The following is a 57671-nucleotide window of genomic DNA, read 5'->3' as shown; positions in this document are numbered from 1 at the left end:
GGAAATGACGATGCTGCCTACTTGTTAAGCCGTATCTTCCAAGTCTTTGCACCTGGTATTCCACAAATTTACTACGTTGGTTTGTTGGCTGGTGAAAATGATATTGAATTACTTGAATCTTCAAAAGAAGGACGTAATATTAACCGTCATTACTACTCAGTTGACGAAGTTAAGGAAGAAGTTAAGCGTCCAGTTGTTGCCAAATTGTTGAAGCTCTTGTCATGGCGTAACAACTTTGCTGCCTTTGATTTGGATGGTTCAATTGAAGTTGAAACGCCATCTGACACAACAATCAAGATTACTCGTAAGGATAAGTCTGGTGAAAATGTTGCTGTCTTGGTTGCTAACGCTGATGATAAGACATTCACTATCACTGCAAATGGTGAAGAAATTTTGGCTAACTCAGAAGCTGATCAACAACAACTATAATTTTAAAGTAATTTATTAAAAAGTCAGTGCGATAAGCACCGGCTTTTTTGTATGAAAACATTGAGAAGGGTGGTTTTGCTTTTACATTGACAGGCAAAGTAATATCTCTTATACTAATCTCGTGTTGATTAGTTGACAATTAATAATTAACAGAGTAGAATATTTCTCACTGTCTAAAAAGGGGAACGAGATGCAAATTTTAAAAGAACACGCAAAGCCATATATTCGTGATATTATGTTTTCAATTATTGCGGTAATTATTATGGCTGTGGCTTCGCTATGGCAACCACGTTTATTGCAACAGGTGATGAAAGCCATCATTGCTGACAATCAAAATAAAGTAGTTTCTTATGGCATACAACTACTATTACTAGCTATGATTGGCTTAATTGCTGGTGTTATCAATACCATTTTTGCAGCTAAAGTATCACAGGCGATTGCAGCGGATATTCGAACTAATGAGTATGAAAAAATACAATCATTTTCATTTGGAAATATTGAACAGTTTTCTGCTGGTAATTTAGTAGTGCGTATGACAAATGATGTCAACCAAGTACAACAGTTAGTAATGATGATACTCCAATCATTAACACGTATTCCGATATTATTTATCGGTGCTTTTATTTTAGCCTTAGTTACGTTACCTCGGTTATGGTGGATTGTAATTTTAATGGTTGTTTTGATTTTTTTGGCATCACAAGTTGTATTCAAACAAATGGGGAAATTTTTCTTCAAAATACAGCAACTTATTGACAAAACAAACACACTTGCTAAAGAAAATCTTCAAGGAGTTCGTGTTGTTAAGTCCTTTAATCAAGAAAAAAATGAAACAAATCATTTTACTGACAATTCTAATGAATTGACACATGTCAACACGACCGTTGGTTATCTATTTTCAACAATGATGCCAATGTTTATGTTAATATCGTACACTGCCATTGGTGCTGCGATTTTATTTGTTGGTCGAGATGTTGTTAAGCATCCAAATGATTTAGTTGCGATTACCTCATTTACTTCTTATCTGATGCAAATATTTTTTGCAATTATGATTGGTGGTATGATGGCCACATTTGCGTCTCGTGGGTTTGTTTCACTTAACCGTATCAAAGAGATATTAGACACAGTACCAAATTTGACTTATAACAAGACGGCACCTGAAGTTGATTTGAGCGGAGATGTTTCTTTCCGCAATGTTTCCTTTCATTATCCAGAAGATAATAAAACAGCTTTACAAAATGTATCATTTGACATTAAAGCAGGGGAAATGATTGGTATTGTCGGTGCCACAGGCTCTGGTAAAACAACGCTAGCACAGTTGATTCCACGTTTATATGATCCCACTGAGGGCGAAGTTGTAGTTGGGGGTGTGAATTTAAAAGATGTCAATGAAAAGTCTTTACGCTCAGCTGTTTCGTTTGTTTTACAAAAAGCTATTTTATTTAGCGGTACTATTGCTGCGAATTTACGTCAGGGTAAAAAAGATGCTGATGATAAAGATTTTCAGAAAGCAGCAGAAATTGCACAAGCAGCAGAGTTTGTGAACCAATATGATGATAATTTTAATCATATCGTTGAGGAGCGTTCTTCAAACTTTTCTGGTGGTCAAAAGCAGCGTTTGTCAATCGCAAGAGGTGTTGTCGGTAGTCCTAAAATTTTAATTTTGGACGATTCAACTTCAGCTTTAGATGCACGGTCAGAAAAATTAGTACAAGAGGCTTTAAATAAAGAGCTCAAGGGCACTACAACAATTGTCATTGCTGAGAAAATCAGTTCAGTTATCCATGCTAATCGTATTTTAGTAATGGACGAAGGAAAGTTAGTTGGTATTGGTACGCATGACGACCTCCTTGATAGTTCACCGGTTTATGCTGAAATATACCAGACACAAAAAGCGAAAGGGGCAAAATAATGACAGATATTAAACACGCAATTCAATATTTTGCAAGATATCTTAAACGTTATTGGTTAGCATTATCTTTCGTAGTAGTGGTAACAATTGCTTCAACTTATTTTCAGGTTAAAGCACCGGTTTATATGGGGAAAGCAATCACAGAATTATCTAGTTTTTTGGGACAATACATGAACCCTCAAACGCATGCAATGGCTAGTAAAACACCTTTTTATCATGCACTTGAAGCAATGATGCTTTTCTTTGTTTTAACGGCAATAACGATGTTTATTTCAAGTTTTATTTCAAGTCGTATTAGTGCAGAAGCATCAGGAAGAATGCGAATTGGTTTATTTGCTAAGTTGCAACGGATGACTATTAAATATTTTGATACGCATCAAGATGGTGAAATCTTATCGTTGTTTACTTCTGATTTGGACAACATCTTTAATGCGATGAACCAGGCTATTTTCCAACTTTTATCACAGTTTGCTTTATTTGTTGGCATAATAATTATGATGTTCCAACAAAATGTTAAGCTCGCATGGGTGACTATGGCATCTACGCCAGTTGCAGTTATTGTTGCTTGGTTTGTCATCAGTCGTGCTAGAAAATATATCGATGCACAGCAGGACGAAACCGGGCGAATGAATGGTTATATTAACGAACAAATTAATGGTGAAAAAATTATAATCACACAAGGATTGCAAAAAGAGTCTATTGCAAATTTTGCACCATATAATAATCGAGTTAAGCAGGCTACGTTTAAAGGTCAAATGTATTCAGGAATGCTATTTCCTCTAATGCAGGGGCTGTCGTTATTAAACTTAGCCATCGTTATTTTCTTTGGTTCATGGTTAATTGTTCACGATGGCATGGATAAGTCAGTTGGGTTAGGGTTGATTGTGGTGTTTGTAAACTATTCCCAACAATATTATCAGCCAATTACGCAAATTACATCAATTTACAATATGTTGCAGTTAGCGGTCACAGGGGCAAGACGACTAAGTGATGTGCACAAGCAGCCTGAAGAAATTAACGCAAATATTGGCAAAAAGTTATCAAACTTGAAGAATGGCGTAACTTTAGAAAATATTCACTTTGGCTATACCGAAGATAAGGAAATTCTTCATGGTGTCTCAATTAACGTGAAAAAAGGTGAAATGGTGGCACTTGTTGGACCAACAGGCTCTGGCAAAACAACGGTTATGAATTTACTAAACAGATTTTACGATGTTAATGAAGGTTCAGTAAAATTTGATGGAATAGACGTTCGTGATTTGGATTTAAAGTCTTTGCGTGATCACGTTGGGATCGTCTTGCAGGAGTCCGTATTATTTAGCGGTACAGTTGCTGATAACATTAAGTTTGGTGAACCAGATGCAAATGAAGAAAAAATGATTGACGCTGCAAAACAAGCTAACATTCACGATTTTATCATGACTTTGCCGGAAGGTTATCAAACGAAAGTTGATGATGAGAATTCTGTCTTTTCAACTGGACAAAAGCAATTGTTGTCAATTGCCCGCACAATTTTAACTAATCCGGACTTCTTAATTTTGGATGAAGCAACATCTAACGTTGACACTGTTACGGAAGCAAAGATTCAAGCTGCAATGGATAATGTTATTGCAGGACGCACAAGTTTTGTTATTGCCCATCGATTAAAAACAATTTTAGGTGCTGATAAAATTGTTGTTCTTAAAGATGGTAAAGTTATTGAAGAAGGTTCACATCAAGAATTGGTTGATGAAGGCGGCTTTTATTCAGAACTTTATCATAATCAAATGGTTTTTGAGTAATGCGATGAATAAAAATACATATTTTAAATTACTAGTAATTTAAAATATGTATTTTTTTATTTCTTTCTGGCGATGGTTAAAAATGACTATTCGACCAATTATACGTAAAATGTTATAATGGCAGTATTGCTTTTAATAGAAATGTTGTATATTTTTAATATTGGAGAATACAATGAACATTGGTTTGTTTACGGATACGTACTTTCCACAAGTCAGTGGAGTTGCGACTTCGATTAAAACACTTAAAGAGGCACTTGAGAGTCAGGGACATGAAGTGTACATTTTCACCTCCACTGATCCTAAAGTACCTAAAAATAAATTTGAACCTCATATTTATCGTTTTTCGAGTTTACCTTATCTTGGCTTTAAAGACCGTCGACTGGCTTTTCGTGGTTTGATTCAGGCCGTTGAAATTGCTAAGTCAGTGCAACTAGATATTGTGCACACACAGACAGAATTTTCCCTAGGGTTGATGGGGAAGTTTGTGGCTCGGCAATTAAAAATTCCAGCAGTTCATACTTATCACACGATGTATGAAGATTATACTCATTATTTTGCTAAAGGTATGTTGATTGGCCCACATGGCGTTGGACGCATTATGAAAGGATATATGGCAAATATGTCTGGTGTTATTGCACCTTCAAAGTTAGTGCAAGATACACTACATCGTTATGGTGTTAAAGTTCCTATGCGTGTTATTCCTACCGGTGTGTGTTTACCAAAACGGAGAACAACGCAAAGTGATTTGCGCAAAAAATATCATTTCTATGGTGAACAACCAGTTATTTTATCATTGGGTCGATTAGCATTTGAAAAAAATATTAGTGTAACAATCTCAGTATTTTCGGAACTATTACAAACAGTTCCGGAAGCAAGGTTGGTTATTGCAGGTGATGGTCCAGCTCGAAAATCACTTCTAGAACAAGTCGATGAATTGGATTTGAATGATAAAATTATTTTTACAGGTATGATTAACCATGATGATATTTTTGACTATTACCAGATGTCAAACGTTTTTGTTAGCTCTTCTGACACAGAAACGCAAGGGTTGACATTCATTGAGGCAATGGCAGCGGATAGACCATTTGTTGCTATCCATTCACCATATTTAGATAACTTGGTTGATAACGATGCTATTGGTACATTAGTAAACGACTATGATGAACTATTAGCTGGTATTGAAAAGTATCTTAGGCGACCCAATTCAAAAGAAGACAAATCTTATCGGCAAGAAAAAATGAAAGATGTGGATGCAAATACTTTTGCAACACGCGTTTTAGCGTTTTATACTGATATATTAGCTAGTTATCATGCTACTGATGTAGAAGATGAGTATCCTAATGATGAAGAGGTGGGCTATATGAAGCGGATATTGCGTAATCCATTCAGGAGAAATTAATTGAAAGTCTTACTTTATTTTGAAAATCAAAATTTAATAGCCAAATCTGGTATCGGACGTGCCTTAAAGTTACAACAACAAGCTTTGTCGTATACAGATGTAGAGGTTAGTACCGATGTTAAGTCTATTGATTATGATGTACTTCATATTAATACTTACGGAATTAATAGCCATCATATGGTCAACAAAGCGCATAAAATGGGAAAAAAAGTTGTGTACCACGGTCATTCAACTTATGAAGATTTTCGTAACTCTTTCACAGGATCGAATGCTATTGCGCCACTGTTTAAAAAATATCTAGTATCATTATATGGCAAAGCAGACGCAATTATTACACCAACGCCGTATTCAAAACAACTTTTGCGTGGCTACCGTCTTAGTCAGCCAATAATCCCGATATCCAATGGGATTCCATTAGACAAATATAATCATGATGAATTAAAAATCAAAAAATTTCGTGACTACTTTGATTTAGCTGATGATCAAAAGGTTGTGATGAGTGTCGGTCTTTTTTTTGAACGAAAAGGTATTTTAGATTTTGTTGAATTAGCTAAGCGCCATCCTGAATATGTTTTTATTTGGTTTGGGTATACGGATTTACGACTAGTACCTAATAAGATTAGCAGGTTAATTAAGGGTGATCACCCGCGTAACTTAATCTTTCCAGGGTATATTAGCGGCGATGTTATTCGTGGGGCTTTTCAGGGAGCTAATTTATTCTTATATCCATCATATGAAGAAACAGAAGGTATTGTTGTACTAGAAGCATTGGCATCAAAACAAAATGTACTTGTACGTGATATACCAGTTTATAACAAATGGTTACAAGATGGCGTTAATTGTCATAAAGCAAATAACCTAGATGAATTTGAACTGAAAATGCAAAAAATTTTAAATGGGGATTTACCGAATTTAAGTGAAGTAGGATACAAGTTAGCTGAAACACGCGATTTACCACAAATTGGTAAACAACTAAAATCGGTTTATGAAATGGTGCTAGAAGGGTGAGTGACCATGATGTTCAAACGTGATAGAGTTTCGATGACAATTGTTGTCGTTTTGACGGCTCTTGTGATTTATTTTTTAACAAAAGAGTTACGTGGTAAAGGTCATCAATTATCAATAGCACTAGAAAACTTGGATTGGCGTTGGTTAGCTGTTGGTTTACTAACAATGATTATATCAATTGTACTAGAGGCCGCAGCTACTCGATCGCTGTTAAGTAAAAAAGATAGACGTGCCACGTCTACTTTGGCATTATTAAGAGTTCCTTTGCTGAATTTATTAGGTACTGGGGTCACACCATTTGCCACAGGTGGACAACCAGCGCAACTTTACGGATTAGCCCGATCTGGTGTGGAAACTGGACGTGCGATGTCTGTGATTTTGATGAAATTTTTAGTTTATCAAGTTGTTGTTGTGATATTCTTTATAGTGGGTTATGCATCTGCCGAACAATTTATTTATCAACAAGTTAATACAACTTTTGCAACATTTATTCCATTTGCCATTGCGATTCACGCGGTAGTTATTATCGGTATTATCCTGGTAATGTTTTGGCCATCGTTAACTTTAAGGTTAGTGGACATAGTTGCAGTAATGGTTAAAAAAATGATGCGTCGAGAACGATTTGAACGTTTAATTGCAAATGTTAAGTTGAAAATCGATAATTTTCATACAGAGTCACGTAGAGTTATTAGTAGTTGGCAATCATTATTAGGTGCTATTTTTTTCACTTCTTTGCAGTTGGTTACTTTTTACATGATACCTTACTTTGTTATTCGAGCATTTGGTTATCCTGACGTTAATCCATGGTTAATTGTTACAATGAATATTATGATCGTTATGGTCATTTCTTTGTTTCCAATACCAGGTGGGGTTGGTGGTGCAGAATTAAGTTTTCAACTGCTCTTCTCTCCATTTGTAAAAAATCCTGCAACATTAATTCTTGTGATCTTACTTTGGCGGTTTATCACGTATTATTTTGGTATTTTTGCGGGAATTATTGCGTACATTATCCCTGCTCATCACGATAGGAGGAGTGACAATGATTGATAAAAAATATGATTCCAGTGATTTGAAACAAATTTTAAATCGCTTACGTGCTATGATAGATTCAACAGATCATAGTGTACAAACACGACGCTTTGATGCTTTTGGTATTGAAGCGTTACAAGTTTCATATGATCAATTAACTAAAATCTGGACGGTCAGAGAGCATCGTGAAATTCGGCAATTTCAATTTGATGATATTGATTTAGTCGCAATTGAAATTTATGATGTTTTGCATGATTTCAAACTAATTTATTAGGAGGGTGTTTAGCACGTCTGCTTTGATGTGAGTAAGCACGTTTATAACAAATGATAAGTTTATTAAAACGAATTTCAAATCCAAAAAACTTCTGGCAGCAAATTAAACGTAATATGGATACGTCTGCACCCATTGTCTGGTTTTTTGTATTAAATGTTGTTCTGGTTTGGCTAAAAACATACGCTGAATATCATATGAACTTCAATTTAGGTGTGGAAGGTTCAACGCAACAATTTTTGTTGTTTTTGAATCCAATTCCTACAGCTATTATATTTTTAAGTATTTCTCTTTATTTTCGTGGTGTAACAAGTTATTGGATAGCAATCATTTTCAACTTTATTCAGTCTATTTGGTTGTTTGCCAATATGCTTTATTACAGAGAGTTTTCTGATTTCCTGTCAATGGGTATTTTGGGATCAGGTAGTTCTACCGGAGCAAATCTCGGTAAGTCTATAGCAGCAATTATTCATTGGACCGATTATCTCATTTTTATTGATATTGCTGTTTTGATATTGTTAGTTATTTTTAAGCAATTAACAATTGATCGTAAAGGTGTACAGAAGAAATTCGCTATTTTAACAACCCTTTTTGGTGTTATCTTAATGTTTGTTGATTATGGTATTGCGTCAACAGATCGTTCTGGTTTGTTAACCCGCTCTTTTGATAATAATTATATTGTGAAGTATTTAGGTTTGAATGAGTATGCTGTATTTAACGCAGTGCAAACGTATAATCAGACTGAGAGTCGTAAACGTGCGAAGCCATCAGATTTGACCAAAATCAAAAAATTTGTTGCTACTCAAAAATTGCCTGATAATATTCAATATTATGGTACTCAAAAAGGTAAAAATGTATTTATGATACATCTTGAGTCATTTCAACAGTTCTTAATCGACTATAAGGTTGATGGCCAAGAAGTTACGCCTAATTTGAATCAATTTTATCATGATCAAAATACATTAAGTTTTGATAACTTCTATAATCAAGTAGGACAAGGTAAGACATCAGATGCAGAAATGATGCAAGAAAATTCATTGTTTGGATTAGCAACGGGATCTGCCATGGTTAAATATGGTACCAGTAATACTTTCGAATCTTTGCCAGCTATTCTAGGCCAAAGAGGTTATACATCAGCTGCTTTTCATGGAGATGTAGCAAGTTTTTGGAATCGAGATAATACATATAAATCGTTCGGTTATAATTACTTTTTCTCGAAATCTTATTATGCTAATGCTAACAAAGCAAATTACAATATTGGCTATGGCATGAAAGATAAAATTTTCTTGCGAGATAGTGTAAAATATATTGAACAATTACCACAACCATTCTATGCTAAGTTGATTACGGTCACAAATCATTATCCTTATGATTTGGATAAACAAAATATTAGTTTTCCAGCTACAAAGACTGGGGATAAAACGGTTGATGGTTATGTGCAAACTGCACATTACTTAGATCAAGCTTTTGCTGAATTAATAAATTATCTGAAGCAAGCTGGTCTGTATGATAATTCTGTATTCGTGTTATATGGTGATCATTATGGCATATCCGAAAATCATCAAGATGCTATTGCTCAACTACTCGGAAAAGATAAAATTACAAATAATGATTTAGCGACTTTCCAAAAGGTACCATTCATGATTCATGCTACTGGACTAAAAGGTGGTGTTAATCATACGTATGGTGGCGAAATTGATATGTTACCAACCTTAATGGATGTACTGGGTATACCTGATGATAATATGACAATGTTTGGTCAGGATATGTTATCGACCAATTATAAGGGGAAGGTTGTTTTTCGTGACGGTGATTGGGTCACACCATCCTACACAAAGTTTAATAACCAATACTTTGATACTAAAACAGGGGATCAAGTAACACTTAAGTCGGATAAAAAGTTACAAAAAGTAGCTAAACAAATGTCAGCTTATGCAACGAAAGTTTTGGGGTACTCCGATCATGTTATTACCGGTGATCTACTGCGATTTGACACCTCGAATTCTGATTTTACTTTAATTAATAAAAAGAATTATAACTACAAAAAATCAGAAGGACTTGCTTCCTTAAAAAAGGCTTTGACGACAAATCCATCGAGCTTACTCGCTAAAAACAAAGGTAAATCAACGATTAGCGACTATGTAACGGACGCACCAGAATTGAAATCTGAAGATAATGATAATGAATAAAAAACGAACAGTGCTTTCAGCTAGAACACTTGTTCGTTTTTTGCTATAATGATGTGGCAGTGTAAATTAACATTAATGATATTGAGCGAATCAATGAAAGAGAATATCTATGATTGAACGACAAACGGAACGTGAATTTGAGGTTGTATCTAAATATAAGCCTACTGGTGATCAACCACAAGCGATTGAACACTTAGTAAGTGGGCTTAATAATGATGTGAAGGAACAAATTTTACTTGGTGCAACGGGTACAGGAAAAACTTTTACGATTTCTAATGTGATTAAAGAAGTTAAAAAGCCAACACTTGTTTTAAGTCATAATAAAACATTAGCTGGTCAATTATATGGTGAGCTAAAAGAATTTTTTCCAAATAATGCTGTAGAATACTTTGTTTCTTACTATGATTATTACCAGCCTGAAGCTTATGTACCGAGTTCTGATACATTTATTGAAAAAGATTCTGCTGTCAATGATGAAATTGATAAGTTAAGAAACTCAGCTACAAGTTCATTGTTGGAGCGAAATGATGTCATTGTTGTCGCTTCAGTGAGCTCTATTTTTGGGTTAGGAGATCCACATCAATATAAGGATCATGTTATTAGTTTACGTGTGGGTTATGAATATGAACGTGATCAACTTATGCGTGATTTGATTGATGTCCAATTTACACGTAATGATATTGATTTTCATCGTGGTACATTTCGTGTTAGAGGGGATGTCGTTGAAATTTTTCCAGCCTCTCAAGATGAAATGGCTTTAAGAATTGAGTTTTTTGGAGATGAAGTTGATCGTATAAGAGAAATCAATTCTTTGACAGGAGAAACGACAGTAGAGCGTGAACATGTTGCTATTTTTCCAGCTAAACATTTTATGACTGACGATGAGCAAATGAAAATTGCTTTAAATGGTATTCGTCAAGAAATGAATGAGCAAATTGAATTATTTAACAAAGAAGGAAAACTATTAGAAGCGCAGCGTATCAAACAACGTACTGAGTATGACCTAGCTATGCTTGAGGAAATGGGCTTTGTTGGTGGTATTGAAAACTATTCACGATGGATGGATGGTCGTCAGGCAGGGGAGCCACCGTTTACTTTGATTGATTTTTTTCCAGATGATTTCTTGATTGTCGTTGATGAAAGTCATGTTACTATGCCACAAATTCGTGGTATGTTTAATGGCGATAAAGCTAGAAAAGAGACTTTAGTAAACTATGGATTTAGACTGCCCAGTGCTTTAGATAATCGGCCTTTGAAATTACCTGAATTTGAGCAGCATGTGAATCAAATTATTTACATGTCGGCTACACCAGGAGATTATGAAAGAGAACGTGTTGACTCTGAAAATGTCGTGCAACAGATTATTCGACCGACTGGATTACTTGATCCAGAAGTTGAGGTGCGACCAGTAATGGGGCAAATTGATGATCTAGTTGGTGAAATTACAAAACGATCGAAACTTGATGAACGTGTCTTTATTACGACATTGACAAAACGTATGGCAGAAGATTTAACTGATTATCTTAAAGATTTAGGGATAAAGGTTGCCTATTTGCATGCTGATATTAAAACCTTAGAACGCACAGAAATCATCCGAGATTTACGCTTAGGAAAGTACGACGTATTAATTGGTATTAATCTTTTGCGTGAAGGAATTGATGTTCCAGAGGTATCATTGGTGGCGATATTGGATGCTGATAAAGAAGGATTTTTACGTAATCCTCGCTCACTTATACAAACAATTGGTCGAGCGGCACGTAACGAAAATGGCCATGTGATTATGTATGCTGATAAAATGACTAAGTCAATGGACGAGGCTATTGGTGAAACAGCACGACGCCGAGAAATTCAGATGCAATATAATGCAAAGTACCACATCATACCAAAAACTATTAAGAAAGATATTCGTGACCTAATATCTGTAACACATGCTACGAATGATGAAAAAGATACTATTGATCTGACAAAAGTATCATTTAACGATTTGCCAAAGGATGAACAGCAATCTATTATTGAGAATATGACCAGTCAAATGAAAGCCGCTGCAAAATCGCTTGATTTTGAAGAAGCTGCTCAGTTACGTGATACGGTCATGGATTTGAAAACACGTGCTAATTTATAATTAACAACAATATAAATGAAAAAAGAGAGAACTAATGGCAAAAGATCATATTGAAATACGTGGCGCTCGCGCTCACAATTTGAAAAATATTGATGTGAATATCCCTAAAAATCAGTTGACTGTTGTTACAGGATTATCTGGGTCAGGGAAGTCATCATTAGCTTTTGATACATTGTATGCTGAAGGACAGAGAAGATATGTTGAGAGCTTAAGTTCCTACGCGCGTCAATTTTTGGGACAAATGGACAAACCGGATGTTGATTCAATTGATGGTTTATCACCAGCCATTTCAATTGACCAAAAAACGACCTCTAACAACCCACGTTCAACGGTTGGTACAGTAACAGAAATTAGTGATTATTTCCGACTGCTATATGCGCGTGTTGGTCGTCCCGATGATCCTAAAGATGGCACAAAAATTATGTATACGATTGATCAAATGGTCGAATATACTTTGAAAAAATTACCAGAAGGTACTAGGCTTCAAGTCTTTGCGCCTATTATTAAGAGCAAACGAGGCTCTCATGAAACGGCATTTGATCACATGCGTAAGCAAGGATACATTCGTGCACGTGTTGATGGTGAAATTGTTGAAATTGATTCTCAAAAACTAAATTTAGATAAAAATAAAGCACATGATATTGATGTTATGATTGATCGAATTGTGCTACGTAATAATTCTCGATCAAGATTGTTTGATTCAATAGAAGCAGCTATGCGATTGAATGAAGGTCTAGTGATTTTAGATATTGTCACACGTGTGGATGAAGAAACCATTGCGCCTTTAAAGTTTTCAAATCATTATTTAGGGGAATTAAAAGATTTTCGAGCTGGCAGACTAGAACCACGACTATTTAGTTTCAACGCACCTTTAGGTGCTTGCGAATTTTGTCAGGGGCTAGGCGTGACAAGAGAAGTTGATATTGATCTAGTTATCCCTGACCGTACTAAAACTTTGAATGATGGAGCTATTTTACCATGGAATCCGATTTCATCTAACTATTACCCAGAAATGCTTCGTCAATTTACTGAGCAATTTAATATTGACATGGATACACCCTTCGATAAATTATCTAAAAAACAACAAGACTTAGTTCTTAATGGTTCTGAAGGAAGAGATTTTCATTTTCATTACAAAAATGATTTTGGTGGTGTCCGTGATGTTGATATTCCATTTGAAGGTGTTATAAACAATATAGCACGTCGTTTTACTGAAACAAATTCTGATTTTACACGTGAACAAATGACGCACTATATGACTGAATTAAAATGTAAGGCATGTGGTGGTTATCGACTTAATAAAGCTGCACTATCTGTCAAAATTAATGGCAAACATATCGGCGAGATTTCAGAATTACCAGTTGATCAAGAATTAGCATTTTTTAATCATGTCATACTAGGACAACAAGACACTGAGATTGCTTCACCAATTATTAAGGAAATTAAAGATCGACTTGGATTTTTAGAAAGTGTTGGGTTACGTTATCTAACACTTTCACGATCAGCACGTACTTTATCAGGTGGGGAATCACAAAGAATTCGGTTAGCTACGCAAATCGGATCTAATTTATCGGGTGTTTTGTATGTATTGGATGAACCATCTATTGGTTTACATCAACGTGACAATGATATGCTACTAGAATCTATGCATCGTATGCGTGATTTGGGGAACACTCTGGTTGTTGTGGAACACGATGAAGATACAATGAGGGCTGCTGATTACCTTATCGATGTGGGTCCAGGAGCGGGTGCTCTTGGAGGGACTATTGTTTCTAGTGGTAAGCCCTCGGAAGTAGAAGCTGATACTAATTCTTTAACAGGCCAGTATTTATCTGGTAAAAAGTTTATTCCAGTTCCTGACAAGCGTCGCCAAGGCAACGGTAATTTGATTACGGTTAAAGGCGCCAAAGAAAATAATTTAAAAAATGTGACAGCTAAAATACCGCTTGGAAAATTTGTAGCTGTGACAGGTGTGTCCGGATCAGGGAAATCAACCTTAGTGAATACCATTTTAAAAAGAGCTTTAAAACAAAAGTTAAATAATAATTCTGAAAAACCTGGTACGTATCGATCAATTGATGGGGTAGAAAATATTGAGCAAATTGTGGATATTGATCAATCTCCAATTGGTCGCACACCTCGCTCTAATCCTGCAACGTATACTGGAGTCTTTGACGATATTCGTGAACTATTTGCACAGACAAATGAAGCTAAGATGCGTGGATATAACAAAGGAAGATTTTCATTCAATACTAAAGGCGGACGTTGTGAGAATTGCCGTGGCGATGGTGTTATTAAGATCGAAATGAACTTCTTACCCGATGTATATGTAGCATGTGAAGTTTGTGGAGGAACACGGTATAATTCAGAAACTTTAGAAGTTATGTATAAAGGTAAAAATATCTCGCAAGTACTTAATATGACAGCTTCGGAAGCTTTGGCGTTTTTCAGTCCTATTCCTAAAATTGCGAAAAAGTTACAAACCATTAATGATGTAGGATTAGGGTACGTTAAACTTGGACAATCTGCGACTACATTGTCTGGTGGCGAAGCACAACGTATGAAATTAGCTTCCGAACTACATCGTAGAACAAATGGTAAAACAATTTATATTCTTGATGAACCCACGACAGGGTTACATACCGATGATATTGCTCGTTTATTGGAGGTATTGAATCGTTTGGTTGATGCAGGTAATACTATTGTAGTGATTGAACATAACTTAGATGTTATTAAATCAGCAGATTGGATTATTGATATGGGACCAGAAGGTGGTGCTGGCGGTGGTAAAATACTGGTTTCTGGGACACCAGAAAAAGTAATGAAGAATGAAAAATCATATACTGGTAAATACCTAAAAGAAGTCATTGAACGAGATCTATTACGTGCGGAATAAGCACTTAACAACATTCTAAAATGCTTTACAAATAGCAAGTATGTTTTTGTGTTAAACTGAGTGTAAGTTATATGGAAGGTTATCGTTACATGAAACCCAAAATTGTCATTATTGGTGGTGGTTCTGGTCTACCTGTTATCATTGAGCCGCTGGTGAAACAAAATGTTGACTTGTCAGCAATTGTCACAGTGGCTGATGATGGTGGTTCCAGTGGATTACTACGAAATTATATTAATATAGTACCTCCAGGAGATATTAGAAATATTTTAGTCTCAATGGCTGATACTGATGCTGAATTTTTAAAAGTTATGCAGTACCGTTTTGATGCAAAAGATGATTTTTTTGCTAAACATGCTGTTGGTAATTTAATTATTGCAGCAATGACAGAAATGCATGGTAATATTTTTGACGCAGTACAGTATTTGGCTAACTTTATGAATGTGCAAGGACACATTTATCCTGTATCTAATGAGCCACTAGTACTACATGCTGAGTTTAAAAATGGGCAGACGGTTGCTGGTGAAGCTGAAATTACCCATGCACATGAAACGATTGATCATGTTTGGGTAACTGGTGATGAACCTGGTGAAGAACCCAAAGCAGCGCCAGAAGTCGTAGAAGCTATCTTGGGTGCGGATCTAATCGTATATGGACCTGGAAGTTTATTTACTTCAATTTTGCCCAATGTTGTCGTGCCAGAAGTGCGTCAAGCACTACAAATCACGGATGCTAAGCAAGTGTATATTGCTAATATTATGACACAAAAAGGTGAAACAGATGCTTATACTGATGCTCAACACTTATTGGCTTTAAATTCACATATTGGTGTGCAAGCAATTGATTATGTTATTTCTAACAGTGCCAAAGTACCAGATGACTTTGTTGATTTCCAAAAGTGGAATGAAGTATCAAATCAAGTGAAGCTTGATAAACAAGCAGTTGCTGTTCAAGGAGCAGAACAAATCACCGGAGATTTTTTACGATTGCGCGATGCAGGCGCTTTTCATGATGGACAGAAAATTACAAAAGAGTTATTAAAAATTTTGGAGCAATGCTAAAATGTCATACGCATCTGATGTAAAAAAAGAGTTAACAGGGTTAATTGTCCGCACCGGAAATGCTAAAGCAGAGCTAGCTGCTTTGATGAGAATGAACGGTGTTAGCACACTTGGCTTTGACCATACAATTCGTGTACAAACTGAAAATGCTGCGATAGCCCGTCGAATCTACACGCTTTTAAAAGAAAACTATGAAGAGGTTGAAGTTGAAGTCAGTGTCACTGATCATAATCATTTATCACAGCACAAGTCATACGGTGTGTTACTAAAAAATAAAATCAATGAAGTATTGAACGATTTAGGGATTGATCCTTTCGGGCTGCATCCAGAAGTACCTTCGCGTATTTTAAATCAGGTTGACAAGCGTCGATCGTTTTTGCGTGGAGCTTTTTTGGCAGCTGGTTCTGTTAATTCTCCAGAGCGCGCTAACTATCACTTAGAAATATATACTACACATGAAGAGCTTGCTGAGCAATTGATGATTATGATGCAAGAATTTGATTTACCCTCAAAAATTTCAGAGCGTGGCAATGGTTTTATTGTATATTTAAAACGTGCAGAGAAAATTGTGGATTTTTTACAAACGATTGGTGCGACACAATCCATGCTAAAGTTTGAGGATATACGCATGATGCGTGATATGCGTAATTCTGTTAATCGGTTAGTTAACGCGGAAACAGCCAATATGCAAAAAACAGCTATTGCAGCCAACAAACAAGTAGTTCAAATTCATATGATTGCAAAAGAGTTGGGAAGCCTGGATATGTTACCCAAAAAACTCCGAGAAATTGCAAAGATACGATTAGAATATCCTGATGAGTCATTGGCGGAATTAGGTGAATTATTGGATATTAGCAAATCAGGTGCAAATCATCGAATGCGTAAGTTGAAGCAACTGGCAACGATGATTGAGCAAGGCGTTGAATATGATTTAACAAAGTTATGAAAAATTTTAGCACTCTATTGCTTAATGTGCTAAAATATATGTAAGTTAATTAAAAAAATTAACCACTCTAAGATATGAGGTAAAATATATGTGGCCTGGAGTTATTGAACAAACTGCTAATGGACGTGAAAACTATGATTTACCATCACGTTTGTTAAAAGATCGGATTATTTTGGTACAAGGTGAAGTTGAAGATGGCATGGCAACATCAATTGTTGCACAATTGTTATTTTTGGAAGCACAAGATCCAACAAAAGAAATTTCTATGTACATCAACTCACCTGGAGGATCAGTTACAGCGGGACTCTCAATTACTGACACGATGAATTTCATTAAAGCACCGGTAACTACTATTGTTATGGGATTAGCTGCTTCGATGGGAACAATCATTGCTGCATCAGGTGAAAAAGGACATCGTTTTATGTTGCCTAATGCTGAATATTTAATTCACCAACCAATGGGTGGTGCAGCCGGTGGAACGCAACAAACTGACATGGCTATTATTGCTGAACAGTTAACCAAAACACGTGCAAAGTTAAATAAAATTTTGGCTGATGCGTCTGGTAAAGATTTGAAAACAATTGGACGTGATACAGAACGTGATAATTGGATGAGTGCTGAAGAAACCCTAGAATACGGATTTATTGATGGTATTTTAACTAAATCCGGTGAAAAGCCAGCGACTAAGTAACAACAATCTAAAATACCCTAGCAAGTTGAAAATGACTTGTAGGGTATTTTTTATAATGTTTATTTAAACTGATTTAAGTTTTCAATACTGGAAACTTGGTACCTTTTTTTTTCCAAGTGAGTGATCAATTTATGTAATTGATCACTATCAACTGATAAGGGAAGTGTGAATAACACGGTTAATGGCTTGAAATCTGATTTAAGCGTAAGTAAGGATTCTATATTTGAGTATCGTGTGATGATTTTTGAAATCTTACTGAGGTCGCCCTGTGTGTTATGTGTCTGGACAGCGATTGCAACACTACCAGAACGAACTGACCAACTTTGTGATAATAAGTCCATCAAAGCGTCGTGTGTAAAAATACCATAGAATTGATGATTTTCATCTAAGACAGCTATAAATGGCAAGTCTCTTATAGCGAAAAATACTTCATAAAATTTACTAGTTGTATAGATAAATTTAGTAGAGTTACGCATGATGGCTGTTGCAGGTAGATTCATATTTTCGCCTTTAGCAATATGTTCAAAGACGTGTTGTTTATAGATATTACCACGAAAGAGCTTTCCTGATTCATCAAGAATAGGCATAGTACGTGTATGCGCATTTTCTGGTGCATTGAAAATATCGTAAACTTCTTGAATGGTTGCATTCTCAGTTACGGTAGTTAATTTTGATTTAGGGATTACTAGAGATTTTTGAAACATTATTGTGTCCTAATCTAATTTTTTTATCATGAAACAGCCATACAATATGATAACACAAAATTAAGGCATGTGCGTGGTATACTGGATGTTAGATTATTTAGAATATTTTAAGAGGAATAGAGACGTGAAATTTATATTTGGACTGGGAAATATTGGTGGAAAATATGATCAAACAAGGCATAATATCGGCTTTATGGCTGTGGACAATTTTGCCACAGCTCATGATTTGTCATTTTCTCCAAGTAAGCAATTTTCAACAATTGCTAAAGCAACTATTCATGGTGAATCGGTCATGCTTATTAAGCCAACAACTTATATGAATGAATCGGGTCAAGCTGTGCGAGCTATTTTAGATTATTATGATGGGAATATTGATGACATCATGATTTTGGTTGATGATATGGATATGCCTTTCGGTAAAATGCGTCTTCGCGATAAAGGTTCTGCTGGTGGTCATAATGGATTAAAGAGTATCATAGCACATACTAATTCACAATCATTTTTACGTCTGAAGTTTGGACTAGGTCATCCTTTACATGAGCAAAATACGGTCATTAATTACGTTTTGGGAAAGTTTACAACAGCAGAAAAACCAGAAGTAGAACAAATGTTAAATCGTAGTACACAAGCCATCGAAGATTGGATTCAAGGGGCTACAACGCCTGAATTAAGTAATAAATATAACGGATAAAATGAGTTTAATAGATTTTTTAAGTCAAACAACAACAATTGAAAAGCTTGATAATGAAGCAACTGCGCAAACGACACAGTTGCTTTTAGGCGTGAATGGTAGCGCTCGCGCAGCTAGTATTGCTGCATTGTATTGTAAGAATCAGCGACCTATGTTAATTGTCTCGGATACACAAGTGCATGCAGACCAATTTTTTGATGATGTCTCCAGTTTACTGGGAGATGTTGTTTATAATTTTCCAGCAGAAGAATCAATTGCTACAGAAATGGCGATTAGTTCTGCGGAGTTACGACTACAACGAGTCCAAACACTGTTGGCGATAGAACAGCATAAACCAATTATAATTGTAACAAGTTTGGCTGGTGTTGAGCGTTTATTACCTCAGCAAAAAATATTACAGCAAGCACATTTAAGTGTCAGAATTGGCGATAATTATAGTCTTGACGAGATAAAAAAGATACTAATAATGATGGGATATACACCCACAAAATTAGTACAAACGCCAGGCGAATTTGCACATCGTGGTTCAATTATCGACATTTATCCAGCCACTTTTGATGATCCGATCCGGTTAGATTTTTTTGATGATGAACTTGATCAAATAAAAAGTTTTGATGTTACTACACAAAAGAGTACGAATAATTTTGAGGAAATTCAAATTGAACCAGCCACAGATTTCATTGTGTCAGAAGAGCAATATAGCCAAGCAAAGCTAGCGATTGAAACTGATTTTAATAAATACCGTGCAAATCTGAATGGTGTTGACAAAAAACATGCTACAGACGGTTTTGCTGCCACGCAGCACATGCTGAATGAACGAGAACGCGCGAGTATACTACTGCCATATGCAAAGCATTTTTTTGAAGGGGAAACAACATTATTAGATTATTTTAGCAATGATGCACTAATTATAATTGATGAATATACACGACTATTAGAGACGCGACTTCAGCAAGTGAATCGCAACCAAGAATGGCTTGAACAGCAAATAGCTACTTATCAAGTATTGCCTAATCAAATTTGGCGTGCAGATTTTTCTGAATTAATTACTTATAACCAACGACCCACACTTTATTTAGCTAATTTTCAACGTGGCCTAAATAGAATTAAATTTACAAATGTGGTAGAAATTACGACACGTCCAGCTAATCAGTATTATGGTCAAATACCAGCATTGAAAAATGATTTAGTATATGCGCAAGAATCAGGACATACAATGATTTTACTTATACCTGATGCTAAACGAAGAGCAGATTTTAGGATGAGTTTATCTGATCTAGCTATACCAATTAATGAAACAAAGAACATTTTACCAAACCAAGTGCAATTAATGTCTGGAGATTTATCAGCAGGATTTGAATGGCCCAAGTTACACCTAACAGTTTTAACAACACGTGAATTGTTTGCACAAGTTAAACGTGCTGCACCTCGAACACGAAAAATTACTAATGCTGAACGACTAAAATCTTATAGTGAATTGAATGTTGGTGATTACGTTGTTCATGTGAATCACGGTATTGGGCGCTATGAAGGATTACAAACTATAGCAGTAGACGGTGGAAAGCAAGATTACCTTTCAATTGCCTATCAACAAAATGCTAAAATATTCATCCCTGTCACGCAGCTTAATTTGATTCAAAAATATGTTGGTGCCTCAGATGTAGCTAAAAAACCTAAATTAAATAAGTTAGGTGGCAGCGAATGGGCTAAAACTAAACGACAAGTTGCTGCTAAGATTGAAGATATTGCTGATGATTTGCTAGCATTATATGCTGAACGTGAAGCACAACAAGGATATGCTTTTCCGCCAGATGACAAAGCCCAGATTAAGTTCGATACGGCCTTTGGCTATCCGGAAACACCTGACCAAATTCGTAGTATTGAAGAAATAAAAATAGATATGCAAAAATTACGACCAATGGATCGTTTATTGGTTGGAGATGTTGGTTTTGGTAAAACTGAAGTTGCTTTGCGAGCAGTATTTAAAGCTGCTCATGCTGGCAAACAAGTTGCATTCTTAGCACCAACCACAATTTTAGTGCAACAGCATTATGAGACAATGTTGGCTAGATTTAGTGACTTTCCAGAAATTAATATTGGCGTATTAAGTCGTTTCCAAACACCAGCTCAGAATAAAATAGTAATTGAGCAGCTTAAAAAACATGAAATTGATGTCGTTGTTGGTACACATCGTTTAATAAGTAAAGATGTCAGTTTTTCTGATCTTGGCTTGTTGGTGATTGATGAAGAACAACGATTTGGTGTAAAACATAAGGAAAGATTGAAGCAACTGAGAACGAGCGTTGACGTTTTAACTTTAACGGCCACACCGATTCCACGTACACTAAATATGGCTATGGTTGGTGCAAGAGATTTATCAGTAATTGAGACACCACCAGCTAACCGATATCCAATTCAGACCTATGTCATGACTATGGATTGGAAGGTCGTTCGTGATGCGATTGAAAAAGAAATTGCGCGTAATGGACAGGTATTCTATTTGCATAACCGTGTTGCGGATTTGGATCGCGTCGTTAATCAGATTGAAGAATTAGTACCGTCAGCAAATGTTGCTGCTATTCATGGACAAATGTCAGAAACGCAACTAGAAAGTATTTTATATGATTTTTTGAACGGTCAATATGATGTCTTGGTCACTACGACAATTATTGAGACAGGTGTTGATATTCCAAACGCTAATACTTTAATTGTTGAAAATGCCGACCATATGGGATTGGCGCAACTATATCAACTTCGAGGGCGAGTAGGGCGTTCTACGCGCCTAGCGTATGCTTATTTTACTTATCCTTTTACTAGAACACCCTCAGAAGAGGCCGAGAAACGTTTAGAAGCGATTCGGGATTTCACTGAATTAGGCTCTGGATTTAGAATTGCTATGCGTGATTTGAGTATTCGTGGAGCAGGGGATTTACTTGGGAAACAGCAGCATGGATTCATTGATTCGGTTGGTTATGATATGTATACCCAAATGCTGAAAGATACTGTGGCAAAAAAGCAAGGGAAACAAGTTGAAACGAATAAAAAAGAAACTGATGCGGAGTTGATTTTAGGTGTCTTAGCTTATTTACCAGATGAATATGTTAGTGATAATGCACAAAAAATTGAATTATATACTCGTGTTCGACAAGCTAGAACAGATGAACAATTTGAAGACATAGAGGCTGATATGCTTGATCGGTTTGGTGATATGCCGGATGAAGTTGCTAGGTTATTGTTAGTAGGACAAATTAAACAATTGGCTGACCAAGCACAAATTGTCAACATCAGACGTCAAAAGAAACAATTGGCTATTACATTTAACGATGAAGCTACACAAAAGTTGTCTGGCGAAACAATATTTGAAGCAATGGTAGACGTTCCATTAAAGGCAGCTGTACGAACAGAGAATAAGAACTTACAGGTTATATTTACTGTTAATGATGTAGCTGAAAGTAGTATATGGCTAAATATTTTATATCGCTTCCTGTTAGCGGTTATCGATAAGATGACAAGCAGATTAGTGGATTAACTCAGCATAATAACATAAAAGTAGGAGAAAAAATATGCGTTTAGATAAGTATCTTAAAATTTCGAGACTAATTAAGCGACGAACTGTTGCTAAAGAAATTGCTGACCAAGGTCGTATTTCTATTAATGGTAAAGTAGCCAAGTCGTCATCAGATGTTTCAACCAATGATGAATTAGAAATACGTTTTGGAAACAAAACATTGACAGCTAAGGTTTTGAAAATTGTTGAAACCACCAAAAAAGAAGAATCTGCTGATATGTATGAGATAGTTAGTGAGAAGTATGAACAAGATTTTCGTAAAGTTGGGGATGAATAGTAATCAAATTGTTTAAGTTAGTTTAAATATTGTTGTAAAATGATAAAGAACATGACAAAATGACAATATAGGTATAATTCATTATGGCGGGTAATCTCAAAAGAAGACAATCAAATATTACACCGTTGCATCCAGCAATTGCACGTGAGATTAAAGATTCAGAGCGTTCCAATGTAAAAGCAGCGAAACATTACAGAAAAGCGCACATGCGTCGAGAAAAAAAGATTCTCTTCTTTGGTGGCCTGATTGCGATGATTTTTGTTGTCCAATTATTAATCGCCCAAGTGAAATTACATACTGCTAACCAAGAACTCACGAATACACAGAACCGTTTAGAAAAAGTACAAAAGACAAATGCTGACTTAACAGCAGATACAAAGCGTTTAAAAGACGCGACCTATTTACAACAATTGCTACGTGATAAATATGGTTATTCTAAACAAGGCGAAATTGTTTATAACTTGCCATCTGATAATAATTAAGGAAGCACCCAACGGGTGTCTTTTTCATATATGACTGAAAAAATTTTGAAAACAATTCAAGAGTATGAATGGCCAGAAACCATTATTGTAGCCGTTTCTGGCGGTGTTGATTCAGTGGTGTTAGTAGAAGCACTGTCAACAATTAATACAAAATTAGTGATTGCTCACGTGAATTACAAGTTACGTGAAGAAAGTGATGAAGATGCGAAATTTGTCAGTGCATTAGCTAATCGCGTAGATGCAACATTTGAGCAAAGAATATGGCAACAAATTCCGAAGCATGGCGTTGAAAAAGCAGCTAGAATATTTAGGTATAAATTTTTTGAAGAGCTAGCAGAACAGTATCATACTGACACTGTTGTTGTGGGTCATCATGCTGATGATCAAGCTGAAACTGTGTTGCTTAAAATGTTACGTGGTGGACAACTCAGTCAAATGGCTGGTATGCAAGAAAAAAATAAAAAAATAGTCAGACCATTTTTGTTAATAACTAAGCAAGAATTGATTACTTATGCACAAAAATATCATTTGCCATGGCGACAAGACAAAACGAATTTTGATGTGAATTATACACCAAGAAATTTACTGCGTAATGATATCTTACCTAAATTAAAGAAAATTAATCGACAGGCCATTCATCACATTAATAATATGGCTGTTCAGATTGGCAATCAACAACAGCTAATTGAGCAACAAGCTAAAATATATGCTGCTGATATTGAAAATTGGCAGGCTATTCCTTTGCTTTGGCAAGTACCTACCTTAAAATATTGGTTGAATGATCATAATTTATTCAACATTAAAGAACGCCAAATTAAGCAAATTATCGCATTAATCAATAATCGTGGTAAACCAAACGGGCGTGTAGATTTAGCAGATAATTTTCAGTTTATAAAAAGTTATCAGCATTTCACCATACAAAAACAAAAAAATATCGCAGAAGTTTTACCATCAGTTATGTTAAAATTGAATCAGTGGCATTCTCTTGCAAAAACAGCATTTTTATGGACTGATACAGTTCCTAAAAATAGTCATTCATTTGTCAAATTTCAGCTTGCTGATTCCTCGCCATATCTACTCTTGCGTCCGGCGAAGACGAGTGATAAAATTGCTCTCATAAACGGACATAAAAATTTACGGCGTCTAGCAATCGATGAGAAATTGACAGTGCAAGAACGTACTATGCTGTGGGTTCTTACAACAGGTGATGATGAAATTATTGCGGTACATTTACGTAATAATCATTGGCGTGTTAATGCAGATTTTGCTGATAAAGAAAATACACGGCCATATTGGTTCGTATGTCAAATTGAGGAAACCTAAGTGGATAACGATATACAAGAAGTATTGTACGATCAAGAAAGTATTAAAAAAGCAGCAGAACGGTTAGGAAAACAAATCACCCAAGAATACAAGGGTGTAAGTCCGTTATTTTTATCCGTTCTTAAGGGGGCATACCTTTGGACAGCAGATTTGTTAAGAGAAGTAGACTTATATGCTGAGTTAGAATTTATTAAGATTTCTAGCTACCACGGTGGTGTTGCAAGTTCGGATGAAATTACTTTGGTTACTGACGTTCGTTCAGATGTTCGGGGAAGAGATGTTATTATTTTAGAAGACATTGTTGATACTGGACAGTCGTTGCTCTTTTTGAAGAACTTGCTAGCAGAACGTGGTGCAAAGTCAATTAAAGTTGCAGCTTTGCTCGATAAAATTGAGGGTAGAAAAGTTGAAGTAGATGCAGATTATGCAGGTTTTAATGTGCGTAATGAGTTTGTTGTAGGCTATGGACTGGACTATGAAGAACACTACCGCAACTTACCTTATGTTGGTATTTTGAAAAAAGAAGTGTATACTAAATAAACTTCGAACAAGAATTGAGGAAATGCAATGAAAAATAACAAAGGTGGCTTTCTAAGAAGCAGTGTATTCTATATCTTCATCTTTCTTGCTGTTGTAGGAATGGTTTATGGCTTGTTCGGTAATGATAAGTCAACTACAAAAACTATTACATCAAGTGAATTTACTAAAGCACTGAATAATAAAGAGCTAAAATCGATTACCGTACAACCTGGGAATAGTATTTATAATGTTACGGGTACCTATAAAAAGGCACAGTCTGCCACAAAAGATACAGGTCTTAGTTTCTTGCAACCGACTCAGAAGGTAACAAAATTTACCTCTACGTTATTGCCTAATGATGCTTCGCTGAAATCTGTTACTGAGGCTGCTGCAAAAACAAAAACAGAATTGGTAACCAAGCAAGCTGAAAATTCTGGATTTTGGTTGAATCTGTTAGTTTCCCTAATACCTGTACTGCTTATTGTGGCTGTCTTTTATCTTATGATGAATCAAGCTGGTGGCGGTAAAGGTGGTCAAGGTGGCATGATGAGCTTTGGTAAATCAAAAGCAAAGCCATCTGATCCTAAAGATAACAAAGTGCGTTTCGCGGATGTCGCTGGTGCGGAAGAAGAGAAGCAAGAACTGGTTGAAGTTGTTGAATTCTTGAAAGCACCAAAGAAGTTTGTGAATTTAGGTGCCCGTATACCAAAGGGTGTTTTGCTTGAGGGCCCTCCCGGAACAGGTAAAACACTTTTGGCCAAAGCTGTTGCTGGTGAAGCTAGCGTACCATTTTTCTCAATGTCAGGTTCTGATTTCGTAGAAATGTTCGTTGGTGTTGGTGCTTCACGTGTGCGTGATTTATTTGAAAATGCCAAAAAATCTGCTCCAGCAATAATTTTTATTGATGAGATTGACGCTGTTGGTCGCCGTCGTGGTACTGGTATGGGCGGTGGAAATGACGAACGTGAACAAACACTGAACCAAATTTTGATTGAAATGGACGGTTTCGAAGGTTCTGAAGGCGTGATTATTTTAGCTTCAACTAACCGTTCTGATGTTTTGGATCCAGCTTTGCTACGTTCTGGTCGTTTTGACCGTAAGATTTTAGTTGGTGCACCAGATGTTAAAGGGCGTGAAGCTATTTTGAATGTTCACGCTAAGAATAAGCCATTAGCTGATAATGTTGATTTAAAGGCTATTGCACAGCAAACTCCGGGATACGTTGGCGCTGATTTGGAGAACTTGTTAAACGAAGCTGCATTATTGGCGGCCCGTCGTAATAAGAAAAAGGTTGATGCAGCAGATATCGATGAAGCTGAAGATCGCATTTTCCAGGGTCCAGCAAAAACGAATCACAATATGTCTGAATCAGAGCGTCGTACGACTGCTTATCACGAAGCAGGGCACGCTTTAGTCGGATTAGTTCGTTCTGAAGCATCTGTCGTTCGAAAGGTCACTATTGTACCTCGTGGTCGTATTGGCGGTTATGCATTAATGACACCAAAGAACGATCGTTATAATTTGAAGTATTCAGAGGCTAAGGAACAGCTTGCCGGTTTAATGGGTGGTCGTGCAGCAGAAATATTTATGTTTAATGAAGCAAGTTCTGGTGCGTCGAACGATTTCCAACAGGCGACTGGATTAGCACGTCAAATGGTTACAGCATTTGGAATGTCTGATAAGCTAGGTATGGTACAGCTTGAAGGAAATGCAAGTGTTGGTTATGCGGAGCAAGCAGGTAATCGTGGTTATTCTGAAGAAACAGCCCGTCTAATTGATGAAGAAGTACGTCGATTGGCTAATGAGGCCTTTAATGATGCAATTGCCATCCTACGTGAAAATAAAGAGAAGTTAACAGCAATTGCTGAAGCTTTACTCGAAGTTGAAACATTGGACGAAAGCCAAATTAAGGATATTTATGAAACGGGTAAATTTACTCGTAAAGATATTCAAGATGATACAGAACTTGCTAAAGCAAAATCATTTGAAGAAGCTAAAGCTGCTGCTGATGCGAAAGATTCACAAGCTGAAAAGAGATTTGAACAACAAGACGAAGAAAATTCGAATGAAAATCAAACCGAATCTCACGATGCTGCTGATGATAAGTCAGAAACTGATGACAATGATTCAAAAAATAAGTAAAATAGAAGTTGACGGTAACGTCAACTTTTTATTTTTTATCGGCATTTAGTTCAAAATAAATAATAGAAATTAATAAAGTATAGGATAAATATGGCAGATCAATTTATTAAAGCAATTACCAAGAATAAATATTTTCGAGCTTTTGCTGTGAATGGGACAGGATTAGTTCATCAAGCGGCTCAGATTCATGAAACATCACGAATAGCGGCAGTAGTTTTGGGGCGTGGATTATTAGCGACAACACTTACGGCACAAGCAGTTTTAAAGGGTGAAGAAACCCTATCTACGAAAATCAATGGACGTGGACCCATTGGCAATGTAGTGGTAGAAGCTGATGCTAAAGGCAGTGTGCGAGGATATGTTACTAATCCAGATCTTGAATCATTATTGAACAGTGAAGGACATCTTGATGTCGCAAAAGCTGTTGGAAAAAGTGGCTTTTTACAGGTTACCAAATTTGCACCATATTCTGATCCGTACATTGGACAAAGCCAACTTATTAGCGGAGAAATAGGTGACGACTTCACTTACTACTTGGCGCAATCAGAACAAACACCATCGGTGATTGGCGTTGCCGTAAATATGAATACGGACGACACAGTCGCTGAAGCAGGTGGCTTTTTGGTACAAGCATTGCCAGGTGCCACTGATGAGTCGATTGATCAGCTAGAGTCATCTCTTAAAAGAATGAAATCATTGTCAGAAATGATTCACACAGGTTATACACCATTAGAAATACTTGAAGAAATTTTTGGAAAAGGGGAAATTGAAATTTTGCAGACAGCGGGTATTGGTTTAGCTGCTGAACCTTCTAAGGAAGCCTATGCGAAAATGTTGCTTACTTTACCAGCAGAAGAAGTAAAAGCGATGATTGAAGAAGATCATGGTGCAGAAATTGTGGGAAAGTTCTCGGGAAAGCGTTACTTTTTCACAGAAGATGATTTGACTGATATTTTAAAACAAATTGAAAAAAATAACGAGTGACTTTGAGATTATTTTTAATTTTTGGTATCATATTTAGTTAGTAGGCGTGCATTTAAAAAGCACGTAATAGGGAAGGATTTTATATAAATGGCTGAAGAAAAAGCCCTCAATGATCAAATGCTAGCACGTCGCCAAAAATTGGCCACAATTGTTAGTGATTTAAACTTGGATCCATTTGGTAAGAGATTTGAACGTACGGCAAAAGCACAGGAGTTACACGACTTATATGATGGTAGCTCATTAGAAGAACTAGAACATGCAAAGCAAGAAGTCATTATCGCAGGACGAATGATTGCTAAGCGTGGCGCAGGGAAAGTTATTTTTGCTGACTTCCGTGATGTTTCTGGAAAAATTCAGGTTTACGCAAGACGTGATGATTTAGCAGAAAACTATCCGATTATTAAGAGAGCCGACTTAGGTGATTTTCTTGGTATCAAGGGTATCATAATGAAAACTGAAGCAGGTGAATTGACTGTTTTAGCCACTGAGTTGACACATTTGTCAAAAGCTTTACGGCCAATGCCAGATAAATTTCATGGTATTTCAGATGTTGAGACACGTTATCGTAAGCGTTACTTAGATTTAATTGCTAATGAAGAATCATTTAATAAGTTCCAAAAACGTTCACATATTATATCTGCTGTACGTGCGTACATGGATAAGAATGATTTTCTTGAAGTAGAAACACCAATTTTGCAAACAGAAGCAGGTGGCGCTGCCGCCCGTCCATTTATTACACATCATAATGCTTTAAATATTGACATGTATATGCGCATTGCGACAGAGTTATACCTTAAGCGTTTAGTTGTTGGTGGTATGGAACGTGTCTATGAAATCGGTCGTATTTTCCGTAATGAAGGTATGGATCCAAAGCATAATCCTGAGTTTACAACAATGGAATCTTATGCGGCTTATATGGACTTTACAGACGTTATGGATGAAACCGAAGGAATATTCAAAGCTGCTGCTTCTGTTGTCTCAGATGACTTGAAAATCACTTATCAAGGGACTGAAATCGACCTTGGTTCAAAATTTGCGCGGAAACACATGATTGACTTGATTAAAGAGCAAACGGGTATTGATTTCTGGCAAGAAATGTCGATCGAAGATGCGCAAAAATTAGCGGATGATAAGCATGTAAAGTATGAAAAATACTGGGGTGTTGGTCATATTATTAACGCTTTCTTTGAAGAATTTGTTGAAGATACTTTGGTACAGCCAACGTTTGTTTATGGTCATCCAGTTGAAGTGTCACCATTGGCTAAGAAAAATGCTGATGATCCTCGTTTTACTGATCGTTTTGAACTATTTATTATGGGCAGTGAATATGCTAATGCCTTTACTGAATTAAATGATCCCATCGATCAACGTGCACGATTTGAAGCCCAAGCAGCAGAACGTGAAAACGGGAATGACGAGGCTGAAGGTATTGATGAAGACTTTATAGAAGCTTTAGAATACGGTATGCCACCAACAGGTGGACTTGGTGTTGGTATTGATCGTTTGGTGATGTTATTGACTGATTCAGACACAATTCGCGATGTTGTATTGTTCCCAACAATGCGTCCCGAATAATTATATTTATTAAATAAAGTATTGACAAGTTGCTGCATAATTAGGTATACTGATATAGTTGTGTTAGCAACATTATTCCGACTTAGCTCAGTTGGTAGAGCACCTGACTGTTAATCAGGTTGTCGTCGGTTCGAGCCCGACAGTCGGAGTTTTATAGGAAGTAAATCATTATGATTTGCTTTTTTTTATACAATAAACTGTTGACATATTTTTTGTCACATGGGATAATAATATAGTTGTGTTAGCAATATTATTCCGACTTAGCTCAGTTGGTAGAGCACCTGACTGTTAATCAGGTTGTCGCCGGTTCGAGCCCGGCAGTCGGAGTTTCGCCGACGTAGCTCAGTTGGTAGAGCACGGGTATCGTAAACCTGGGGTCGGAGGTTCGATTCCTCTCGTCGGCACTATTATTGGTATAATGTGAAGCAAATCATATGCGGTTTGCTTATTTTTTTACAGTGAAAAGGACGTAATTAAAAAACATGATTGTACTATTTAACAAACCGTACAATGTTTTAACAAAATTTACTGACAGTGAAGGGCGAGCAACTTTAGCCGATTATATTGATATTCCTCGAGTATATGCTGCTGGTCGGTTGGATATGGATAGTGAAGGGCTACTGCTGTTAACAGATAGCGGTAAGCTCAATCATGAATTAACTGATCCTGAAAACAAAGCTTACAAGACGTATGTTGTTCAAGTAGAAGGTGTCCCGACCAAGGCGCAGCTCAAACAGTTAGAACAAGGTATTGAACTTAAAGATGGTATGACATTACCTGCAAAAGTAAAACGCATACCTTATCCAAAATGGTTATGGACACGTGAAAAGCCAATTCGAATTCGTAAGAATCAACCTACTAGTTTTATACAATTAAAAATAAAAGAGGGACGTAACCGACAAGTACGACGTATGACAGCTGCTGTTGGTTTACCGACATTGCGGTTGATTCGAACGCATATTGGTGATTATCATATTGCTGACTTGAAACCTGGTCAGTATTGTATTGTGAAATAGCGATTTTGTGGTACAAAAGTAGCGTAATTGGTTATAATAATAAAAGATGTAAATTAAAAGAGGTGACCTCATGGGACGTAAATGGGAAAACATTAAAATGAAAAAGGCGCAGACAGATGGTGCTGCTGCCAAGGTTAACAGTAAATACGGAATTGAAATTTATGCTGCTGCGAAGCAAGGTGGCAGTCCTGATCCAGAAGCTAACTCAACTTTAAAATTCGTTATCGAACGTGCTAAGCAAGCGCAAGTTCCTAAGCATGTCATCGAGCGTGCTATTGAAAAAGCAAAAGGCTCAGGAGATGAAACTTTCATTGAGGGACGTTATGAAGGTTTTGGGCCAAATGGCTCACTAATTATTGTAGATACTTTGACATCAAACGTTAATCGTACAGCGACAAACGTCCGTACTGCTTTTAATAAAAATGGTGGTACCTATGGTGCTTCAGGATCTGTTAGTTATTTGTTTGATGAAACTGGTGTGATTGTTTTTGAAGGGGATGACGCTGATTCTACTTTAGAAACATTGTTAGAAGCTGAAGTTGATGTTCGTGACGCCGAACAACAAGATGATCATGTTGTTGTGTATACAGAACCAACTGCTTTGCACCAAGCAATCGCTGCGTTGCGCGCGAGTGGTATAACTGAATTTTCAACAACGGAAATCAATATGTTGCCACAGTCAGAAATGACACTCACTGGTGAAGATTTGGAAACATTTGAAAAACTTGTTGATGTTTTGGAATCTGATGAAGATGTACAACAAGTTTATCACAACGTCGAATTATAATAGTAAAAAAAAACGCGATGATATTCACTGCGTTTTTTTTATTCATTTTAATCAAAGTATCGTTGTGCTAGAGATACAAGATATTTAGAAAAAGCAATGTCATCGTTGAAAGGTTTTACAACGTCAAAGACTTCACCACCGGCCTGTTTAAAAATTTCTTGATTTTCGACATGAATTTCTTCGATTGTCTCTAAACAATCAGCTACGAATGCAGGAGTTGAGACTAGCACCCGTTTATTTCCTTGACGGGGTAATGACATTAGCGTGTCACTCAAGTACGGTTTAACCCATTCTGTTGGGCCAAAGCGTGATTGAAACACTTGATGCGTGTTATTAGTCGTTAATGGCCCAATACGCTCTAACACGCCTTGGGTCGTTGCTGTACAGTGAGCAACGTAAGGATCGCCACGGCGAACATATGATTCAGGTATGCCATGGTAACTAAGGATTAGTGTATCGTAATCATGCTTAGACCATGCTTCGCGAATGTCTCTAGCCAATAAATCTAGATAAGCATCATCATCGTAGAACGATTGGATAACCTTAATACTTTGATCAGTTTGATGTACCTGATCAATAACTGATTGTGTTGATGTTACTGAATATTGTGGAAATAAGGGTAAGACAACAATATCATCAGCACCAGCTAAGCGCATTTTTCGGAGTGTTTCAGCAATATTTGGCTTTCTGTAGGTCATCGCACAGCGAACAATCCAGTCAGGCACTAGTTGCTGTACTTGTTCAGTTTGTTTTTGAGCATAAACCATGAGTGGCGAACCATCTTTACGCCAAATTTTTTGATAAAGCTGAGCTGATTTTGGCGCTCGTTTTGGTAAAATTTTACCTCTGAGAATTGGTTGCCAAAGGAGTTTAGGCATTTGAATGACGTTACTATCTGATAGAAATTCTTTCAAATAGGTTTTGACATCATCTGTTTCAGGAGAATCGGGGGTACCTAGGTTGACTAGCAGTAGACCTTTTTTATTCATAAGTAAAAAATCCAATCTTAATTGATGATTAATACTATAACGAATAATATTTGTGAAATATATAGTTATTTGACATTGACATAGGATTGTTATACTTGGACTATTGGTAGAATATATTTAATAATATATACCAAAAAACCTTAATCAGATTTGATTAAGGTTTAAATTTATTAAATATCTGAATATTTATAGCTATAAATATTTTTTCGGTAATTAAGCATTAAATACAGATGTAGAATCATTGATAAAAAGTAGTAAAGAATATGCGCTAAATGAAGAAGTCATAATCAATAAACTAAATCAATTAGATAACCATTCTAAAAAAGATATAGAAAAAATCATAAATCAAATCATAGATTATGCGTTAAAAAAATAAGGCAATTACATAATTTTTTTCCTTGCTCTATTTATAATGGGCAATACTTTAGAGTAGGAATTTGTTTTTGATGCCTTATTTTGCATAAAAAACCTAACGAATTAATTTTCGCTAGGTTTTTTGTCCAGAGTAATAATAAATCTCTACCTTTAATAACGCTTAAGCCATAATTTCAAGAATAAGCTGTAATAAATATAAGCCCTATATGTTAGCTATATTACAAAAGTTTATTTCAGAGATCCATTTAGATAAAGTATATATTCATCCAATGATTGTTCCTAAAATGCATCAATAGTAAATTTTTTTCCTACTGGTAAAGTTTTTAAAGAGGCAGAAAATCGTTTACTTATGCTAAAAATTACCATTCAAGAAGCTGTATTAGCAGATAAAGTAAAAATATTGGTTGAAGCGAATCGTGATAAAAAAACAGTTTTTATGCCATTATCAAATCTATCAAAAAGAGATTACACGGACTTTTAGGTGCAGATGAAGGTTTTATGGTATTCCATGATATTTATGACGAGACTGGTGTTAAGCCTTATGTCGTTTTACGGAGGGATAACATAAAAAGCCGCAACCAAAGTTGCGACTTTTTATAGCTCGTGAGAGAATCGAACTCTCGATTCCGCCGTGAAAGGGCAGCGTCTTAGCCACTTGACCAACGAGCCATGGTCAATAATATCTATCTGTATCAGATGACTATAATATAATATCAATTTTTTTGGCAGTCGTCAATACTTTTAGGGTATTTTCTCATAAAAAATTTTAAAGTTATATAACTTATTAATATATAGCCTTGTTATCTTCACATATCAATGCTAGACTATTCTATGTAAATTTAGCTGATATAGTATCGAATAATGGTCGATTGTTTCTAGCCAGCACCCATGCTGGAACTATCATAAACGTTTGATTAAATTGATAGCCGTTTGTGCATCAATTTTTTATTTGCCATGATATTCATCTAAATAAGCTTCAGTATTACATCACTGTATAATATAGGAGAACGAGATGGAGAAGTTATTTCAATTGAAAGAAAATAAAACAACAGTTCGTCGAGAAATTGTTGCGGGGATTACAACCTTTGTATCAATGGCGTATATTTTCTTTTTAAATCCGCAAATTTTGGGACAAACTGGTATTCCAACACAGGCTGTATTTTTAGCTGCAATTTTAGTGGCAGTTTTTGGTACGTTATTTATGGGATTGTTTGCAAATGTACCGTTTGCATTAGCGCCAGGTATTGGTATGCAGGCTTATTTTACCTATACCATTGTGTTTGGTTTTGGATTTACTTGGCAACAAGCATTAGCAATCGTTTTCTTGGTTGGTGTAGTTGATATTGTGATTACACTGACACATGGTCGTCGCGCGATTGTGAAAGGTATTCCGGCTGAATTGAAAGCGGCCATTGGTGGCGGAATAGGCCTTTTTGTGACATATATTGGCTTAAAAAATGCCGGTTTTATTAACTTTATTGTGGATCCAGGAAATATTATTACGTTAAATGGCAAGCCTTTCACTGGTGAATTACATGGTGCCTTAAATAGTATTCTAGCTGGTGGTGGTGTCACGCCAGAATTAACAAAGTTCAATACCTCAAGCCCGCTATTAGCTTTGATAGGTTTTATTATTTTGGTGGTACTTGTGTTGCGACGTGTACCAGGTGCTTTTCTTATTTCGTTGATTGTGACGACATTAATTGGCATTCCGATGGGCGTTACGAATACACATATTGGCGCAGGTACTTCTGTTGGGCATGCTTTTGGTGAATTAGGACATGTATTTGGTCAGTCACTAGGAGCTCAAGGAATTGGTAGTTTATTTAGTGATTGGCACCATGCTTCATTAGCACTAGTTACCATATTTGCAATGGGACTAAGTGGATTATTCGATGCAATCGGTACATTGATTGGTATTGGTAACCAAACAGGTATATTTTCAAAGCAAGATCAGAAAGCATTTGATGATAGCACTGGCTTTAATTCAAAGATGGATCGTGCCTTAATTGTAGATACCTTTACAACTGCTTTTGCAGGTATTGTGGGTACATCAAATACGACCACCTTTATTGAATCAGCTTCAGGTGTTGCGGCTGGAGCCCGTACTGGTCTAGCGAACATTGTCACAGCTGCTGGTTTTGCTTTAATGATTTTATTTGCACCATTTGTTGGTGTTGTCCCAACAGCAGCGACATCACCATTGCTCATTCTTGTAGGTATCATGATGATGGGTGAATTTAAAAAGATTTCATGGGAATCATTAGAAGTTGCTTTGCCAGCGTTCTTCACTTCGGTATTTATGGCATTCAGTTACTCAATTTCTTATGGTATCGCTGCTGGATTTATTTTCTTCATTATCGTCAAGTTTACGTTGGGAAAATTCAAAGAAGTTTCCCCTGTACTCTTGATTGTATCAGCGTTCTTCTTACTTAATTTCATTGCACTTGCTTTTGTGTAAGACGAAATACTTATGTTTCATCATCTATAACTAACCGCTTATCACAAAAGCGGTTTTTTTTGTGGGTTCAATTGCTAGAATTAGGAAATGTTGGAGGATGATATAGATGTTAGCAATCAAAAATTTAAGCGTTTCTTATGGTCATAAAGTTGTCTTAACTGTGCCAAAGCTGAATATCAATAAAGGTGAAATTATAGGGATTATGGGTCAATCTGGTTCAGGAAAATCGACTTTGGTTAATAGCTGTTTAGGATTAGTTGCTTATAAGGGGAAAATAGCAGTAAATACCCATGACATAGGTGTTTTAATGCAGGAACAACATTACGTTGATACAATGACGAATCAAAAAGTTATTGAAGGTTTATTGAATACACGCATCAAAAGTGATAGAAAATTATTTGACTTAATTAATTTTTTTGATTTTAATTCGCAACTATCACTGCATTTTAAAAATTTATCTGGTGGACAAAAGCAACGAATGAGTTTAATTATGCTCCTTTATCAAGAACCAACTTTACTGTTTTTGGATGAAATGACTACAGGACTTGATTTTGAAAGTCGACGAGCTCTAATTAAAAAATTAAAAGTATACTTCAAAGAACATCAAACAACTGTGATAATGGTCACACACTATGCACAAGAAATTGAAGCATTGGCTGATAAACTTTTAATTATTCACGATGGCCAAGTTAAAGCTTTTGATCAACCTAAAAAATTGTTTCAACAGTACATTGGTTATTCAGCTTTTATTATAGATAATGATGTCACTAAAACCGTTAAAGTGCAAAAATTAGAAGATGAATATAAAACGGTTCATCAATTGCTTGATGATAGCGATGATTTTAGTCGTACACGAAGTAGTATAGAACTGGTCTATACAGAAATTATGAAAGGCAATGTACATGGTTAGAAAAAGAAAATTAATTTTTGAACTACAAAATTTATTAGGTAATATGATTACTTTAATCTTTGGATTTGCATTTGCACCGATGATGGCGTTAGTCTTTGGTAGTAGTTATTCACACATACCGCAAGCATTGAATCAACTATATCTGAGTTTCTTTTGTACAATACCGCTTTCAATGGTATTTGTCGGATTCGGGTCACTATTTTCACAGGAAATGGAACAAGGATTTACATTACGTGCTGAACTTTTAGGTTATTCACGTGTTTCACAAGCTGTGCATAAATTTATATCATTAACAGTATTTGTATTGTTATCGAGTGTTCTGTATTCTTGGATTTTCCTGTCTCATTTTGATTTATCTTGGCCGAGTTGGTCAATTATAATTCAAATGGCTGTTTTTCAAGTATTGAACACGGCTGTATATTTCATGATTGTTTTTATATTGACTATAATTTTAAAAAAATTTTCTCGTGTTTATGGCATTTCTATGATTAGTTACTTTGGCATCATGATTGTCTGCAATATTATGGGTAATCTTAACATAGGGAAGTTAGGTGACTATTTGCCAATTAAATTGTTTGTCACGAACTATACAAATCATCTTTCTGATACTGGCTATATTTCTGGTAAAATAGGACTATATTTGATTATTTTGTTGATTATTTTGGGTGTAGTTATGAAAGTGGTTGTAGGCAATAAAAATGAACATAAGCATCAATATTGATGACAGATTAAAAGACATTCAAGTTGTGATTTCAGGTCGTGATGTTGAACAACTAGCAGATATTGCTCAATACCTCAAATCAAAAAGTTCTTCTTCGCGTCAGATGGCAATCAAAACGATTGACAGCATTCGTGTTGTTGATAAAGCGGATATTATCTTAGTTGAAAGTTATGGCAATGATTTAACTTTTAGGCTCAAAAATAATCACACCGTAACGACTAGAAAGACATTAAAAAAATTTTTAGAAGAAAATCCACAATCTGATTTTATACAAATTTCTAAATCTGAAGTGATGAATTTATCTTACTTGTCAAAGATGGAAGCTGCTTTTTCTGGTAATTATTATGCATTTTTGACAAACAGAACACGCGTTACCGTGTCGAGAAGGTTTATTAAAGGCATTTTGAATAGATTAGAAGGGAGTACAGCAGATGAAGTATTTTAAAGTAACAATAGTGTATTTATTTGTTGGTATCGGGATAGGATCCTTTATTTCTTTATTGTCGTTTACGTTAAATCAAGGCACGCCCTCAATCAAACAGTTTGTGTTGTTAATGACAATGAGTGCGATTATGGGCCTATTATCTCTTATTTTTGAATATGATAACATCACGTTTATTGTGCAACTTATTAGCCACTTTTTGCTAGAAATGGCTACTTATTATTTGTTTATTGGGTTAACTTTTGGAAATAATGAAATTTCGTTTGCCAATTTACCAACATTTGTGATTACTTACGTCATTATTTTTATTTATTTCCGGAAACAAGGGGAAGCTAATGCGCGACGCATTAATGAGCAGTTGAAAAACAGAAATGAACTAAAGTAAATTAAAAGCGATACAACACTATTCTGTTGTGTCGCTTTTAATGTTGAAAAGATAATGTGTTTTCACAGATAAAACGCTAATCTGTTAAAATAGAATAAACTAACTTAAGAAAGATAGTCAATCAATTCCTTATGTCAAAATATCTTATTTTAACCGAAAAACCGTCTGCGGCCACTAATTTTGCGAAAGCAATGGGCGGAAAAACAGGTATGTTCAATAATTTTAATTATAAAATTACAAACCTACGTGGTCATGTGATGACCTTAAAAGACCCTGAAGAGATGGTGGTCGAAGATTTGAAAAAGCAGTATAAATCTTGGTTAGTGAAACATTTACCATGGAATTTGGATGACTTTTCTTGGGCACGGACCTATATTCGACAACGTAATATGCGTACAGGCAAGGTTGAATCAACAAAGAAGCTCATTGACGAATTGAAAAAAGAGTCTAAATTAGGATACGATGCGATTGTGATTGCAACTGATACAGATCCATCTGGAGAAGGTGAATTACTCGCTTGGGAAGCCTTGGATGCGATTGGGTGGCGTAGACAGGTATTACGGGCGAATTTTATGGATGAATCAGTATCTGGTATTAAAAAAGCTATGGTTTCATTACGAGATGTGTCTGACAAACATGCTGATGGTGAGTATGTTAAAGGCGAGAGTCGTAACCGCTGGGATTTCGCTTCTATGCAGTTAACAAGAATTGCAACCACCGCAGCTAAAAAGGCAGGGTTTAAGGTAGTTGCACGTGAAGGACGGTTGAAATCTGTTATTGTTTGGCGTATTTATCAACAACTTGAAGCTATTAAAAACTATGTTAAAACACCATATTTTGAGATCAAGTTTAAGGATCAAGCAGGCCACATTTTTGGACGTATTACACCACAAGGGGATATAATACCATGGCGTTTTAAGACGAAAGAACAAGCAGCAGCAGATCTCAACAATTATCATGATACTGAGGTAGTGAATGAAAAGCATCAAATACGAACACAAGCGCCTGGCAAACTGTTAGATTTAGCCGGATTAGCCTCTATATTGGCACCTCGTGGCTTTTCTTCTAAAGAAGTATTAAGTACCTACCAAAAAATGTATGAGGCACAAATCGTTTCCTATCCGCGTACGGAAGACAAGACGGTAACACCTGAGCAGTTTAATGAATTATTGTCAAGGATTGATAAAATTGCAGATCTTGTTGGTGTGGACAAGACGTTATTGACTCATCGGGCACCTAGAAAAACACATGTTAAGTCACAAGGGGCGCATGGTGCGAACCGACCAGGTGAAAACGTGCCACAATCAACAGAATCCTTATCAAAATTTGGTGCTAGTGGACCAGCAATTTATGAAGTGTTGGCTAAAAACTACTTGGCTATGTTAGCAGAGGATTATGTTTATGATCATGTCACAGCTAATTTAAAAGATTATCCTGAATTCAAAACAGCATTCAACGTGCCTATTGAGTTGAATTTTAAGTTAGTTTATGACTCACAGAAGGCGACTAAAGTTGAAGGAAATGATCAAGAAGGGGAAACTAATGGCCAATTGGGACCACAAGCGGTACCGTATTTATATGAAGGTGCAAATTCAAAGCCACAAACACCAACAACAAAATGGATTATGGCCTTTTTAGAAAAACATAATGTCGGTACTGGTGCTACCCGAGTATCTACTTTATCTGATATATCACGTGGTACAAAAGCAATGATATCTGAAAAACGAGGTAAATTGGACTTGACGGAAACAGGATTAGTGTCTGCTATCATGGTTAAAGGCACATGGATTGCTTCCCCAAAGATTACGGAGCGTTTATTTGAAATGATGGATCAGGTAGGACGTTTTGAATTGACTATGCCACAAGTATTAGATTCAGTGACTAAGGTAGTTGAACATGATATGCCTATTATGTTAAATAACGCACAAATACTTGAATCAGTCCTTGGTAAACCAAAACCGAGTGTGAAAAAACCACGAAAAGTGTCTGAAAAAATGGTTGGTATCTGGCAAGGTAAAGAAATTACTTTTGCTCGTGAATGGAGTGGACACCTTTTTTCTGATGAAGAATTGCAAAAATTGCTTACTGGTGCTGAAATTAGTTTTTTAGCTAAATCGAAACGTGGCAAAGAGTATACTGCAGTTGGTAAAATGGCAAAACAAACTTTCAAGGGTAATACCTTTTATGGGTTTAAACTGAATCCTAAGACAAAAAAAGCATAATCGACCTTACTTAGGTTGAGTATGCTTTTTTAATTTCTTGGAGAGTGTAGTAGCAAATTGAGTGCCAACATGTATTTTTTATTGTAATAATGTTGAAGCAAGCTAAATAGTTGAAGCAAGCTAAATAAATGTATGATTTTATAAAGCTTTTGTATTATTGTATAATGAAAAGAAATAGATGAGGAAAAACTATAAAATGAAAGTGTGAAAATGAATGAATTATAATGCACCACATCGGCATGCTACCATTGAACTATCGCAAGCGGCGGTTGTTCATAACTTGAAAGTCATTAAAGCCAATGCGCATGCCAAAGAAATTATGGCTGTTTTGAAAGCCAATGCCTTTTCACATGGGTTACCAGAAATGGCAGCTTTGAGTGTCAAAGCCGGTGCGACACGTTTTGGCATGGCAATGCTTGATGAAGCACTGGCACTACGTGACTTGGGGTATACAGAACCTATAGATGTTCTAGGGTTGACAGATCCAACATATGTTCGGTTAGCTGCCGAAAGAAACATTACGTTAGCATTTAGTACGAAAAAATCCCTTCTTACTGCTGCTAAGCAACTAAGTGGTACTAACCTATCATTAAAAGTTTCTTTGCCGGTTGATACTGGTTTGAACCGGATTGGTTTTAAGAATCATGATGATTTGGTAGCGGCTATAAAAGTAGTATCAGCCGAGAAAACACTTATTTTTCAAAGTTTATGGACACATTTTGCTACTGCTGATACGCCTAATGTTGACTATGTTGATTTTCAAGTTTCGGAATGGCAACGATTGACATATAACTTACCAGCCAAGCCTAACGAAACACATTTTGCAAATACAGGTATAGCAACTTGGTATCCTGAAAAAATTAATACGGATATAGTTCGTTTAGGAATCGGTTTGTTTGGCATAAATGGATCAGATCCAACCATGCCAATGCCCTTCGAATTAATTCCTGTACTATCATTAAAGGTTGAAGTTGTGAATAGCAAACCAATCAAAGCAGGTGAGGCAGTTGGATACGGAGTTACATTTCGTGCACCACAAGATGGCTATTTAATTACTATGCCAATTGGGCATTCAGATGGATACCCTTTCAATGCCAGTGGAATGCGCGTTTTAATGGCTGACGGTCAAGTGGGACACATTGCGGGAGGGGTAGCAATGGATCAATCGATGGCCTTTGTAGAAAATCCTGTTCCTGTGGGGATGATGGTAACTTTGATTGGTAGTGTAGGTGATGAGACAATTACCATGGAAGAATTAGCCGACTATACACAATGCAATATTGTTCCTTTGATGAATGATTTTTCCCCACGTTTGCAGCGCATCATTGTGCCGTAAAAATAAAAAAAGGATGACTTTACTGAGTCATCCTTTTTTATTAATTGCCCCTGCTGGATTCGAACCAGCGCGTAGTGGCACCAGAAGCCACCGCCTTACCGCTTGGCCAAGGGGCAATTACTTTATATATTTTACAGAACCTTCACCTAATTTGCAAGTGGTAATTCACAAATAAATTCGTTATACTGGTTAAAATACTTCAAGGGGGAAATCTATGCAGTATGCAACTTACGAAAATACAGTAGCAAAATTAGCTGCTCATCATATCACTATCCCAGAGATAGCTCAGATAGCTTTTGATAATGAACAATCTTACGTAGAAGGTTTGACATTGAATCAAGTGGAGGAAGCGGTTAAAAGCATTTTACATAAGCGCGTAGTTCAACATCAGGTATGGGTTGGTTTAGAATTAGACCGTTTAGCGGAAGCACATTTGTTAGAATCGCCCTTACAAGATTTAGTCGAAAATGATGATGGCCTTTTTGGTGTTGATGAAACAATTGGTTCAGCAATTGCAATGTCATTTGATACGATTGGTGTAACTAATTATGGTTACATTGACAAAACGAAAGTCGGCTTAGTAGGTGAACTCGATCGTAAAGGGAAGACATCTGAGGCAGTAACGACATTCGCAGATGATATTGTAGGCGCTTTAGCAGCAGCTGCTGCTTCTAAAGTGGCCCATAAATATGCTACAGGAATGGTCGATACAATTTTACCAAATCAAGAATAACGCTGTAGCGTTTTTTTTTTTAATGTATAAAATTTGCATAATAGGTCTAGACCAATTATACTGTAATCATAGATACAGTCACTGTTTTGGTAAACATAGGAGGAATGTGTTACGCTTTTTCTGCATAACATCAGACATTATGGCAAAATTAATTAAGAACATTAATCTTTATACAGGTTATCAACATTTAGAAAGCGCCTTTATGCGTTTTACAGATACAATTGAAGAAGTTGGCTATATGAATAACTTTCAAGCAAAATCTGAAGATGAGTTGATTGATGAAGCAACAGATAAAATTATAGTGCCGGGTTTTATTGATGTTCATAAACATGGTGGTTATGGCTTGGATACCATGGATGGGGATCCAGATAAAATGAGTATTATGGTTAATAAAATGGTTACGGAAGGTATTACGTCACTATTTCCAACCACAATTACTCAATCTCCAGAAAATATCGAACAAGCTCTAAAAACAATTGATCAAGTTGCGAAAACTAATCCAGTAATTCAAGGTATTCATTTAGAAGGACCTTTTATTAATAAAGTTTTTATGGGTGCACAGCCGGAAGAATATATTATTAATCCAGATACAGAACTTTTAAAAAGATGGTATAAGCTTTCAGGTGAACGTATTCGCTTAGTGACTTATGCACCAGAAAATGGTGGTATCCCTGATTTTGAAGAGTTTATGTTGCAACACCATATCATTCCGTCAATAGGTCACTCAAATGCGACAAGAGCTCAATTGATACACTCACGGGCCACACATATTACTCATTTATACAATGCACAACGACCATTGCATCATCGGGAACCAGGTGTAACTGGTCATGGTATGTTAGAGAGCTCTGTTACTGGTGAAATAATTGCTGACGGTTTTCATATTGTTCCTGACATGTTACAATTAGCTTTTAGTATCAAAGGTGCGCATGGATTAGAGTTAGTAACTGATTCAATGCGAGCTGAAGGATTAGGAAATGGTATATCTGAACTTGGTGGTCAAAAAGTTACTGTTAAGAATAAACAAGCTCGTTTAGATAATGGCCATTTAGCTGGTTCGGTATTAGCTTACGATGACGCGTTTACTAACATTCAAAAATTCACAAGTGCCGACATTAATGATGCGGTTCAAATGAGTTCAGTTAACCAAGCAAAGGAATTTGGTTTAACACAAAAAGGCAACTTATCTGAAGGTAAGGATGCTGATTTTAATATTTTTAACAAGGAATTGCACTTAGAGGCGACATATTCATTTGGTCGTCGTTTTGCACGGGAAAACAATGGGTAAACCTCGATATATCGAAATTCACAATCAAATATTGTCTCGTATTGAAGCTGGTGAGTGGCAACCGCAAGAACGCTTACCATCTGAAAGAGAGTTGGCTTTAGCATTTGATGTATCTCGAATGACCTTACGTCAAGCGGTTCAGACTCTGGTCGATGAGGGGATTTTGGAAAGAAAAGTCGGTTCTGGAACCTATGTTGCTGAACAAAAAGTTTCTGAGCGAGCCCTTGGTGTTACTAGTTTTACAGAGTTAATGGCGGCTACTGGACGAGCTGCACATACGATTACGGTGAGCTATAAAACAACTTCACCATCAGCCTCTGAAATTGAGCATTTAAAGCTTGATAATATGGATAAAGTGTTGGTTATGGAACGATTACGACTTGGCGACGATGAGCCAATTTTGTTAGAGCGTACGACATTACCTATTAAATTTATTCATTCATTTTCTCGTACTGCTCTAACAGAATCGCTTTATACTACTTTAGCATCTGCGGGCATCTATCCTGGCCATGCTGAACAGACCATAACTGCAACATTGGCTAATGAACGGTTAGCTGAATTATTGGAAATTAAACGTGGTGATCCTATATTATCAGTTCGTCAGGTATCATATGATCAACATGATACGCCATTTGAATATGTAAGATCTTACTATGTTGGCGAACGTTTTGAATTTACATTAACGAGATAAATAATAAAAAAAACTGTTTGATATATCAAACAGTTTTTTTATTATTTATGATTAAACTTTTTTGCAAGAATATCGCCAGTAACTTGGACTACAAGCACAAGAATTAAGACTAATAGTGTTGCGACTAGAGTTGTGTCAGTAGCAAAACGATTGTATCCATATGAGATAGCCATGTTACCTAAACCACCAGCGCCAATGGCACCGGCCATTGCAGTTAAACCAATCAAGCTAATCAAGGTCACTGTTGACACACGAATAATTTCAGAAAGACCTTCTCGTAAATAGACACCAAAAACAATGTCCCAGAAAGAAGAACCGATAGCTTGGGCTGCTTCAACAATCCCACTGTCTACTTCAGCTAATGCCACCTGTATTTGACGAGCATAAAATGGAAATACACCAAGCGCAAGTGGTACTAATGCAGCAGTTGTACCAATTTGTGTGCCAACAATTAATTTAGTAAATGGTGCAATAAATGCTAGTAAAATAATAAATGGAATTGCACGGAAAACAGAGACTACTTTATCAAAAATCCAAAATAATGTTTTATTGGGTGTAATACCTCTTGGGGATGTTAGGATTAACCCAAGCCCAAAAATCAAGCCAAGAATACCACCAAAAATAGCTGACCAGAAAGTCATGTATAACGTTTGCACGATAGAAGTCCACCAACCTGTATCGCCACTCCAGCCTTGATAAACAACGTTAGGGAATGTATTTGTAAACCATTGACTCATAATTAGTTGCCTCCTTTAATAACTGTAACATCTACATGATGATCATGTAGCGTACTCAAAGCAGTTTGCAATTGTGTTGGGTCGCCTGACAAGATGACAAGTAAGGAACCAACAGGTGTATCTTGCAAAACCTCAATGTTACCGTAAAGAATATTGGCTGTGACATTGAAGTCTCGGAATAATCCTGCAATTAATGGTTCATCTGTGGTTTCACCAACATAAGACAAACGAGCAAAAATTTCACCATCTTTCAATTTATTAACCAATGGTTCGTGACTAATTGTTTCAATAGCTTTATCAATATTTGTTGCTGTTTCAATAAATTCACGCGTTAATTGTTGCTTAGGTTGTGCAAATATCTCAAGTAGAGAACCACGTTCAATAATTTCACCATTTTGCATTACAGCAACTTTATTGGCAACTTCTTTCACCGCCTGCATTTCGTGGGTAATCAAAACAATTGTTAGGCCAAACTCGGTGTTTAGCTTTTTAAGTAGAGCCAGAATTTGGTTTGTTGTTTTAGGGTCCAAAGCAGAAGTTGCTTCATCGGAAATTAAAATTTCTGGATCATTAGCCAGTGCACGAGCAATGGCTACACGTTGCTTTTGACCACCAGAAAGTTGGGAAGGATATTGTTCTGCTCGATCAGATAAATCAACAAGAGCCAATAGTTCAGCAACTTTAGCTTTTTTTTCATCATCCTTTAATTGACTGTGTTGTAGCGCAAATGCTACGTTTTCAGTTACTGTTCGCTCATTTAGTAGATTAAAATGTTGAAAAATCATACCTATTTTACGACGACGTACACGCAAATCATTATTACTGATACGTGTTTTTTGTCCACTATGTTCATCACTTTGGAAAAAAGTTGTGCCATTGACAACGATGGATCCGCGTGTTGGTTCTTGTAGTAAATTAATCACGCGAACAAGCGTTGATTTTCCAGCACCTGAGTAGCCTACAATACCATAAACATCACCACGATCAATGTTGATAGAAACGTTTTTCACAGCTTCTATGGTGCGTTTTTTTTGATGGAAAGTGACATCGATATTCTTTAGTTCGATAATTGATTCTGTCATTTTTCATAACTCCTAATTAGTTCTTTGATTACAGCGATGTGTTGATTATAATCTGTTAATCGGATATTTTCATTTGGTGCATGATCTAATGTATTAGCATATCCTACACCTAAACTTGCAATTGGGGCGTCTAAAGCTTCATGAATATAATACATTGGTCCTGTACCAGGAGAAGTTGGCATAACAACTGGTTTTTGATGATAGTACTTTTCAGTAATATTAATTACACGTGAAATTTCTGGGTCGGACATATCACTGCGATAACCAGGTTGACCTAACGTCTTAGTTACCACAATATCAGAAAAACCTTCATTTTGGAAATGTTGTTTGATTTGATGTAATGTTTTGTCTGGTAGCATGTTAGGTACTAAGCGTGCTTCAAGCTTAGCATGGGCAACTGCAGGCAAAACTGTTTTAACACCATCTCCCAAATAACCACTTTGAATACCTTCTATATTCAGAGTTGGCTGAAAGTATAATGTTTCTTTCAAATCATTTCCAGTTTTATCACTTAAGAGTTTGGCTGTTAGTCCGTGTTGCTGAATTAGTGTTTGGCTATTAATAGGGAGATTTTCAACTAGTTTTTTTTCTCGTGAATTTGGTATTGCTACATCATCGTAAAATCCAGGAACCATAATGTGCCCATCGTTATCAAATAGTGTAGCCAATGCTTGTGTTAAGCGCCAAGCTGCCGAATCAACAACACCTGCTAGGGATGAGTGTAAATCAGTTTGTGCGGTTTGTACATCGACATTAAAAGTAACGATGCCTTTATTACCACCAAAAATTTCAACAACATCATCAATATTTTTACCACCAGACTCCCAAACAATCAAGTCTGCGGTTATTTGATTTTTATATTTATTTAAGTATTCATCTAAATGTTGAGAGGAAGATTCTTCGGAACCCTCGATGATAAATGTGATATTTACTGGGAGATGACCATTACTATCTGTTAGATATTCTTCAATAGCTGTTAGACGTGCGGTGATATTACCTTTATCATCGTCTGTGCCTCGACCGTATAATTTGCCATCTCGTTGTGTTAGTGTCCAAGGATCGCTTTGCCACAAAGATAATGGTTCTGCTGGCTGAACATCGTAATGATTATAGATTACTAGGGTCTGAGCATTCGGAATATTGCTTTTGAATTGTGCCAATATAAATGGTGCAAAGTAGGTATCATCATAGGTAACATGAGCACCTAATTGACGAAATGTTTTGGCCAAAATTTGAGCAGTTTCAGGTAAACAGCGATGTGTTGCCGAAACACTTGGTAGGGCAACTAAATCACGAAGTAAATTCAAATATTTTTCATTGCTACTCATAATTTAGTCCTTTCGCAGAAAATTATGTACGCGCCGAAGCGCATTAATTATTTGTTATAGTCCCAAACAGTGATTTCTGCTGAACCATAATACTTTTTAACGAGTTTCTTTGTTTTTTCAGTTTGCAGTGACTTCACAACTTTTTTGTATGTTTCGTTGTTTTTATCTTTTTTGTTGGCTGCAATAAGGTTGAAGTATTGCTCTGTTTCTTTGTTTAAGCCTTCAACGTAGATAGCAGATTCAACATCTAGCTTAGCCGATACAGCATAATTAGTGTTGACTACGGCGCCGGCGACTTTTGAATCATTTAATGATTTGGCAGTTTGTGAAGCATCAACTGGTGTGATTGTTAAATTCTTAGGGTTTGATGTAATATCTTTTGGTGTTGCCGTGTTAGTATCTTTGATTTTGATTAATCCTGCTTCAGCTAAAAGATGAATACCACGGTTCTCATTCGTAACATCATTAGCAACTAAAATTTGGTCACCAGACTTAAATTCAGAGATTTTCTTGTATGATGTTGAATATATGCGAAGTGGTGTTGTCCAAGTATCACCAATTGAAACGATATTAGTTTTGTATGTCTTATTCCAATTTTCTAAGAAAGGATAGTTTTGGAAAGCATTTAAATCAATATCACCGTCAGCTAAGGCTTTGTTAGGTTGTGAATAATCAGTAAACTTTTTTGTTTTTAATGTGATGCCATATTTATCTTTGGCTGTTTTTATGGCTGATGACCAAATTTCATCTTCTGCTTTCGATCCTGCCATTACGCCAATAGTAACAGTTTTAGATTCAGCCTTGTTATTACCGCCAAAGGATAAGTATGCAGCGCCTGCAATGACAACAACAGCAATTCCAGCAATAATGTAGTTCTTTTTCTTACTCATAGTAATTCTCCTTTAGTTCTCGTACTTATTTTGAAAAATCTTTATCCCATGCAGCTAACTCGACACCATCATATTGTTTATTAATGGCCTTTTTAACTGCATCTGTTTGGTATGCTTTAACAACTTGTTTGTATATTTTTTTGTCTTTATCTTTACTATTGGCTGCAATAATATTGACCCATTGATGTGAATCTTTGTTAATTGGTTCAACGAAAATAGCATCCTTGTAGTTTAGTTTTGCTGAATCAGCATAAGTGCCATTAATTACGGCTCCTTGGATATCTGACAATGTACGAGCTGTTTGATCTGCTGCCAATTCTTTAATTTTTAAATTTTTAGGGTTTTTAGTGATATCTTTTACTGTAGCAGTTGTTAAACCACTTTTTAAATCAATTAACCCAGCAGCTTTTAATACATAGAGTGAACGACTTTCATTTGATGGATCATTTGGTACAGCAATGGTGTCGCCACTTTTGAACTGAGAAATCTTTGTATAAGTTTTAGAATAAAGTCGAATAGGTGAGATGACTGTATCACCTATGGAAACAATTTTATTACCAGTTGATTTATTAGATGCCTTCAAGAAAGCATAGTGTTGGAAAGCATTTAAATCAATGTCACCAGCTGCTAAGGCTTTATTGGGTTGTGAATAGTCTGTAAATTCTTTGAATTTAATGGTGATGCCATATTTATCTTTAGCTGTTTTCTTAACGGTATTCCAAATTGCCTGATCTTGTTTAGATCCTGACATAATACCAACAGTTACTGTTTTTGATGATGTTTCTGAATGTTGTCCGAAGCTGGCGTAAGCAGCTCCTGCAATGACTATTATTGCAGCACCACCGATAAGCCACTTAGTCTTTTTACTCATAATATATTACTCTCCTCAATATTCTCACACAAAGATTATTAAACAAATTTTAAAACGATCACACACTGAAATAGGGATCTTAGGCTCAAAAAAGCCGTTTCTGTACCATAGATACAGAAACGGCTGAAATAGCGTGTTACCATTCTGAGTTGTAGATATTTGTTACCAAATATTTGCTCACTAACCATCAGGCATCGGGAGATGATCCTAGCCGAATGGTGTGCCCGGTAACGGGGGCCAAGTCGTTGCATGCTTAACGGTAAACCGATTCACATACACCAATCACAGGTCATTTTCACAATCGCACTCACGCTGGCTCTCATCAACCGTCAGCTTTCTTAGCTTCATTAAATTGCTACTTTTCTGTTCAATTTGTTTTCGTTTTAAAATCGTTATAGCTTATAATAACGATTTTCTAATTAATTGTCAAATAATTTATTTAATTTCGGAATAATAATAGAAAAACGGCAAACATAATTAGACTTGAACCTAGTAATGAAGCTGTTCCAAAGATACTAGAAAGAATTGCTGATGAAAAGGCACCAACCATGAAAAAAACAACTAAGATTGAAAAAACCCAAGCATTGTGCAGAAAAATATGGTCATGCTTGATAAAATATTTGACAAAATTGGTTCCAACATTACGCAAATTGCCAGTGGACATTACACTGGTAAATGGTAGACCACGTAATTTTGGAAATGAATCGAGTTGCATAGCCAATAGAAAAGATAACGCAGATATAATGGCTGTGCTTGATAAATAGGGATTGAACACACCAATAATTGCAATACCAATAAATTCAATCAAAATGCTGTGCTGTTGAATAGAAAGTTTATTACTTGGAAATATATGGTTCAAAATAGTGTTAAATGCTGCACCCAGAACAAAGAATATGATTGGTGTAACAAAAAATAAGGTCGTCTTCCAATGACCTTGGGCCAAATGAAACCCGGCTTGGATGATGTTACCAGTTTGCAAGCTGGCAAAACGCTCGTGATGGTATTCAAATGTATATGAATCAATAAAACCAGAATTCATAACGAGTAACAATCCAATACGCAGTCTCTCTTGCATTGGATTTTTATTTTTCAATATCATAATCTCTCCTAAAAATATTTATTTTAACATGCCTTATTTGTGAATACTAGTAGAAAATTGATATACTAATACTACCATCAGGAGGGGATTCAGTTGATGAAATTGAAGATAACAGTGTTTGCATTTTTGTTTGCTATACTGAGCGGGACGGGGACAACAGTTCTTGCAGATAAAAATTATAGTATCACTAATTTGAATGAAGTAGTACAAATTGATGCCAACGGAACGGCTCACATAACTAAAACGATTACTTACCATTTTGATGAAAATATGAACGGTATATATTTTAAAGAGTCACTTGATAAAGGAATTGGTATGAATCCATTACAATGGGGTGGGTTAACCGCCATTGAGGCGAAATATAATAATGGTGAAAAGAAAATGGTGTTGCCTCGTCAAGGAGAGAGTAGTGGGTATGTTGAAACTAAAACTAACCAAGAAGTTGAAGAAAAAATTTATTATCCCGTTCAAAAAGATTCTCAATTAACTATGTCCTATAGGTATACATTGAAGAATATGGTAATCAATTGGCATGATGTAGCCGAAATAAATTGGATACCTATCAGTGCTAGAGACGTTCCAATCGGCAATGTAGGTTTGCAGCTTGTGTTGCCTAACAAACCAGCGACAATATTAAAAGCTTGGGTACATAGCCATGTGGCTGACCAAGTCAACGTCAATAAAAACAAGGCAACAGTTACTATTAGTAGTAAAAATGTGGACGCTAATAATTCATTAGAGATTCACAGTTATTTTGATCCTAGTCAAACACCGTTAAATACCAATAAACAGTCTGGTAACCGTGCGGAGTATATTCAAAATCAAGAGCAATCAATATGGCGTAAAAAGAGGGAATCACTGCGAGTAAAGAAAATAATAGGATTGATTATTTTGCCTATTGTCTTCTCAATAGTCGCAATAATCGCCTCACTTCAAACTATTAAACGATATAATCTATTGAGAAACGCGCAGCAACAAAGTGGCACTATTGGAAATATTGTGCATATTTTTGATATACCTAATGATTTAGGACCGGCTTTGATTAGTCAACGAATTGGCAAAACAACCTCTGATTCGAAATTAATTATTGCGACGTTGCTTGATTTAATTGCACGTCGAAAAATTAGCATGTCTTATAATGATATTCAGCGTCAAGATGATATTAGTTACAGGGTGACTGATGAATCAAATTTACAATCGTATGAAATTGATTTTATCAATATGATTTTTGGAAAAAAACGTAGAGCTATTATTCACTCTGCTTTTAAACAACCTGAATCAGTTGTTTCCAATCGCATCAAAAATAATATCGCCTCTTTTAAGGAAAAACTTAAGCAGGCGGAAAAAAATAAAGCAATAATTGATCATGCATTAACAGATAGTATAAAAAGCAAACAAATAACTGCTACAGCAAGCCTGATTGTTATCACCTTGCTATCGACATTTATACTTGCTTCTTTTGCTTACAGCACGCAAATATTGGTAATGTGGTACCTTGTTATTATTCAGGGCATTATTGGGATTATAATTGTTAGCTTCAATCTAAAACCAGCAAAATTTTATACAGTGCCAGACGGCTTTCAAGAAAAATGGCAGTGGGATGGATTTGCCAAAATGCTTCATGATATTGGGCATCTGGAAAATAAAACTATTTTAGATGTTCAATTGTGGGATAAAATTTTAGCTTACGCAATTATATTTGGTGAAGCAAAAAACGTTGCTAGACAGATGAAAATTTGGGCTAAAAGTGTAGTCACAGAGGATTCTATGATTTTTTTGCCAATTATGTTGTTCGGAGATAATTGGGTTGAAAATCTTGTGCACAATGTTCAATACGATGGTGCGTTTCATGTTGAAAGTGACAGCAACGGTGATGGAGGAAGTTTTTTTGATGGTTCATCAGGCGGTGCTGGAGGAGGAAGTGACGGGGCTTTTTGAATAAAGAGAGTCGCATAGTTTTCAACTAAAATTAACATCTATTTCAAAAAATTTGTTATACTATAGACATAAGTTAATTTCTGAGGGAGTAACTGACGGAATGATCGTGGCTGAATCGTCAAAGCAAAACAGTAATGTTTTATATCGCGTACAATGCGCCGGTTCAGCATTAAACAGTGAGACTCATGTAAACACACCTTTATTTGTGTTTGCATGAGTCTTTTCTTTTTGTTAGTAACTCTTTGGAGATTTATTTGAAATATAAGGAGATATCCCACATGGCAGATAAGCCACTATATAATCAAGATAGCACTGAAGTGTTATCTCATTTGCAGACGGATGCAAAAAAAGGACTTTCAAGTGCAGAGGCTAGTAAACGTCTCGAGCAAAATGGTGCTAACCAATTGAACGAAGCTAAATCAACGAATTTAGTCCAAAAGTTCATCAATCAGTTTAAAGACTTGATGATTGCTATTTTATTGGCAGCTGCCATTGTTGCTGCCTTTACAGGTGAGTTAGTTGATGCTGTTTTCATCTTAGCTATTGTTATTATTAACGCAGTTTTTGGTGTTTTTCAGGAAGCTAAAGCTGAAGATGCGATAAATGCGCTCAAAGAAATGTCAACGCCGAATGCTAACGTCATTCGCGATGGTAAGGAAACATCAATTAAATCTACAGAATTGGTAGTTGGTGATATTGTTCGGCTTGAGGCAGGAGATATTGTGCCTGCTGATGTCCGATTGATTGAATCTGCATCCTTGCAGATTGAAGAAGCTTCATTGACAGGTGAGTCTGTGCCAATTAATAAGGGCGCAGAAACACTGCAAGAAACTGATTTACCTTTGGGTGACCGTACAAATCTAGGATTTATGAATACTAACGTTACATATGGCCGTGGTGTTGGTGTTGTTACTGGAATAGGTATGGAAACAGAGATTGGCCATATTGCTGGAATGTTAGAAGCAACCGACGAGACCAAAACACCGTTACAAGCTAATTTGGTCAAATTGGGACAAGTGTTAACTTATTTGATTCTTGGTATCGCTGTTATAACTTTTATTGTTGGTTTAGTTAGAGGAAAAGAAACAATTATTGATATGTTGTTAACTTCTATTTCCTTGGCAGTTGCTGCAATTCCAGAAGGGTTGCCTGCGATTGTGACAATTACACTAGCATTGGGAACGACTCGCATGGCTTCTCGGCATGCCTTAGTACGTAAATTGCCAGCCGTAGAAACATTGGGTTCCACTGATATTATTGGTTCTGATAAAACAGGTACTTTAACACAAAATAAGATGACGGTTGAAAAATTAGTCGTTAATGCTGAAATTTCTGATGCGGCAACTACAGCAGAATTAACAGGTACTTATGCTCGTTTAGCTGATATACTAGCTTTAAATAATGATACAAAACGTACAGAAAAAGGTTTTATTGGGGATCCAACAGAAACAGCCTTAGTTGCCTTTAATGAAAACCATGGTCGTGATTTAGATAAATTGTATACAGAAATGCCACGTGTTGCTGAGATACCGTTTGACTCAGATCGAAAGTTAATGTCAACGGTTCACCCAGCTCCAAATGGATACATTATAACTGTCAAGGGTGCACCCGATGAATTGTTGAAGCGAGCAACGCAAATTGAAATCAACGGTGAAATTGAATCACTATCTGATGAAATTCGTGCTAAGTTGCTTTCGATTAACTCAGAATTAGCAACACAAGCTCTTCGTGTGCTTGGTTTTGCGTACAAGATGGTTAGTCAAATTCCGAGTGATATGAGCACTGAAACTGTTGAGCAAAATTTAGTCTTCACTGGTTTTGTTGGGATGATTGATCCAGAACGCCCAGAAGTTGCGCAAGCTGTAGCAGAGGCTAAAGCTGCTGGCATTCGTCCGATGATGATTACTGGTGATCATCGTGATACAGCTGCTGCTATTGCTATCCGCTTAGGGATTTTAGATGAAGCTGATAAAGAAATAGCTGTTATTTCAGGCGCTGATTTAGATGAGATGAGTGATGAAGAATTCGCTCAAAACGTTGAAAAATATAATGTTTATGCTCGTGTAGCACCGGAACACAAAGTTAAAATTGTTAATGCTTGGCAAAAAAAGGGCAAAGTTGTTGCTATGACAGGCGATGGGGTCAATGACGCTCCAGCCTTGAAAACAGCCGATATTGGTATTGCAATGGGTATCACAGGTACGGAAGTGTCGAAGGGTGCTTCTGACATGGTATTGGCAGATGATAACTTTGCCACAATTGTTCATGCTGTTGAGGAAGGTCGTAAGGTCTTCGCTAACATACAAAAAGCTTTGCAATATTTACTAGCTTCAAACTTGGCTGAAGTTATCGCAATTTTCGTTATGACATTATTGGGTTGGAATATATTAGCGCCAATCATGATTTTATGGATTAACTTAGTAACTGATACGTTACCTGCTATTGCTTTAGGTATTGAACCAGCCGAAAAAGGCATTATGAAAAATAAACCTAGAGGTCGTGGTGCTAGTTTCTTGTCTGGTGGTGTTGGACCAGCAATTATTTGGCAAGGAACTTTGCAAGCTGTTATTGTGCTAAGTGTTTATGGTTTTGCTTTAGCAGCTCCTGTTCATCCAGAGGTACATTTGGCCCACCAAGATGCTTTGACAATGGCATTTATGACGCTTGGATTGATGCAGATGTTCAATGCAATTAACGTGAAGTCTGTTTATGGTTCCATGATTGGACCTCAGGCTTTCCAAAATAAAATGTTTAATTGGGCATTGTTAGGGTCAGTTATAGTGATGGCCGCTGTGGTCGTTATTCCAGCTTTGAATCCACTCTTCCATGTGTCACATCTAGATGGTTATCAATGGGCGATTGTATTAGTTGCTGGAATGAGTATCATTGTTATCGTGGAACTGGTAAAATTGATACAAAGATCAATTTTCAAAAAAGGATAAAAAACATTGGCAAAATTTAACCCAAAACAAGCACAAATTTATGTACAAACATTGCAACAAGTTTTAACAACAACACAAGATACAGCAGACCGTGTGGCACCATTTTTTACGAAATTAGATGATGCGAAAGAAGATAATGCTATTGTGGATATGCCAGTAGCAGAATTTTCTGAAATTAAGGCTGAATTTGAAGATGCTGTAGTTGCATATCAAGAAAATGCAAGAATTTTGAATAATGTACAAGCGCCTATTCGTTTACTAGGCTTGCATAAATCATTGGCGAAAAATTATACTGCATATGCTGAAGCAACAAAAATGATGAGTGACGCATTGAATACCACTAATCAGACGGTAGATGATGCATTGTACGTAAAATCAGAAGAAGATCAGGAACTTTACCTTGGTAAAATACAGGCAAATGTTTCTAAAATTATGATGGGTGCCGGTCGTTAAAAATGATTAATTCGTTATAATAGTTTAACAAAAGCGAGAAACTTAAATTCTTAAGTTTCTCGCTTTTGTTCGTTAAAATTATAATTTTTCAAGTTTTTGAAGTGTTTGCTGTGTAAAATAACCGTTTTGTAGTTGTTCAGCTAATGGAGTAATATTTTTTTGCCAAGTAGCATATTTAACTTGACTAACTTCAAAAACCTCTTCAATCTGATCTAGAGAATCAATAACAAAACCAATATTATATTCTTTAATCAAATGGCCAATTGCACTTTTATGCCAAGCAATTAAAGGTAATCCTGCACGTAAGTAAAGGCTTGCTTTGTGTGGTGCATTAAATTTCGTATATGTTTGGTAGGTTTTATCTTCAAAATCACTATCCCAAAGTAGACCAAAGCCATCATGAAAACCATTTAAAATATTCACAGGATCAAAGTTACCACAGTAGTCAACACTTCCTGGAAATTCAACTCCAGCCCATTTTTTTGGTTTTGAACCAAAAAGACTAATTTGTGGTCCAGCGTAATCTTTTAACCAAGGAGATTTTTGAAACGTTCCAGCAAAGTTAATTTTGTGACTAAAATAAGCATTTTCTGTAACGCTTCCTAAATAGTCAAAAAATGGTTGAATAATAGCCGAAGTGTGAATACCCAAATGTACTAATTCATCATACATTGCCTGAGAGTGTACGATAAGTGTATCATAACTATTTAGTACACCTAATTCCCAAGGGTCATTTTTTATCAAACGCAGTGGCTCAATATCATGTATTAATATTGTGGTATGAACATTAGTTTCTTTTAATGTTTTTAAAAACATATGTTCAAAATCAGCACTCATATAAGTCGGAAATTGGTGAATTACATGGTCACCGGGTTTTATTTTGCTTAACCATGAATGAATTTTTTTTTGACGAACGACATCATCAAATCGTTTATCATTATAGCGCTCGAGAGGGATTGTGTGCCAATTAAAGTCGGCTGCAATTTTTGCATAATCAGATTTAGCTTTTAGAGCCCCTTGAGGCATCCACGGTTCAATTGTCTGCGTGATATAGTTTGTCATACTACAATTATATCAAAATCCGAACTATTTTAGAGGTTTTATAGTAAATTACGAACTATAAAATGACAAAAATATAAACATTCGGATATAAAACATACTTTTAATCAAATTCTAAGAAAAAAACTGCTTAAAAAACGCATAATAGAAATATAAAGAATATTTGGAGAAAAAATATGCAACGTTCAGCAAAAATAGGTATTAGTATAGCAGCAGTGGTCGTTATTGGTGGTGGTATTTACGCTGCAACCCAAAATTCCTCAACTAAAAGTACAGGTTATTCAGTTGCTTTGGTTACGGATGGTGGTGGTATTGACGACCGTTCCTTTAATCAATCCGCTTGGGAAGGCTTGAAAGCTTATGGGAAAGCCAACAAATTGCAGCAAGGAAAAGGTGGCTATAACTATTTCTTGAGTTCAGATACTTCTGACATTAAAACAAACTTACAAACTGCGGTTAAAGGTGGTTATAAGTTAGTTTACGGTGTGGGATTTGCTGCTGCGCCAGCGATTACAAGTGTTTCAAAAGCCAACGCTAAAACAAACTTTGCAATTATTGATTCAGTTGTCAACAATAAAAATGTAGCTTCTCTACTCTTTAAATCAGAACAATCATCATATTTAGCAGGAGTGGCTGCTGCCAAACAAACAAAGTCACAAACAGTTGGTTTTGTGGGTGGTATTCATAGTGATACAATCGATACTTTTGAAGCTGGTTTCAAAGCTGGTGTTAAAGATACCAACAGTAACATCAAGGTGATTACGCAATACACTGATTCATTCACAGATGCGGCTAAAGGGAAAACAATTGCAGCTTCAATGGTTGCTAATGGTGCGGATATAATTTTCCAAGCCGCTGGTGGTGCTGGGAATGGTGTCTTTGCGGAAGCTAAGGCTGAAAATCAAAAACTGGCTGCTGATGCT

At 36.2% G+C, this 57671-nt stretch carries 48 protein-coding genes and 5 tRNA genes (2 of these 53 running past the window's edge); 42 read left to right on the top strand and 11 right to left on the bottom strand.

Annotation, left to right across the window (positions count from 1 at the left end; all coding sequences use genetic code 11):
* The 13 genes from gtfA to ESZ47_RS05075 form a co-directional block, all read left to right on the top strand.
* On the top strand, nt 1–429 hold the 3' end of the coding sequence (gene gtfA, locus ESZ47_RS05135; protein WP_148605355.1) for a sucrose phosphorylase. Its footprint begins 1050 nt before the window's first position; the window shows 429 of its 1479 coding nt (coding positions 1051–1479); its start codon lies off the left edge, out of view; the stop codon is at nt 427–429.
* A 190-nt stretch (nt 430–619) separates the two neighbouring features.
* Nucleotides 620–2338, top strand: coding sequence for an ABC transporter ATP-binding protein (locus tag ESZ47_RS05130; RefSeq protein WP_148605353.1), 1719 nt, complete (start codon nt 620–622; stop codon nt 2336–2338).
* Complete coding sequence (locus tag ESZ47_RS05125) at nt 2338–4119, top strand: ABC transporter ATP-binding protein (RefSeq protein ID WP_148605351.1); 1782 nt, start codon at nt 2338–2340, stop codon at nt 4117–4119. Before ESZ47_RS05130 ends, ESZ47_RS05125 begins: the two co-directional genes overlap by 1 nt.
* A 172-nt stretch (nt 4120–4291) precedes the next feature.
* Nucleotides 4292–5518 (top strand): glycosyltransferase family 4 protein, encoded by a 1227-nt coding sequence (locus ESZ47_RS05120; protein ID WP_148605349.1) that lies wholly within the window; start codon nt 4292–4294, stop codon nt 5516–5518.
* Entirely contained in the window at nt 5519–6526 is a 1008-nt protein-coding gene (locus ESZ47_RS05115; RefSeq protein ID WP_148605348.1) for an LTA glycolipid anchor biosynthesis glycosyltransferase, IagA/BgsA family, read from the top strand.
* Nucleotides 6527–6535: 9 nt separating this feature from the next.
* On the top strand, nt 6536–7573 hold the full coding sequence (locus tag ESZ47_RS05110; protein WP_148605736.1) for a lysylphosphatidylglycerol synthase transmembrane domain-containing protein: 1038 nt from the start codon (nt 6536–6538) through the stop codon (nt 7571–7573).
* A complete protein-coding gene (locus tag ESZ47_RS05105) occupies nt 7566–7829 on the top strand; it encodes a YkuJ family protein (protein ID WP_148605346.1) in 264 nt (87 codons plus the stop codon). Before ESZ47_RS05110 ends, ESZ47_RS05105 begins: the two co-directional genes overlap by 8 nt.
* Before the next feature lie 50 nt (nt 7830–7879).
* Nucleotides 7880–10015, top strand: a complete 2136-nt coding sequence (locus tag ESZ47_RS05100; protein WP_148605344.1) for an LTA synthase family protein — start codon at nt 7880–7882, stop codon at nt 10013–10015.
* Nucleotides 10016–10124: 109 nt separating this feature from the next.
* Complete coding sequence (gene uvrB, locus ESZ47_RS05095; protein WP_148605342.1) at nt 10125–12137, top strand: excinuclease ABC subunit UvrB; 2013 nt, start codon at nt 10125–10127, stop codon at nt 12135–12137.
* A gap of 34 nt (nt 12138–12171) precedes the next feature.
* Entirely contained in the window at nt 12172–15033 is a 2862-nt protein-coding gene (gene uvrA, locus ESZ47_RS05090) for an excinuclease ABC subunit UvrA (RefSeq protein WP_148605340.1), read from the top strand.
* Nucleotides 15034–15122: 89 nt separating this feature from the next.
* Nucleotides 15123–16091, top strand: a complete 969-nt coding sequence (locus tag ESZ47_RS05085; RefSeq protein WP_148605338.1) for a gluconeogenesis factor YvcK family protein — start codon at nt 15123–15125, stop codon at nt 16089–16091.
* A gap of 1 nt (nt 16092) precedes the next feature.
* Entirely contained in the window at nt 16093–17037 is a 945-nt protein-coding gene (whiA, locus tag ESZ47_RS05080; RefSeq protein ID WP_148605336.1) for a DNA-binding protein WhiA, read from the top strand.
* Nucleotides 17038–17125: 88 nt separating this feature from the next.
* Complete coding sequence (locus ESZ47_RS05075; RefSeq protein ID WP_148605334.1) at nt 17126–17728, top strand: ATP-dependent Clp protease proteolytic subunit; 603 nt, start codon at nt 17126–17128, stop codon at nt 17726–17728.
* A 59-nt stretch (nt 17729–17787) separates the two neighbouring features.
* Here the strand turns inward: ESZ47_RS05075 and cbpA are convergent, their stop codons facing one another.
* Nucleotides 17788–18432, bottom strand: a complete 645-nt coding sequence (gene cbpA / locus ESZ47_RS05070) for a cyclic di-AMP binding protein CbpA (RefSeq protein WP_148605333.1) — start codon at nt 18430–18432, stop codon at nt 17788–17790.
* Between the two features lie 124 nt (nt 18433–18556).
* Between cbpA and pth the strand changes: the two genes are divergently transcribed.
* The 14 genes from pth (at nt 18557) to ESZ47_RS05000 (ending at nt 31796) form a co-directional block, all read left to right on the top strand.
* Nucleotides 18557–19123, top strand: a complete 567-nt coding sequence (gene pth, locus ESZ47_RS05065; RefSeq protein ID WP_148605332.1) for an aminoacyl-tRNA hydrolase — start codon at nt 18557–18559, stop codon at nt 19121–19123.
* A 1-nt stretch (nt 19124) separates the two neighbouring features.
* Complete coding sequence (gene mfd / locus ESZ47_RS05060) at nt 19125–22652, top strand: transcription-repair coupling factor (RefSeq protein WP_148605330.1); 3528 nt, start codon at nt 19125–19127, stop codon at nt 22650–22652.
* Between the two features lie 34 nt (nt 22653–22686).
* Entirely contained in the window at nt 22687–22968 is a 282-nt protein-coding gene (locus tag ESZ47_RS05055) for an RNA-binding S4 domain-containing protein (RefSeq protein ID WP_148605328.1), read from the top strand.
* An 83-nt stretch (nt 22969–23051) separates the two neighbouring features.
* Nucleotides 23052–23450 carry an FtsB family cell division protein gene (locus ESZ47_RS05050; protein ID WP_148605326.1) on the top strand — a complete coding sequence of 133 codons (399 nt, stop codon included), beginning with the start codon at nt 23052–23054 and terminating at the stop codon, nt 23448–23450.
* A gap of 30 nt (nt 23451–23480) precedes the next feature.
* Nucleotides 23481–24773, top strand: a complete 1293-nt coding sequence (tilS, locus tag ESZ47_RS05045; protein WP_148605324.1) for a tRNA lysidine(34) synthetase TilS — start codon at nt 23481–23483, stop codon at nt 24771–24773.
* Nucleotides 24774–25313, top strand: coding sequence for a hypoxanthine phosphoribosyltransferase (gene hpt, locus ESZ47_RS05040; protein WP_148605322.1), 540 nt, complete (start codon nt 24774–24776; stop codon nt 25311–25313).
* 27 nt (nt 25314–25340) lie between these two features.
* A complete protein-coding gene (gene ftsH / locus ESZ47_RS05035; RefSeq protein WP_148605320.1) occupies nt 25341–27434 on the top strand; it encodes an ATP-dependent zinc metalloprotease FtsH in 2094 nt (697 codons plus the stop codon).
* 90 nt (nt 27435–27524) lie between these two features.
* Complete coding sequence (gene hslO / locus ESZ47_RS05030) at nt 27525–28418, top strand: Hsp33 family molecular chaperone HslO (protein ID WP_148605318.1); 894 nt, start codon at nt 27525–27527, stop codon at nt 28416–28418.
* 87 nt (nt 28419–28505) lie between these two features.
* The gene (gene lysS / locus ESZ47_RS05025) at nt 28506–29993 is read left to right on the top strand and encodes a lysine--tRNA ligase (protein WP_148605316.1); all 1488 of its coding nucleotides are present in this window, start codon (nt 28506–28508) and stop codon (nt 29991–29993) included.
* 76 nt (nt 29994–30069) lie between these two features.
* Nucleotides 30070–30142 (top strand) — tRNA-Asn (locus ESZ47_RS05020).
* A gap of 105 nt (nt 30143–30247) precedes the next feature.
* Nucleotides 30248–30320, top strand: a tRNA-Asn gene (locus tag ESZ47_RS05015).
* A gap of 4 nt (nt 30321–30324) precedes the next feature.
* Nucleotides 30325–30397 (top strand) — tRNA-Thr (locus tag ESZ47_RS05010).
* Nucleotides 30398–30475: 78 nt separating this feature from the next.
* Nucleotides 30476–31009: an rRNA large subunit pseudouridine synthase E gene (locus ESZ47_RS05005; protein WP_148605314.1), complete on the top strand. Its 534-nt coding sequence runs from the start codon at nt 30476–30478 to the stop codon at nt 31007–31009.
* A gap of 70 nt (nt 31010–31079) precedes the next feature.
* Entirely contained in the window at nt 31080–31796 is a 717-nt protein-coding gene (locus ESZ47_RS05000; RefSeq protein ID WP_148605312.1) for a YebC/PmpR family DNA-binding transcriptional regulator, read from the top strand.
* Nucleotides 31797–31843: 47 nt separating this feature from the next.
* On the opposite strand, the gene hemH is transcribed toward ESZ47_RS05000, so the two are convergent.
* Nucleotides 31844–32785, bottom strand: coding sequence for a ferrochelatase (gene hemH, locus ESZ47_RS04995; protein ID WP_148605310.1), 942 nt, complete (start codon nt 32783–32785; stop codon nt 31844–31846).
* 724 nt (nt 32786–33509) lie between these two features.
* On the opposite strand from hemH, the gene ESZ47_RS09570 reads away from it, so the two are divergent.
* The gene (locus ESZ47_RS09570) at nt 33510–33641 is read left to right on the top strand and encodes a hypothetical protein (protein WP_280114207.1); all 132 of its coding nucleotides are present in this window, start codon (nt 33510–33512) and stop codon (nt 33639–33641) included.
* 116 nt (nt 33642–33757) lie between these two features.
* Here the strand turns inward: ESZ47_RS09570 and ESZ47_RS04985 are convergent.
* Nucleotides 33758–33829 (bottom strand) — tRNA-Glu (locus ESZ47_RS04985).
* A gap of 343 nt (nt 33830–34172) precedes the next feature.
* Between ESZ47_RS04985 and ESZ47_RS04980 the strand changes: the two genes are divergently transcribed.
* The 7 genes from ESZ47_RS04980 to alr all read left to right on the top strand — a co-directional run bounded on the left by ESZ47_RS04980 (nt 34173) and on the right by alr (nt 41637).
* A complete protein-coding gene (locus tag ESZ47_RS04980) occupies nt 34173–35621 on the top strand; it encodes an NCS2 family permease (RefSeq protein ID WP_148605308.1) in 1449 nt (482 codons plus the stop codon).
* Nucleotides 35622–35727: 106 nt separating this feature from the next.
* On the top strand, nt 35728–36531 hold the full coding sequence (locus tag ESZ47_RS04975; protein ID WP_148605306.1) for an ATP-binding cassette domain-containing protein: 804 nt from the start codon (nt 35728–35730) through the stop codon (nt 36529–36531).
* Nucleotides 36524–37252, top strand: coding sequence for a hypothetical protein (locus ESZ47_RS04970; RefSeq protein WP_148605304.1), 729 nt, complete (start codon nt 36524–36526; stop codon nt 37250–37252). The genes ESZ47_RS04975 and ESZ47_RS04970 overlap by 8 nt, the downstream gene beginning before the upstream one ends.
* Entirely contained in the window at nt 37230–37697 is a 468-nt protein-coding gene (locus ESZ47_RS04965) for a LytTR family DNA-binding domain-containing protein (RefSeq protein ID WP_148605303.1), read from the top strand. The genes ESZ47_RS04970 and ESZ47_RS04965 overlap by 23 nt, the downstream gene beginning before the upstream one ends.
* On the top strand, nt 37684–38079 hold the full coding sequence (locus ESZ47_RS04960; RefSeq protein WP_148605301.1) for a DUF3021 domain-containing protein: 396 nt from the start codon (nt 37684–37686) through the stop codon (nt 38077–38079). The genes ESZ47_RS04965 and ESZ47_RS04960 overlap by 14 nt, the downstream gene beginning before the upstream one ends.
* Before the next feature lie 131 nt (nt 38080–38210).
* A complete protein-coding gene (locus ESZ47_RS04955; protein ID WP_148605299.1) occupies nt 38211–40301 on the top strand; it encodes a DNA topoisomerase in 2091 nt (696 codons plus the stop codon).
* 214 nt (nt 40302–40515) lie between these two features.
* Entirely contained in the window at nt 40516–41637 is a 1122-nt protein-coding gene (alr, locus tag ESZ47_RS04950) for an alanine racemase (RefSeq protein ID WP_148605297.1), read from the top strand.
* A 44-nt stretch (nt 41638–41681) separates the two neighbouring features.
* Here the strand turns inward: alr and ESZ47_RS04945 are convergent.
* A tRNA-Gln gene (locus ESZ47_RS04945) sits at nt 41682–41753 on the bottom strand.
* A gap of 98 nt (nt 41754–41851) precedes the next feature.
* Between ESZ47_RS04945 and ESZ47_RS04940 the strand changes: the two genes are divergently transcribed.
* The 3 genes from ESZ47_RS04940 to ESZ47_RS04930 all read left to right on the top strand — a co-directional run bounded on the left by ESZ47_RS04940 (nt 41852) and on the right by ESZ47_RS04930 (nt 44349).
* Nucleotides 41852–42370: a phosphatidylglycerophosphatase A family protein gene (locus tag ESZ47_RS04940; protein ID WP_148605296.1), complete on the top strand. Its 519-nt coding sequence runs from the start codon at nt 41852–41854 to the stop codon at nt 42368–42370.
* Nucleotides 42371–42509: 139 nt separating this feature from the next.
* Nucleotides 42510–43658 carry an N-acetylglucosamine-6-phosphate deacetylase gene (nagA, locus tag ESZ47_RS04935; protein WP_148605294.1) on the top strand — a complete coding sequence of 383 codons (1149 nt, stop codon included), beginning with the start codon at nt 42510–42512 and terminating at the stop codon, nt 43656–43658.
* Nucleotides 43651–44349 (top strand): GntR family transcriptional regulator, encoded by a 699-nt coding sequence (locus ESZ47_RS04930; RefSeq protein WP_148605292.1) that lies wholly within the window; start codon nt 43651–43653, stop codon nt 44347–44349. The genes nagA and ESZ47_RS04930 overlap by 8 nt, the downstream gene beginning before the upstream one ends.
* Before the next feature lie 41 nt (nt 44350–44390).
* On the opposite strand, the gene ESZ47_RS04925 is transcribed toward ESZ47_RS04930, so the two are convergent.
* The 6 genes from ESZ47_RS04925 to ESZ47_RS04900 form a co-directional block, all read right to left on the bottom strand.
* The gene (locus ESZ47_RS04925) at nt 44391–45086 is read right to left on the bottom strand and encodes a methionine ABC transporter permease (RefSeq protein ID WP_148605290.1); all 696 of its coding nucleotides are present in this window, start codon (nt 45084–45086) and stop codon (nt 44391–44393) included.
* Between the two features lie 2 nt (nt 45087–45088).
* Nucleotides 45089–46168: a methionine ABC transporter ATP-binding protein gene (locus ESZ47_RS04920; RefSeq protein WP_148605288.1), complete on the bottom strand. Its 1080-nt coding sequence runs from the start codon at nt 46166–46168 to the stop codon at nt 45089–45091.
* The gene (locus tag ESZ47_RS04915; RefSeq protein WP_148605286.1) at nt 46165–47496 is read right to left on the bottom strand and encodes a M20/M25/M40 family metallo-hydrolase; all 1332 of its coding nucleotides are present in this window, start codon (nt 47494–47496) and stop codon (nt 46165–46167) included. Before ESZ47_RS04915 ends, ESZ47_RS04920 begins: the two co-directional genes overlap by 4 nt.
* A gap of 47 nt (nt 47497–47543) precedes the next feature.
* Entirely contained in the window at nt 47544–48386 is an 843-nt protein-coding gene (locus tag ESZ47_RS04910; protein ID WP_148605285.1) for a MetQ/NlpA family ABC transporter substrate-binding protein, read from the bottom strand.
* 25 nt (nt 48387–48411) lie between these two features.
* Nucleotides 48412–49257, bottom strand: a complete 846-nt coding sequence (locus tag ESZ47_RS04905) for a MetQ/NlpA family ABC transporter substrate-binding protein (protein WP_148605283.1) — start codon at nt 49255–49257, stop codon at nt 48412–48414.
* 439 nt (nt 49258–49696) lie between these two features.
* Nucleotides 49697–50356 carry a YoaK family protein gene (locus ESZ47_RS04900; protein WP_148605282.1) on the bottom strand — a complete coding sequence of 220 codons (660 nt, stop codon included), beginning with the start codon at nt 50354–50356 and terminating at the stop codon, nt 49697–49699.
* Between the two features lie 96 nt (nt 50357–50452).
* Between ESZ47_RS04900 and ESZ47_RS04895 the strand changes: the two genes are divergently transcribed.
* The 3 genes from ESZ47_RS04895 (at nt 50453) to ESZ47_RS04885 (ending at nt 55689) form a co-directional block, all read left to right on the top strand.
* Entirely contained in the window at nt 50453–52294 is a 1842-nt protein-coding gene (locus ESZ47_RS04895) for a DUF2207 domain-containing protein (RefSeq protein ID WP_244307557.1), read from the top strand.
* A 278-nt stretch (nt 52295–52572) separates the two neighbouring features.
* On the top strand, nt 52573–55236 hold the full coding sequence (locus tag ESZ47_RS04890) for a calcium-translocating P-type ATPase, PMCA-type (protein WP_148605280.1): 2664 nt from the start codon (nt 52573–52575) through the stop codon (nt 55234–55236).
* 6 nt (nt 55237–55242) lie between these two features.
* The gene (locus ESZ47_RS04885; protein WP_148605279.1) at nt 55243–55689 is read left to right on the top strand and encodes a chemotaxis protein; all 447 of its coding nucleotides are present in this window, start codon (nt 55243–55245) and stop codon (nt 55687–55689) included.
* Nucleotides 55690–55767: 78 nt separating this feature from the next.
* Here ESZ47_RS04885 and ESZ47_RS04880 read toward each other — a convergent pair whose 3' ends face one another.
* Nucleotides 55768–56751 carry a sugar transferase gene (locus ESZ47_RS04880; protein WP_148605277.1) on the bottom strand — a complete coding sequence of 328 codons (984 nt, stop codon included), beginning with the start codon at nt 56749–56751 and terminating at the stop codon, nt 55768–55770.
* A gap of 173 nt (nt 56752–56924) precedes the next feature.
* Here ESZ47_RS04880 and ESZ47_RS04875 point away from each other — a divergent pair, with 173 nt between their 5' ends.
* A protein-coding gene (locus ESZ47_RS04875) for a BMP family lipoprotein (RefSeq protein ID WP_148605276.1) crosses the window boundary here: on the top strand, nt 56925–57671 show its 5' portion. Its footprint extends 309 nt past the window's final position; 747 of the gene's 1056 nt are visible here — the first part of the coding sequence; it begins with the start codon at nt 56925–56927; its stop codon lies off the right edge, out of view.

It is taken from the genome of Leuconostoc litchii, from assembly GCF_008107645.1.
GTDB classification, from domain to species: domain Bacteria; phylum Bacillota; class Bacilli; order Lactobacillales; family Lactobacillaceae; genus Leuconostoc; species Leuconostoc litchii.
Note: the sequence above shows the minus strand (reverse complement) of the source record. Positions and strands in the feature narration are given on the sequence as shown.

Excerpts from the sequence above, each read along its gene's own strand:
- ESZ47_RS05130 (WP_148605353.1), top strand. The coding sequence starts at position 620 with ATGCAAATTTTAAAAGAACACGCAAAGCCATATATTCGTGATATTATG.
- ESZ47_RS05125 (WP_148605351.1), top strand. The coding sequence starts at position 2,338 with ATGACAGATATTAAACACGCAATTCAATATTTTGCAAGATATCTTAAA.
- ESZ47_RS05120 (WP_148605349.1), top strand. The coding sequence starts at position 4,292 with ATGAACATTGGTTTGTTTACGGATACGTACTTTCCACAAGTCAGTGGA.
- ESZ47_RS05110 (WP_148605736.1), top strand. The coding sequence starts at position 6,536 with ATGTTCAAACGTGATAGAGTTTCGATGACAATTGTTGTCGTTTTGACG.
- ESZ47_RS05105 (WP_148605346.1), top strand. The coding sequence starts at position 7,566 with ATGATTGATAAAAAATATGATTCCAGTGATTTGAAACAAATTTTAAAT.
- ESZ47_RS05100 (WP_148605344.1), top strand. The coding sequence starts at position 7,880 with ATGATAAGTTTATTAAAACGAATTTCAAATCCAAAAAACTTCTGGCAG.
- uvrB (WP_148605342.1), top strand. The coding sequence starts at position 10,125 with ATGATTGAACGACAAACGGAACGTGAATTTGAGGTTGTATCTAAATAT.
- uvrA (WP_148605340.1), top strand. The coding sequence starts at position 12,172 with ATGGCAAAAGATCATATTGAAATACGTGGCGCTCGCGCTCACAATTTG.
- ESZ47_RS05085 (WP_148605338.1), top strand. The coding sequence starts at position 15,123 with ATGAAACCCAAAATTGTCATTATTGGTGGTGGTTCTGGTCTACCTGTT.
- whiA (WP_148605336.1), top strand. The coding sequence starts at position 16,093 with ATGTCATACGCATCTGATGTAAAAAAAGAGTTAACAGGGTTAATTGTC.
- ESZ47_RS05075 (WP_148605334.1), top strand. The coding sequence starts at position 17,126 with ATGTGGCCTGGAGTTATTGAACAAACTGCTAATGGACGTGAAAACTAT.
- cbpA (WP_148605333.1), bottom strand. The coding sequence starts at position 18,432 with ATGTTTCAAAAATCTCTAGTAATCCCTAAATCAAAATTAACTACCGTA.
- mfd (WP_148605330.1), top strand. The coding sequence starts at position 19,125 with ATGAGTTTAATAGATTTTTTAAGTCAAACAACAACAATTGAAAAGCTT.
- ESZ47_RS05055 (WP_148605328.1), top strand. The coding sequence starts at position 22,687 with ATGCGTTTAGATAAGTATCTTAAAATTTCGAGACTAATTAAGCGACGA.
- ESZ47_RS05050 (WP_148605326.1), top strand. The coding sequence starts at position 23,052 with ATGGCGGGTAATCTCAAAAGAAGACAATCAAATATTACACCGTTGCAT.
- tilS (WP_148605324.1), top strand. The coding sequence starts at position 23,481 with ATGACTGAAAAAATTTTGAAAACAATTCAAGAGTATGAATGGCCAGAA.
- ftsH (WP_148605320.1), top strand. The coding sequence starts at position 25,341 with ATGAAAAATAACAAAGGTGGCTTTCTAAGAAGCAGTGTATTCTATATC.
- hslO (WP_148605318.1), top strand. The coding sequence starts at position 27,525 with ATGGCAGATCAATTTATTAAAGCAATTACCAAGAATAAATATTTTCGA.
- lysS (WP_148605316.1), top strand. The coding sequence starts at position 28,506 with ATGGCTGAAGAAAAAGCCCTCAATGATCAAATGCTAGCACGTCGCCAA.
- ESZ47_RS05005 (WP_148605314.1), top strand. The coding sequence starts at position 30,476 with ATGATTGTACTATTTAACAAACCGTACAATGTTTTAACAAAATTTACT.
- ESZ47_RS05000 (WP_148605312.1), top strand. The coding sequence starts at position 31,080 with ATGGGACGTAAATGGGAAAACATTAAAATGAAAAAGGCGCAGACAGAT.
- hemH (WP_148605310.1), bottom strand. The coding sequence starts at position 32,785 with ATGAATAAAAAAGGTCTACTGCTAGTCAACCTAGGTACCCCCGATTCT.
- ESZ47_RS09570 (WP_280114207.1), top strand. The coding sequence starts at position 33,510 with ATGCTAAAAATTACCATTCAAGAAGCTGTATTAGCAGATAAAGTAAAA.
- ESZ47_RS04980 (WP_148605308.1), top strand. The coding sequence starts at position 34,173 with ATGGAGAAGTTATTTCAATTGAAAGAAAATAAAACAACAGTTCGTCGA.
- ESZ47_RS04975 (WP_148605306.1), top strand. The coding sequence starts at position 35,728 with ATGTTAGCAATCAAAAATTTAAGCGTTTCTTATGGTCATAAAGTTGTC.
- ESZ47_RS04970 (WP_148605304.1), top strand. The coding sequence starts at position 36,524 with ATGGTTAGAAAAAGAAAATTAATTTTTGAACTACAAAATTTATTAGGT.
- ESZ47_RS04965 (WP_148605303.1), top strand. The coding sequence starts at position 37,230 with ATGAACATAAGCATCAATATTGATGACAGATTAAAAGACATTCAAGTT.
- ESZ47_RS04960 (WP_148605301.1), top strand. The coding sequence starts at position 37,684 with ATGAAGTATTTTAAAGTAACAATAGTGTATTTATTTGTTGGTATCGGG.
- ESZ47_RS04955 (WP_148605299.1), top strand. The coding sequence starts at position 38,211 with ATGTCAAAATATCTTATTTTAACCGAAAAACCGTCTGCGGCCACTAAT.
- alr (WP_148605297.1), top strand. The coding sequence starts at position 40,516 with ATGAATTATAATGCACCACATCGGCATGCTACCATTGAACTATCGCAA.
- ESZ47_RS04940 (WP_148605296.1), top strand. The coding sequence starts at position 41,852 with ATGCAGTATGCAACTTACGAAAATACAGTAGCAAAATTAGCTGCTCAT.
- nagA (WP_148605294.1), top strand. The coding sequence starts at position 42,510 with ATGGCAAAATTAATTAAGAACATTAATCTTTATACAGGTTATCAACAT.
- ESZ47_RS04930 (WP_148605292.1), top strand. The coding sequence starts at position 43,651 with ATGGGTAAACCTCGATATATCGAAATTCACAATCAAATATTGTCTCGT.
- ESZ47_RS04925 (WP_148605290.1), bottom strand. The coding sequence starts at position 45,086 with ATGAGTCAATGGTTTACAAATACATTCCCTAACGTTGTTTATCAAGGC.
- ESZ47_RS04920 (WP_148605288.1), bottom strand. The coding sequence starts at position 46,168 with ATGACAGAATCAATTATCGAACTAAAGAATATCGATGTCACTTTCCAT.
- ESZ47_RS04915 (WP_148605286.1), bottom strand. The coding sequence starts at position 47,496 with ATGAGTAGCAATGAAAAATATTTGAATTTACTTCGTGATTTAGTTGCC.
- ESZ47_RS04910 (WP_148605285.1), bottom strand. The coding sequence starts at position 48,386 with ATGAGTAAGAAAAAGAACTACATTATTGCTGGAATTGCTGTTGTTGTC.
- ESZ47_RS04905 (WP_148605283.1), bottom strand. The coding sequence starts at position 49,257 with ATGAGTAAAAAGACTAAGTGGCTTATCGGTGGTGCTGCAATAATAGTC.
- ESZ47_RS04900 (WP_148605282.1), bottom strand. The coding sequence starts at position 50,356 with ATGATATTGAAAAATAAAAATCCAATGCAAGAGAGACTGCGTATTGGA.
- ESZ47_RS04895 (WP_244307557.1), top strand. The coding sequence starts at position 50,453 with ATGAAATTGAAGATAACAGTGTTTGCATTTTTGTTTGCTATACTGAGC.
- ESZ47_RS04890 (WP_148605280.1), top strand. The coding sequence starts at position 52,573 with ATGGCAGATAAGCCACTATATAATCAAGATAGCACTGAAGTGTTATCT.
- ESZ47_RS04880 (WP_148605277.1), bottom strand. The coding sequence starts at position 56,751 with ATGACAAACTATATCACGCAGACAATTGAACCGTGGATGCCTCAAGGG.